The organism is Tenacibaculum sp. E3R01, from assembly GCF_003318185.1.
GTDB classification, from domain to species: Bacteria; Bacteroidota; Bacteroidia; order Flavobacteriales; family Flavobacteriaceae; genus Polaribacter; species Polaribacter halocynthiae.
Window position 1 is genome coordinate 115,344 of the sequence record NZ_QOCC01000028.1, and the last position, 55,559, is coordinate 170,902.

General features: G+C 29.7%; 57 protein-coding genes and 1 tRNA gene (1 of these 58 only partly in view). 34 read left to right on the forward strand and 24 right to left on the reverse strand.

Features of this window, described 5'->3' with window-relative positions; all coding sequences use genetic code 11:
• The 4 genes in view from DS884_RS16720 to DS884_RS16735 are tightly spaced (at most 14 nt apart) and all read left to right on the forward strand, a layout consistent with a single transcriptional unit that may run on beyond the window.
• Positions 1–1,362, forward strand: partial view of an outer membrane beta-barrel protein gene (locus tag DS884_RS16720; protein WP_113787567.1) — the 3' portion only. 1,011 nt of this gene lie to the left of the window's left edge; only the last 1,362 of its 2,373 coding nucleotides appear in the window; its start codon lies beyond the left edge, outside the window; the stop codon is at positions 1,360–1,362.
• A 14-nt stretch (positions 1,363–1,376) separates the two neighbouring features.
• The gene (locus DS884_RS16725; RefSeq protein ID WP_093870134.1) at positions 1,377–1,934 is read left to right on the forward strand and encodes a hypothetical protein; all 558 of its coding nucleotides are present in this window, start codon (positions 1,377–1,379) and stop codon (positions 1,932–1,934) included.
• The gene (locus DS884_RS16730) at positions 1,915–2,919 is read left to right on the forward strand and encodes a sensor histidine kinase (RefSeq protein ID WP_113787568.1); all 1,005 of its coding nucleotides are present in this window, start codon (positions 1,915–1,917) and stop codon (positions 2,917–2,919) included. The genes DS884_RS16725 and DS884_RS16730 overlap by 20 nt, the downstream gene beginning before the upstream one ends.
• 14 nt (positions 2,920–2,933) lie before the next feature.
• A complete protein-coding gene (locus tag DS884_RS16735; RefSeq protein ID WP_113787569.1) occupies positions 2,934–3,698 on the forward strand; it encodes a LytR/AlgR family response regulator transcription factor in 765 nt (254 codons plus the stop codon).
• Positions 3,699–3,771: 73 nt separating this feature from the next.
• On the opposite strand, the gene lepA is transcribed toward DS884_RS16735, so the two are convergent.
• The gene (gene lepA / locus DS884_RS16740) at positions 3,772–5,568 is read right to left on the reverse strand and encodes a translation elongation factor 4 (RefSeq protein ID WP_093870131.1); all 1,797 of its coding nucleotides are present in this window, start codon (positions 5,566–5,568) and stop codon (positions 3,772–3,774) included.
• A gap of 387 nt (positions 5,569–5,955) precedes the next feature.
• Here lepA and DS884_RS16745 point away from each other — a divergent pair, with 387 nt between their 5' ends.
• The 5 genes from DS884_RS16745 (at position 5,956) to dusB (ending at position 9,185) form a co-directional block, all read left to right on the forward strand.
• The gene (locus tag DS884_RS16745; protein WP_113787570.1) at positions 5,956–6,300 is read left to right on the forward strand and encodes a hypothetical protein; all 345 of its coding nucleotides are present in this window, start codon (positions 5,956–5,958) and stop codon (positions 6,298–6,300) included.
• Positions 6,301–6,312: 12 nt separating this feature from the next.
• Positions 6,313–6,846, forward strand: coding sequence for a YceI family protein (locus DS884_RS16750; RefSeq protein WP_113787571.1), 534 nt, complete (start codon positions 6,313–6,315; stop codon positions 6,844–6,846).
• A complete protein-coding gene (locus tag DS884_RS16755; RefSeq protein WP_113787572.1) occupies positions 6,824–7,207 on the forward strand; it encodes a hypothetical protein in 384 nt (127 codons plus the stop codon). Before DS884_RS16750 ends, DS884_RS16755 begins: the two co-directional genes overlap by 23 nt.
• Positions 7,192–8,070, forward strand: a complete 879-nt coding sequence (locus tag DS884_RS16760) for a DUF5777 family beta-barrel protein (RefSeq protein ID WP_113787573.1) — start codon at positions 7,192–7,194, stop codon at positions 8,068–8,070. The genes DS884_RS16755 and DS884_RS16760 overlap by 16 nt, the downstream gene beginning before the upstream one ends.
• Before the next feature lie 125 nt (positions 8,071–8,195).
• On the forward strand, positions 8,196–9,185 hold the full coding sequence (gene dusB / locus DS884_RS16765) for a tRNA dihydrouridine synthase DusB (RefSeq protein WP_113787574.1): 990 nt from the start codon (positions 8,196–8,198) through the stop codon (positions 9,183–9,185).
• 19 nt (positions 9,186–9,204) lie between these two features.
• Here the strand turns inward: dusB and DS884_RS16770 are convergent, their stop codons facing one another.
• The 6 genes from DS884_RS16770 to DS884_RS16795 form a co-directional block, all read right to left on the reverse strand.
• Positions 9,205–10,407 carry an ABC transporter permease gene (locus tag DS884_RS16770; protein ID WP_113787575.1) on the reverse strand — a complete coding sequence of 401 codons (1,203 nt, stop codon included), beginning with the start codon at positions 10,405–10,407 and terminating at the stop codon, positions 9,205–9,207.
• 151 nt (positions 10,408–10,558) lie between these two features.
• On the reverse strand, positions 10,559–10,954 hold the full coding sequence (rbfA, locus tag DS884_RS16775) for a 30S ribosome-binding factor RbfA (RefSeq protein ID WP_093870124.1): 396 nt from the start codon (positions 10,952–10,954) through the stop codon (positions 10,559–10,561).
• Between the two features lie 41 nt (positions 10,955–10,995).
• Positions 10,996–11,643 (reverse strand): response regulator transcription factor, encoded by a 648-nt coding sequence (locus tag DS884_RS16780; protein ID WP_093870123.1) that lies wholly within the window; start codon positions 11,641–11,643, stop codon positions 10,996–10,998.
• A gap of 51 nt (positions 11,644–11,694) precedes the next feature.
• Positions 11,695–12,444 (reverse strand): sensor histidine kinase, encoded by a 750-nt coding sequence (locus DS884_RS16785; RefSeq protein WP_113787576.1) that lies wholly within the window; start codon positions 12,442–12,444, stop codon positions 11,695–11,697.
• Positions 12,417–13,034 (reverse strand): hypothetical protein, encoded by a 618-nt coding sequence (locus DS884_RS18495; protein WP_113787577.1) that lies wholly within the window; start codon positions 13,032–13,034, stop codon positions 12,417–12,419. The genes DS884_RS16785 and DS884_RS18495 overlap by 28 nt, the downstream gene beginning before the upstream one ends.
• Before the next feature lie 14 nt (positions 13,035–13,048).
• Entirely contained in the window at positions 13,049–13,723 is a 675-nt protein-coding gene (locus DS884_RS16795) for a hypothetical protein (RefSeq protein WP_147239421.1), read from the reverse strand.
• A 433-nt stretch (positions 13,724–14,156) separates the two neighbouring features.
• Here DS884_RS16795 and DS884_RS16800 point away from each other — a divergent pair, with 433 nt between their 5' ends.
• The 9 genes from DS884_RS16800 to DS884_RS16840 all read left to right on the forward strand — a co-directional run bounded on the left by DS884_RS16800 (position 14,157) and on the right by DS884_RS16840 (position 20,115).
• Entirely contained in the window at positions 14,157–14,777 is a 621-nt protein-coding gene (locus DS884_RS16800; RefSeq protein WP_113787579.1) for a DUF2589 domain-containing protein, read from the forward strand.
• A 115-nt stretch (positions 14,778–14,892) separates the two neighbouring features.
• Positions 14,893–15,564, forward strand: coding sequence for a hypothetical protein (locus DS884_RS16805; RefSeq protein ID WP_113787580.1), 672 nt, complete (start codon positions 14,893–14,895; stop codon positions 15,562–15,564).
• Positions 15,565–15,566: 2 nt separating this feature from the next.
• Entirely contained in the window at positions 15,567–16,112 is a 546-nt protein-coding gene (locus tag DS884_RS16810) for a hypothetical protein (protein ID WP_113787581.1), read from the forward strand.
• A 29-nt stretch (positions 16,113–16,141) separates the two neighbouring features.
• The gene (gene mce / locus DS884_RS16815) at positions 16,142–16,555 is read left to right on the forward strand and encodes a methylmalonyl-CoA epimerase (protein ID WP_113787582.1); all 414 of its coding nucleotides are present in this window, start codon (positions 16,142–16,144) and stop codon (positions 16,553–16,555) included.
• A 122-nt stretch (positions 16,556–16,677) separates the two neighbouring features.
• The gene (locus tag DS884_RS16820) at positions 16,678–17,556 is read left to right on the forward strand and encodes a cell division protein FtsX (protein WP_113787583.1); all 879 of its coding nucleotides are present in this window, start codon (positions 16,678–16,680) and stop codon (positions 17,554–17,556) included.
• 62 nt (positions 17,557–17,618) lie between these two features.
• Entirely contained in the window at positions 17,619–17,861 is a 243-nt protein-coding gene (locus tag DS884_RS16825; RefSeq protein ID WP_113787584.1) for a DUF3098 domain-containing protein, read from the forward strand.
• 2 nt (positions 17,862–17,863) lie between these two features.
• Entirely contained in the window at positions 17,864–18,658 is a 795-nt protein-coding gene (locus DS884_RS16830) for an undecaprenyl-diphosphate phosphatase (protein ID WP_093870112.1), read from the forward strand.
• Positions 18,659–19,351, forward strand: a complete 693-nt coding sequence (gene truB / locus DS884_RS16835; protein ID WP_113787585.1) for a tRNA pseudouridine(55) synthase TruB — start codon at positions 18,659–18,661, stop codon at positions 19,349–19,351.
• A gap of 230 nt (positions 19,352–19,581) precedes the next feature.
• Positions 19,582–20,115 carry a hypothetical protein gene (locus DS884_RS16840; protein WP_113787586.1) on the forward strand — a complete coding sequence of 178 codons (534 nt, stop codon included), beginning with the start codon at positions 19,582–19,584 and terminating at the stop codon, positions 20,113–20,115.
• A 60-nt stretch (positions 20,116–20,175) separates the two neighbouring features.
• Here the strand turns inward: DS884_RS16840 and DS884_RS16845 are convergent, their stop codons facing one another.
• From DS884_RS16845 to DS884_RS16855, 3 genes are all read right to left on the reverse strand, one after another.
• The gene (locus DS884_RS16845; RefSeq protein WP_113787587.1) at positions 20,176–20,655 is read right to left on the reverse strand and encodes an ABC transporter ATPase; all 480 of its coding nucleotides are present in this window, start codon (positions 20,653–20,655) and stop codon (positions 20,176–20,178) included.
• A 91-nt stretch (positions 20,656–20,746) separates the two neighbouring features.
• Positions 20,747–21,337, reverse strand: coding sequence for a thioredoxin family protein (locus tag DS884_RS16850; protein WP_093870108.1), 591 nt, complete (start codon positions 21,335–21,337; stop codon positions 20,747–20,749).
• Between the two features lie 75 nt (positions 21,338–21,412).
• Complete coding sequence (locus DS884_RS16855) at positions 21,413–22,372, reverse strand: NAD-dependent epimerase/dehydratase family protein (protein WP_113787588.1); 960 nt, start codon at positions 22,370–22,372, stop codon at positions 21,413–21,415.
• 144 nt (positions 22,373–22,516) lie between these two features.
• On the opposite strand from DS884_RS16855, the gene DS884_RS16860 reads away from it, so the two are divergent.
• The 3 genes from DS884_RS16860 to DS884_RS16870 all read left to right on the forward strand — a co-directional run bounded on the left by DS884_RS16860 (position 22,517) and on the right by DS884_RS16870 (position 27,285).
• Complete coding sequence (locus tag DS884_RS16860; RefSeq protein ID WP_113787589.1) at positions 22,517–23,062, forward strand: hypothetical protein; 546 nt, start codon at positions 22,517–22,519, stop codon at positions 23,060–23,062.
• A 101-nt stretch (positions 23,063–23,163) separates the two neighbouring features.
• A complete protein-coding gene (locus DS884_RS16865) occupies positions 23,164–26,628 on the forward strand; it encodes a T9SS type A sorting domain-containing protein (RefSeq protein ID WP_113787590.1) in 3,465 nt (1,154 codons plus the stop codon).
• Positions 26,629–26,763: 135 nt separating this feature from the next.
• Positions 26,764–27,285, forward strand: a complete 522-nt coding sequence (locus tag DS884_RS16870; RefSeq protein ID WP_113787591.1) for a nuclear transport factor 2 family protein — start codon at positions 26,764–26,766, stop codon at positions 27,283–27,285.
• Here DS884_RS16870 and DS884_RS16875 read toward each other — a convergent pair.
• The 4 genes from DS884_RS16875 to DS884_RS16890 are packed head-to-tail and all read right to left on the reverse strand — an operon-like array spanning position 27,278 to position 29,980.
• Positions 27,278–27,748 (reverse strand): regulatory protein RecX, encoded by a 471-nt coding sequence (locus DS884_RS16875; protein WP_113787592.1) that lies wholly within the window; start codon positions 27,746–27,748, stop codon positions 27,278–27,280. The genes DS884_RS16870 and DS884_RS16875 overlap by 8 nt on opposite strands.
• A gap of 14 nt (positions 27,749–27,762) precedes the next feature.
• Entirely contained in the window at positions 27,763–28,164 is a 402-nt protein-coding gene (locus tag DS884_RS16880) for a GlcG/HbpS family heme-binding protein (protein WP_113787593.1), read from the reverse strand.
• 31 nt (positions 28,165–28,195) lie between these two features.
• Entirely contained in the window at positions 28,196–28,903 is a 708-nt protein-coding gene (locus tag DS884_RS16885) for a LytR/AlgR family response regulator transcription factor (protein WP_113787594.1), read from the reverse strand.
• Positions 28,904–28,906: 3 nt separating this feature from the next.
• Positions 28,907–29,980 (reverse strand): sensor histidine kinase, encoded by a 1,074-nt coding sequence (locus DS884_RS16890; protein ID WP_233487179.1) that lies wholly within the window; start codon positions 29,978–29,980, stop codon positions 28,907–28,909.
• A 210-nt stretch (positions 29,981–30,190) separates the two neighbouring features.
• On the opposite strand from DS884_RS16890, the gene DS884_RS16895 reads away from it, so the two are divergent.
• Complete coding sequence (locus DS884_RS16895; protein WP_113787595.1) at positions 30,191–30,730, forward strand: ankyrin repeat domain-containing protein; 540 nt, start codon at positions 30,191–30,193, stop codon at positions 30,728–30,730.
• A gap of 5 nt (positions 30,731–30,735) precedes the next feature.
• Positions 30,736–33,063 (forward strand): TonB-dependent receptor domain-containing protein, encoded by a 2,328-nt coding sequence (locus DS884_RS16900; protein WP_113787596.1) that lies wholly within the window; start codon positions 30,736–30,738, stop codon positions 33,061–33,063.
• Positions 33,064–33,297: 234 nt separating this feature from the next.
• Here the strand turns inward: DS884_RS16900 and DS884_RS16905 are convergent, their stop codons facing one another.
• Genes DS884_RS16905 through DS884_RS16920 form a run of 4 tightly spaced genes read right to left on the reverse strand, consistent with a single transcriptional unit; the run spans position 33,298 to position 39,903 of the window.
• Positions 33,298–36,762: an efflux RND transporter permease subunit gene (locus DS884_RS16905; protein WP_113787597.1), complete on the reverse strand. Its 3,465-nt coding sequence runs from the start codon at positions 36,760–36,762 to the stop codon at positions 33,298–33,300.
• Between the two features lie 9 nt (positions 36,763–36,771).
• Positions 36,772–37,938 carry an efflux RND transporter periplasmic adaptor subunit gene (locus DS884_RS16910; protein ID WP_113787598.1) on the reverse strand — a complete coding sequence of 389 codons (1,167 nt, stop codon included), beginning with the start codon at positions 37,936–37,938 and terminating at the stop codon, positions 36,772–36,774.
• Between the two features lie 7 nt (positions 37,939–37,945).
• Complete coding sequence (locus DS884_RS16915; RefSeq protein ID WP_093870096.1) at positions 37,946–39,289, reverse strand: TolC family protein; 1,344 nt, start codon at positions 39,287–39,289, stop codon at positions 37,946–37,948.
• Positions 39,290–39,291: 2 nt separating this feature from the next.
• Positions 39,292–39,903, reverse strand: a complete 612-nt coding sequence (locus DS884_RS16920; protein WP_113787599.1) for a TetR/AcrR family transcriptional regulator — start codon at positions 39,901–39,903, stop codon at positions 39,292–39,294.
• A 126-nt stretch (positions 39,904–40,029) separates the two neighbouring features.
• Here DS884_RS16920 and DS884_RS16925 point away from each other — a divergent pair, with 126 nt between their 5' ends.
• Complete coding sequence (locus DS884_RS16925; protein ID WP_093871989.1) at positions 40,030–41,001, forward strand: polyprenyl synthetase family protein; 972 nt, start codon at positions 40,030–40,032, stop codon at positions 40,999–41,001.
• 52 nt (positions 41,002–41,053) lie between these two features.
• Positions 41,054–41,130, forward strand: a tRNA-Ile gene (locus tag DS884_RS16930).
• 64 nt (positions 41,131–41,194) lie between these two features.
• Here DS884_RS16930 and DS884_RS16935 read toward each other — a convergent pair.
• Entirely contained in the window at positions 41,195–42,727 is a 1,533-nt protein-coding gene (locus DS884_RS16935) for a patatin-like phospholipase family protein (RefSeq protein ID WP_113787600.1), read from the reverse strand.
• Positions 42,728–42,958: 231 nt separating this feature from the next.
• Positions 42,959–43,549: a riboflavin synthase gene (locus tag DS884_RS16940; RefSeq protein ID WP_113787601.1), complete on the reverse strand. Its 591-nt coding sequence runs from the start codon at positions 43,547–43,549 to the stop codon at positions 42,959–42,961.
• 58 nt (positions 43,550–43,607) lie between these two features.
• Here DS884_RS16940 and pdxA point away from each other — a divergent pair, with 58 nt between their 5' ends.
• The 9 genes from pdxA (at position 43,608) to DS884_RS16985 (ending at position 50,868) form a co-directional block, all read left to right on the forward strand.
• Complete coding sequence (gene pdxA, locus DS884_RS16945) at positions 43,608–44,642, forward strand: 4-hydroxythreonine-4-phosphate dehydrogenase PdxA (RefSeq protein ID WP_093870071.1); 1,035 nt, start codon at positions 43,608–43,610, stop codon at positions 44,640–44,642.
• 73 nt (positions 44,643–44,715) lie between these two features.
• Positions 44,716–45,252, forward strand: coding sequence for a YceD family protein (locus DS884_RS16950; RefSeq protein ID WP_113787602.1), 537 nt, complete (start codon positions 44,716–44,718; stop codon positions 45,250–45,252).
• Between the two features lie 8 nt (positions 45,253–45,260).
• Entirely contained in the window at positions 45,261–45,455 is a 195-nt protein-coding gene (gene rpmF, locus DS884_RS16955; RefSeq protein ID WP_028892219.1) for a 50S ribosomal protein L32, read from the forward strand.
• A gap of 152 nt (positions 45,456–45,607) precedes the next feature.
• A complete protein-coding gene (locus DS884_RS16960) occupies positions 45,608–46,603 on the forward strand; it encodes a beta-ketoacyl-ACP synthase III (RefSeq protein WP_093870069.1) in 996 nt (331 codons plus the stop codon).
• Positions 46,604–46,627: 24 nt separating this feature from the next.
• Positions 46,628–47,113 carry an acetyl-CoA carboxylase biotin carboxyl carrier protein gene (accB, locus tag DS884_RS16965; protein WP_113787603.1) on the forward strand — a complete coding sequence of 162 codons (486 nt, stop codon included), beginning with the start codon at positions 46,628–46,630 and terminating at the stop codon, positions 47,111–47,113.
• 76 nt (positions 47,114–47,189) lie between these two features.
• Positions 47,190–48,527: an acetyl-CoA carboxylase biotin carboxylase subunit gene (gene accC, locus DS884_RS16970; protein WP_113787604.1), complete on the forward strand. Its 1,338-nt coding sequence runs from the start codon at positions 47,190–47,192 to the stop codon at positions 48,525–48,527.
• Between the two features lie 70 nt (positions 48,528–48,597).
• The gene (locus DS884_RS16975) at positions 48,598–49,839 is read left to right on the forward strand and encodes a 3-deoxy-D-manno-octulosonic acid transferase (protein ID WP_113787605.1); all 1,242 of its coding nucleotides are present in this window, start codon (positions 48,598–48,600) and stop codon (positions 49,837–49,839) included.
• A gap of 53 nt (positions 49,840–49,892) precedes the next feature.
• Entirely contained in the window at positions 49,893–50,453 is a 561-nt protein-coding gene (locus DS884_RS16980) for a YeeE/YedE family protein (protein WP_093870065.1), read from the forward strand.
• Between the two features lies 1 nt (position 50,454).
• Positions 50,455–50,868 (forward strand): DUF6691 family protein, encoded by a 414-nt coding sequence (locus tag DS884_RS16985; RefSeq protein ID WP_093870064.1) that lies wholly within the window; start codon positions 50,455–50,457, stop codon positions 50,866–50,868.
• Here DS884_RS16985 and DS884_RS16990 read toward each other — a convergent pair.
• From DS884_RS16990 to DS884_RS17005, 4 genes are all read right to left on the reverse strand, one after another.
• On the reverse strand, positions 50,865–51,470 hold the full coding sequence (locus DS884_RS16990; protein WP_113787606.1) for a DUF4230 domain-containing protein: 606 nt from the start codon (positions 51,468–51,470) through the stop codon (positions 50,865–50,867). The two genes, DS884_RS16985 and DS884_RS16990, sit on opposite strands and share 4 nt — an antisense overlap.
• Positions 51,471–51,593: 123 nt before the next feature.
• Positions 51,594–53,543: an OmpA family protein gene (locus DS884_RS16995; RefSeq protein ID WP_093870062.1), complete on the reverse strand. Its 1,950-nt coding sequence runs from the start codon at positions 53,541–53,543 to the stop codon at positions 51,594–51,596.
• A 19-nt stretch (positions 53,544–53,562) separates the two neighbouring features.
• Positions 53,563–54,486 (reverse strand): type IX secretion system membrane protein PorP/SprF, encoded by a 924-nt coding sequence (locus DS884_RS17000; RefSeq protein WP_093870061.1) that lies wholly within the window; start codon positions 54,484–54,486, stop codon positions 53,563–53,565.
• A gap of 217 nt (positions 54,487–54,703) precedes the next feature.
• Positions 54,704–55,559, reverse strand: an 856-nt coding sequence (locus DS884_RS17005) for a gliding motility-associated C-terminal domain-containing protein (RefSeq protein ID WP_147239422.1), incomplete at its 5' end; no start/stop codon positions are given.

A 55,559-nucleotide genomic window follows, 5' to 3' on the forward strand; every position in this document is an offset into this window, starting at 1 on the left:
ACCACTGATATATTATTTTCAGAAAATAGTTTTGATAGAGATAGAGTTGACTTTAACATCAACCCATATTACGAGTACAAATCAGACACAGACAAACTTTTAATCGACTTTAACTATATTGATTATAAAAACGATAATACAAACACGTTATCAGATGTTGCAGGAAGCACAATTCCTTTTCAAGACCGTAGGTATCTTCAAGATGGTAAATACACTATTAAAACGTATAGAATTGACTATAACAAAACCTTCTCTGATAACTTTAAATTAAGTATCGGTAGTAAATACGCTATGGTAAATACTGATAGTGATTTAAAATCATTTTTAGAAAACAACACTGGAACATTTGACTTTGATCAAACAAATAGTAGCCAATTTTTAGTTAATGAAAATATTTTCGCCATATATTCAAAAATTAATGCCAACTACGGAAAATGGTCTTTTTCTGGTGGCTTACGTTTTGAAGATAGTAACACTGATGGTACTTCAGTTTTTTTAAAAAATGGCCAAATGGTTACAGAATTAAAGAAAAGACCTATAAGTAAATTATTCCCTAGCGCTTCAATTAGTAGAAAAATTACTGAAGAAATAGGAAGTAGTTTATCTTATAGCTATAGAATTAGAAGACCTTCTTATAATAGTTTAAATTCATTCGCTACTTACCTAGACCCCTTTTCAGCTGGTGAAGGAAATCCAGCCTTAAAACCTGCCTTTACTAATAACTACCAATTTAATTTAACTTACAAAGGGCAACCTTTCTTTACAGTTGGTTACAGTAAAACCAATGATGTTATTTTTGATTTAATTAAACAAGATAATAGCAACGCACAGATTAGACAACAAGCAGTAAATGTTGAAAACTTCACCAATTGGAACTTTAGATTATTTGGCCCATTAAACTTTATTAAAGGAGTTGAAGGTTATACTGGTTTTATAGTTAACAAAAATAGCTACAACTCAATAATACATGGAGTAGATTTATCAAAGTGGAATTTGTTTTGGTTTATTCAAGCTAGTTACAAACTACCTTGGGATGTTAACTTTGAAATGAGTGGTAATTACGGAACTGGAGCTTTACAAGGACAAATTGATGTTGATTGGCTTGCTGGTTTAGATTTTTCACTTGGAAAAAAATTCTTAGATGATAAATTAAAAGTTAACCTGGGCTTTAATAAAATGTTAAACCGTGGTTTTAACGGAACTATTGATTACGGAAACGGAACAGCCAAAGTAGAAAGTAATGGTTCACGTCAGAACATTCAACTACGATTAACCTATAGTTTTGGATCTAAATTTGGAAAGAAAAAATCAAAGCGTAACTCTTCTAGAGATGAAGAAAACAGGATTCAAGATAATAATTAATACTTTCGTACAAAATGAACTTTAAACCTTTTTTTATTGCCGGATTACTTTTTGAAGCTATTGGTCAACTATTATTAGCTCAAGGTAATGAATTTGTATATGCCTTAAAACCTATAGACTTCGCTCATTGGTCATTATTCCTTGGGGTTACTTTATTAATACCTCAACTAGGGCAATTTCCTAAAAAAACATATAGTTACCTAGGAATTCCTGTTATTATTATTGGAATAGTTTCAATCATAGGAATGTGTGTATTGGATTTTATTTGGTGGAGCCAACCTACTCAAGAAATACGGAATGAATTCGCAGGGCATATTTCTAAATTTCCATCAATATGGAAACCATTTATAACCACTGGCCCTAACTTTTTAAATATTGGTTTATTACTTTTAGCTTTAAATTATTTAAAACAAAATAAACTAGGTGTAATACTTGTAGTAGTTGCAACTCTAATTGCATTTTTTGGTAGATTTATACCTTCAAGGTTAATCTATGTATATGTAATTACTGCTATTGGATATGCTATAATATTTTACAAAAACAAATCGATTAATGAATACCAAACTCAATAAATCAGATTTTATTCTTCTTAGTATATATTTCATTGTTTCATTTATTATGCAAGCAAGAGATTACTATTTAAGAGAAGCATTACTTCGAGAGTACCTTATTGATTTCCCTATAGAGATTTTCATGATTAGCTCTATTGTTTTCTTATATATTTTTTGGCTAATACCTAAGCTAATGATTAATAAACAATACTTCTTATTCACTTTATTTGGAGTTTTTATTCTTGTTTTTTTTTCAGGAATAGATTATATTATAGGGTATTGGTCTGGGAATAATGATTGGTCAAAATTCCCTAAGCCTGTCGATTTCTTTTTTAAGATGATAGATCGCGCAACATACTCTACAGCTTTTCCTTTTGCCCTTTTATTAACCAAAAAATTCTACGAAGGGCAAAGTCAAATATTAAAAATAGAAAAACAACAAAAAGAAAATGAGCTAAAGCTATTACGCTCACAAATAGACCCACATTTTCTGTTTAACAACTTAAACACATTAGATTCATTAATAGATTCTGACTCAGAAAAAGCAAAAGAATATATTAATCGCTTATCGTTAATTTACCGGTACCTTATCCAAACAAAAGATGCAGAAGTTATGGAATTACGAAGTGAGATTCAATTTGCAGAAAACTATATTTTTTTAATTGAAACTCGCTTTGGTAACGACTATAAGTTTACTATTGAAAAAGAAGGCGATATTACAGATAAATTTATACCAACTGGAGCATTACAAGCACTATTAGAAAATGTAGTAAAGCATAATAAAGCTAGCAACAAAGTTATAAAAACTCAAATTAAAGTAACAAATGACTGGCTTACTGTTAATAACACAAAATCTAACACCTTAAACAAAGAAAGTTTAGGTACTGGATTACAAAATTTACAGACTCGTTATGAGTTGTTATCTGACAAAAAAGTAGATATCAAAAATGCCAATAGTCGTTTTGTTATATCTATTCCAATAATCAAATTGAGTGAAGAAAACTAACAACATGTTTTAAAATGAAAATACTAATTCTAGAAGACGAAATACCTGCATATCAAAAATTAGTAAACTACCTGAATGATACTTTTGAAGAAGAATTTGTTCATGATTTAGCACGTTCTAACTCAGAAGGAAAAAAATTACTAACTCAAAACAAGTATGATTTTATTTTATCCGACATCCAATTATTAGACGGAATATCCTTTGATTTATTTGATGAAGTAACTATAAATTGCCCTATTATTTTTTGTTCTGCACATGACGAATACTTATTCAAAGCTTTCAATACCAATGGAATTGCTTACATATTAAAACCTTTTTCAAAATCTGATTTTAAAAAAGCAATAGAAAAATATCAAGCTTTATTCAACAAAGGAAGTTATAACAAACTTAACACTAACACAATATCAAACCTTAAATCTGCATTAAAAGAAGAGAACACTTCCTATAAAAAGCGATTTGTTATTAAAAAAGCTAAAGGAATACAACTTTTAAACGTTACTAATGTAAGTTTAATAGAAGCCTCTGGTGACTTCTGTATAGCTACAGATAATATAGGAAAACGACATACAATATCTCAAAGCTTAGGTTCAATATTTCAACAATTAAACCCTAATAAGTTTTTCAAAATAAATAGAAGTCAAATTATTAGTATTGATTTTATAGAGAATATTGAAAATCATTTTAAAAACAGACTACTAATATCATACACTGGAGGAAAAGAAAAAGCAATGACGAGCTCATCTACAACCTCTGATTTTAGAAAATGGCTTGAGAAGTAAAAATCACTGCATAAAAAAGAAAATCTCAAAAACAAATGTTAGTGTTTTTGAGATTTTTAAACTAAATTGTTTATTAATCATTCAGTTTTAAGACAGCCATAAATGCTTCTTGTGGAATTTCTACGTTACCAACTTGACGCATTCTTTTCTTTCCTTTTTTCTGTTTCTCTAATAATTTACGTTTTCTAGAAATATCACCTCCATAACATTTCGCTGTTACATCTTTACGTAAAGCTTTTGTAGTTTCTCTTGCTATAACTTTTGCACCAATGGCAGCTTGAATAGGAATATCAAATTGTTGTCTTGGAATTAATGTTTTTAATTTCTCTACAATTTTCTTACCTATTGTGTAAGCATTATCTGCATGTAATAAAGCAGAAAGTGCATCTACTGGCTGAGCATTCAATAAAATATCTACACGAACCAATTTAGAAGACCTCATTCCTATTGGTGAATAATCAAAAGAAGCGTAACCTTTCGATACTGTTTTTAATCGATCATAAAAATCAAAAACAATTTCAGCTAAAGGCATGTCAAAAGTTAACTCAACTCTTTCTGTTGTTAAATATGTTTGATTAACTATTTCTCCTCTCTTTTCTATACATAAACTCATTACCTGACCTACAAAATCAGATTTTGTAATTATAGTTGCTTTAATAAAAGGTTCCTCTACTCTATCCAATCTTGACGGATCTGGTAAGTCAGTTGGATTATTCAATAATACAATTTCATCAGGATTTTTCTTTGTATATGCATGGTAAGAAACGTTAGGAACCGTTGTAATAACAGTCATATTGAACTCGCGCTCTAAACGTTCTTGAATTATTTCCATATGTAACATTCCTAAGAACCCACATCTAAAACCAAATCCTAATGCTGCTGAACTTTCTGGTTGAAATACTAACGAAGCATCATTTAGTTGTAATTTCTCCATTGAATTACGTAATTCTTCATAATCTTCAGTATCAACTGGATAAATACCAGCAAAAACCATTGGTTTTACATCCTCAAAACCATCTATAATATCTGTAGTTGGGTTTTCAAAATCTGTAATAGTATCTCCTACTTTAACTTCTTTTGCTGCTTTAATTCCTGTTATTAAATACCCAACATCTCCAGTATTAACTTCTTTTTTAACAACTTGTTCTAGTTTAAGAGTACCTACTTCATCAGCAGTATACTGTTTTCCTGTAGCTACAAACTTTATTTGCTGGTTTTTTTTGATTGAACCATCAATAACTCTAAAATAAGTTTCAATACCTCTATAAGAATTATAAACACTATCAAAAATCAATGCCTTTAAAGGCGCATCAGGATTTCCTTCAGGTGCAGGAATTTTATCTATTATTGCTGATAAAATATTGTCTACTCCAAAACCAGTTTTACCACTTGCATGAATTACATCTTCCGGATCACATCCTAATAAATCAACAATATCATCAGTTACCTCTTCTGGGTTTGCACTAGGTAAATCTACCTTATTAAGTACCGGTATAATTTCTAAATCATTTTCTAATGCTAAATATAAATTAGAAATTGTTTGAGCTTGAATACTTTGAGCAGCATCCACTATTAATAAAGCTCCTTCACATGCTGCAATAGAACGAGACACCTCATATGAGAAATCAACGTGCCCAGGAGTATCAATTAAGTTTAAAACATAAGGCTCTCCATTATGAATATAATCCATTTGAATAGCATGTGATTTAATAGTTATACCACGCTCACGCTCTAAATCCATATTATCTAATAATTGATCTTGCTTTTCACGTTCAGTAACTGCTCCTGTATAATCTAACAATCTATCTGCTAATGTACTTTTCCCATGATCTATGTGTGCAATGATGCAAAAATTTCTAATGTTTTTCATGTATCTAAATCTATATACTGATGACCGACAAAGATACGCTAATTACATGCTTAAGCAAATAAAAAATTAACAGTTAGTCCCCTATAAAAAGAGCTATTTAAAATATTTTACATTTTGGTAAAAAATTTGCTTATATTTATTCCAAGGAAAATAAAACCTTGAAAAGTAATTTCACAACTAAATAATAATTCATTCCATTAAAAAACATGTTTCCTTTATCTCCTTCACCATTCTTTTTTCCTTTTCATAGGTATATTTTTCCCCCTCAACCACCATATCCATATATAATAGACTGACTTTTAGTTTATTTGTACCAAGACAAGATTTTTGAAAAAAATCAAAAATTATCACGTAACAAAAAAACTAATCATTTAAAATTCAGAATTCATGAAAAATTTCACTGCTTTTATTCTATTTTCTTTACTAACAATATCATTAACTAGCTGTTCTTCTTCAGAAGTACCGATAACTCCGCCTATTACAGAAGAAATTACTTATAGCAAAAATGTAAAAGTTATTATCGACAATAGTTGTGCAACCTCTGGATGTCATTCTGCTTCAAGTCCTGCAGCTGGATTATCTTTAACAAATTACACCCAAGTTAAAAACGCTGCTCAAAATGGTAATTTACACTTTAGAATAGACAATAATACCATGCCTCCTAGTAGTCCACTTGCTACTGACAAAAAAAGCGTTATAGACAAATGGAAATCGGACGGATATATTGAATAAAAACAAGAACTCATGAGACTATTAATTATATTATTATTTATTGGACAAACCATTTTCGCCCAAAAATACTTTACTAGAACTGGAGTAACCGAATTCAAAGCTTCAGTTGATGCTTTTGAACCAGTTGAAGCAATTAATAATAGCACTTCTGCTATACTTACTAAAAATGGTGACGTAGCTTCTCAACTTTTTGTAAGTGCCTTTAAATTTAAAGTTGCCTTGATGCAAGAGCATTTCAATGAGAACTACATGGATTCAGATACTTACCCAAAAGCTGTTTTCAGGGGTAAAATTGAAAATTTCAAATTTGACAATCTTAATTCTAAAACTACCTATACATTAAAAGGGAAATTAACTATTAGAGGTATCTCAAAAGAAATCTCTTTTCCTATTTATTTAAACAAAAAAGATGAAAAAATTAAACTGACTGGAAATTTCAATGTAAGCCCTAAGGATTATAACATTGAAATACCTAGCATTATTAGAAAAAAAATAGCCAATAAAATAAACATTATCATTAATTATGAGCTTTCAGAAAAAAAGTAAATGGATTTTATTAGCTATAAGCATTATTTTTATAGGTGGAGTAGTTGTATACAAGCAAGTATATAAACCTCATAAAACTACAGAAGAAATTGAAGCAGTTTACACTGGAAGTTCTGAAAAGTTCATTGAAGAGCTCCAAAAAGGTTTTGATAAATGGAACACTAAAACAATTGAATTAGAAGGAACAATAACTTCTGTTGTGAATAACGGTTTCATTCTAGACGACTTTATTTTTTGTCAATTAAGAAAAGATACTCGCTTAACAAAGAAACAACAAGATAAAATAACAGTAAAAGGAACTGTTATAGGATACGACGAATTACTAAACGAATTAAAACTTAACCAATGTATTATAAAATAAATGATCTAGGAAAAACACTACTATCTTTAACCTTTTTACTTGTTTCGTCTTTTACTTTATACGCACAAGATGATTTATTAGATGAATTGGATAAAGAATCAAATGCAGGAACCCAATTTAACTTACCAGCATTTAAAACATTAAAAATTGGAAACTTACAATCTACTAAAATTGCTGACAAAGGGGATCTTTACCTAATAGTTTCTCATAGATTTGGCCCTTTGAAAAATGGATTTGATAGTTTTTTTGGCTTAGATGATGCTTTTACCAAGATAGAACTTTTATATAGTTTCTGGGACGGTGTTCAATTCAGTATTAGTAGAGAGTCTTTTGAAAAAACTTTAGCTGCTTCTGCTAAAGTTCGAATTGCAAAACAATCTAATAAATTCCCCCTAAATCTAGTAGGGTATACTACTATAAATAGAAATACAGAAATCAAAAATGCTTCTTTTTCAAATTACACATTGAAAGATGCAGATAGATATAGCTATTCACTACAACTATTAGCTTCTCGCAGATTTTCAAAAGAATTTTCATTCGAATTTGCTCCAACATACATACGTCAGAACTTACAAGTTTTAGATATTGTAAAGGAAGCTAATCATAATCAATTTGCTTTAGGCTTTGGAGGAAGATATAAATTAAGTAAAAGAATAAGCTTAAATGCTGAATATGTTCATAATTTAAACAGACATAAAGATTCGAATTATACGAATCCTTATACTTTCGGTGTTGACATAGAAACTGGTGGGCATGTATTTCAGTTATTATTTACAAACTCACAATCTAGTAATGAACCAGGATTCATAAGTAAAGCTAGTGGTGATTTAGTATTTGGATTTAATATAGTAAGAGTGTTTTAATCACTTATTTATATATTGTTACTTTTAAAAAGTTTCCTTTTCAGGAAACTTTTTTTACATCTTATATTTAAATAAGGTATGGAGAGAGAATATTGTATATTTGCCGCTGTAAAACATTGAATATTTTGGTTAAAATTGATACTATAGAACTACCTGATTTCCCTCTATTACTAGCTCCTATGGAAGACGTAAGTGATCCTCCTTTTAGAGCTTTGTGTAAAGAAAATGGGGCAGATGTAGTTTACACAGAATTTATTTCTTCAGAAGGTTTAATCCGTGATGCTGCTAAAAGTGTTATGAAATTAGATATTTATGAAAAAGAGAGACCTGTTGGTATTCAAATTTTTGGCGCCAATTTAGATTCAATGTTACGTTCTGTAGAAATTGTAGAGAAGACTAACCCTGATATTATTGACATTAATTTTGGATGCCCTGTAAAAAAAGTAGTTTCTAAAGGAGCTGGAGCTGGTATTCTAAAAGATATCGATTTAATGGTTAAGTTAACTGAAGCTATGGTTAAGCACACTAAGTTACCTATTACTGTTAAAACACGTTTAGGCTGGGACCATGATTCAATTAAAATAGTTGAAGTTGCTGAACGCCTTCAGGATGTTGGATGTAAAGCTATTTCAATTCATGGTCGTACTCGTGCCCAAATGTATAAAGGTAATGCTGATTGGACTCCAATTGCTGAAGTAAAAAATAACCCAAGAATGCATATTCCTGTGTTTGGTAACGGTGATGTTAATTCTCCAGAGAAAGCAATGGAAATGCGAGATAAATTTGGTTTGGATGGCTGTATGATAGGTAGAGCTTCTATCGGCTATCCTTGGTTTTTCAAAGAAGTTAAACATTTTTTTAAAACAGGAAAACATTTACCTACTCCTACTATTTTGGAGCGTACAGAAATGGCTCGTCGTCATTTAGAAATGGCTATTGATTGGAAAGGAGAACGCTTAGGTGTTGTTGAAACAAGAAGGCATTATACCAATTATTTTAAAGGAATTCCTCATTTTAAAGAGTATCGACTTAAAATGGTAACCATGGATGACCCAAAAGATGTTTTTGATACTTTTAATTTAGTGAAAGATAAATTTGGAGATTCTATACTATAATATATAGTTACTAGGAGTACTATTTCTCTATAAACTTAACAGAAATTCTAGAGCTTGCAATTTTAGCAGCTACATACCCAAGAATCGTGATTGTAGTTGCTACAACTAATAAATTCGTCCACCTAAATTCAACAGGATAAGGTAAATTATAGGCTATCATAAACACACCATAATGGAGCTGAATTAACACTAAGCTTATACCTAAAACTAGACCTACTATCATTCCTACCAAAACCAACAAAAAACCTTGATACACGAAAATATTTTTAACTTCTTTTATACTAGCTCCAAGACTTAATAAAGTTTTTAAATTTTTTCTTTTATCAATAATCATCATAATTATTGAACCTATTACATTAAACAAAGCAATTATTATTATTAATGTAAATATTAAATAAGATATAAAATTCTCTGTATTTACTACTTTATAATATAATGCATTTAACTGTTTTTTTGTTTTAACAACATAGTTGCTACCTAGAGCATTTTGTAATTCATCTCTAACATCAGCGTTATTAAAAGAGTTTTTTAATTTTAACTCTAAACCAGTTACCGTATTTGCTGAATAATTTAGTAGTTCTCTAGCCAAATCAATATTAGTATATACATATTTATTCTGAAACTCTTCAGAACCTGAATACACACCTATAACTTGAGTACTTACTGAATTAAAAGCATTATTAGGATTTATAAATCCTTTACCAGGTTTTGGCACAAAAATCTGTAAAGGTTCTCCAAAATCTAAAACACCTAATGAAAGTTTGTAAAAAATACCATATCCAACAACTGCTGTATTTCTATATTCTTTATCTAACCATCTACCAACAGTTAAAGAGGAGTCTATAGTTACTATTTGATTATATAACTCATCAACACCCTTTATGTAAGCTATATGGTTTTTATTTTTATATTTTAAAGAAACTCGTTCTTCTATAACTTTTGAACTTACCTGAATTGCTTTATTACTTCTTAATACTTCATCAATTTTTTCTGTATACACAAAAGTTTTCCCTTTAGCGGGTATAATTTTTATAGCAGGATCTGAAGCCTCTAACAAAGAATCACTAAAAGTACGAAGACCTGAAAACCCTGATAAAACTACAAACAACGCTATAGTACCAACCACAACACTAAAGGTTGCTATGAAAGTAATTATATTAATTGCATTTGTACCGCTTTTTGAAAACAAGTATCTTTTAGCTATGTATAAAGAAAACTTCAATAGTTGATTATGCGTATTAGAATTTAATCTTTCAAATTTATGCGTTTTTTTTTAACTATTCTCTTTATATTTTTAATACTTAAAATATTTATAAATAAAAAACTACTTGCAAACACAAGTAGTTTATATTTCTATATAGTATATAAGAATGTTAACGTTTTTGACGTTTAGGTAAAACGTCTGGGTTTTTAATCGGATCAACATCATCTCCCTTTAAAGACTTATCTATTTCTTCAATATAATCCAAGCTATCATCTCCAAAAAACAACAACTCAGGCATTCTTCGTAATTGATTTTTTGTTCGTTGAGCCATTTCATGCCTTATTAATGGGGTATTAGATTTTACTCCATCAATAATTTCATCTCTTTTGTCAGATGGAAATACACTTAAGTATACTTTTGCCACTCCTAAATCTGAAGTTACTGATACTTTTGATACAGATATTATTACCCCTCTCATTCCATCTTGAGCAGCTCTTTGTAAAACATCTACTAAGTCTTGTTGCAATACACCTGCAATTTTACGCTGTCTATTTGTTTCTTCCATGCTGCAAATTTATGAAATATTTTCTTCCTAACAGTACTATTTTATGGTGTATACAGTTTATTTTTTATGGCATACATTACCAAGCCTACTCTATTTCTAACATCTAATTTGGTAAATAAACTATCTCTATACCCATCAATTGTTTTAGGGCTTAAGAACATTTTTTCTGCAATTTCCTTATACGTTAATTCAGAGCAAGCTAAACGCATAAATTTTAATTCATTTTCTTTAAAGCTAACTGTACTTCGTCCATTTTTACCAGAAACAGAATCTAACAATAAATTAGTAACTTCTTTAGTATGATAAAACCCATTTTCCATTAGCTCTAACAAGGCTTTTTCTAAAACTCCTTTTTGGGTATCCTTTAATAAATACCCTACTGCCCCTGCTTTTAACATTTTTAAGATAGTACCATCAGCATCTTCAACTGACAATGCCATTACATGTACATTAGGATAATTCTCAACAATCCAATGAGTTGTTTCTATACCATTCATTACTGGCATATTAACATCCATTAATACTATATCTGGAATATTTTTAGGCGATCCTAAAAACTTATCGGAAACTTCTTTTCCGTTTTTACAAGTATATAAAACTTTAAACTTATCAAAGGTATTCACCATCCCTTCAATAGCTTGCGACAATAGTGTATGGTCATCTACGACTACAACTGAATATTTCATAATATAGTAGAGTTAGGGTTATATTTAGACTTCTGCTTAGATATTGGGGAAAGCTTAAAAATAGTAATTAATTGTTAAAGTTGTACCTTTTTTAGGCTCAGATTTTAAAGTTGCTTTGGCTTTTATCAATTTTATTCTTGCTTTTATATTTTGTAAACCAATACCTTTTAAGGTAACTTTCTCTACCTCAAACCCTACTCCATTATCTTTAGCTACAATATCTAAAACATTGTTTCTATATTCTAAAACCACATCTAAATTAGTAGCTTTAGAATGCTTTATAGTATTAGAGAAAAATTCTTGTAACACTCTAAAAATTATAATTCCATGCTTTTGATTTACCTCTTTTGTTTCACCTAAAATAGTTAATCTAGCATTTATATAATTTAACCTATTAAAACGTTCAATTTCTAATTGTAAGGCATCAATAAATTTTATATTATTTATAAATTCAGGATTTATAGATTTTGAAAGCGCTCTAATTTCCGTTAAACTTTTCGTTATTGTTTCTGTTATTTCACCCATATTATCAGGTGATGCATACTGTAATTGTATTTTTGCTAAAGTTAAAAGTTGCCCAATATTATCATGTAACTCCCAGCTAATATTACGTAAAGTTTCTTCTCGTATTTCTATTTGTGTTTCTGCAATTTCTCTTTCAAACTGTTTTTTAATACTATTTCTTTCTTGTAATAATTTATTTTTTCTACGCTGGAAAACTGTAAATAATATTATCAAAAAGACAACAATTACTACAATAATTAAAGTTGTTATAATTAAAATTTCTCTTCCTTCTTGCTGCATAGTAAACCATAAATTATAAATGTGTTCATCAATATAATTAATATATATAACACAAAGAACAATCCTCTAGTATGCATATAATTTAGCATACTAAAAAAAGGTATTGAAGGCAAATAAAAAACCAAAAAACCAACTGACACCCAAAAAGACAATAATTTTTTGTAGTTTAATATCTTATCAGACATTAATAATTCTCTTAAGTATTGAAAAACATATATACTTGAATTAATAGATCCTAAAATAATTAAATAGTTAAGTGAAATACTTCCATATAAAACAAATAACATTAATATATTAAAAGTCGCACTAAGAATTATTATTAATAAGTTTTTTTTTCTAATTTTTAATACTTTTAAATACAAATAAGGGATTAAATTAAACAACAAAAAACCATACAATAAATACAAATTCTCCCCAGACTTCCCTATTTTAACATTATTAAACCCTAACAACTCAATAAAAGCGGTTAAACATAAAATGATTACAAGAACTTTATAAAAGTCACTCTTAAATTTATGTAAATAAAACAAACTCAATAAAGCAGCTGTAACCTGAATGAGAAAAGAGAAAAAAACTAGTTCTTTTTGCATATTTATTCCCTTAATTAATTATATGGTGGTGTAATATTTCCAAAATTCCCTGCACCACTTACCTCTTCCATATCATCTCCGTTTCTCATACTAAAAGCAACTGTTTCTTTCTTTACTGATGGTAAACTATAATTATAGTCTTTTCTTTTCCCTTCTTTATAATCCCCCTCTGAATCGTAAATCCAATTATATCCATGTTTCACTAACATTTCTTTAAACGTTACTAATTCACCACGTTTAGCACTTTGAACTGGATCAAATAAAACTTGTTTACCTCTAATAGTTGTAGATGGCATGTAAATTAAACTACCATATCCTTTTTCTTTTCCTTTATGATTCGGTTTTGCTGTAGCTATAAAACTAATTCCTGTAATTTCAATTTTCACTTTTCTACTTAAGTTTTCTATATGCCCTAAGTATTTTTTAAACTGAATAAAATCAAATGTATTAATTCGAGAATCTTCATATCCTAAAGCTTTTTCAATAGGCTCTATTCTTGTCGTATCATAACTCTTTAGCATTTCAATAATTTCTGAATAGCTCAACATCTCTTTTGTTCTACCTTCATCCTTATAACAAAAAACACCATTTTCATTTGCGCTTTCTATACACTCTTCATAGGTACATTCTTTGCAAAATATGCTTCTGAATATTCCAATTATTTTCTGAAATATATTCTTTTTATTCATAATACGTTTGGTTTTAATTCTAGTCAAATATACACTCTTGTTCTTTTGAAAAGCAAATCATTTTTACAAGTACCTAAGTAAATCAAGCTTTTACATAAAACAATCAGGAAAAACACCCTAAACCTAAAAGCTAATACCCTATTGGGTTTTCATGGGTTTTACTGTTGACTTTTTAAGTTTTAATTCATTAAAAATGTTATATCAAAACATATCTCTCATAAACAAACCTCATATCTTTTTACACAATTAATAAACTCTTTATTCAGGAGAAAACACCTTAAAAAACAAACGGGTTATCACATACTCTTTATAGTTGTTTTACTTACAAATACACTTCTAATTTAATTGAATTTTGCCATCAGTTATTTCGAAAGACTAAAAGGCGATAACCGAAAAGCCTAATAATAAATAGAGTAGGTAAAAAATAAATATTATGCCAAATTTAGTTCCAGAATTGAATAGTTTAGATTTTAATGTGTATGTTGGTGGGCCTTTACAAGCTGCAATTCAAGCACAAACAGCTGCCTCAATGGCTACTGTAAACTTCATTAAAGAAGTTGGTTTTGAAAACGACAATGATCCTAACACAGTTGACCAATTACGTTATGTAGATTTTAAATACAAAAAATCAGTTCCTAATCCACATGTAGGTAAAACTGCCCAAGAATTAACAGATGAAGGCCTACCTCCTTCTACAAACACTACTAATAACTTTTTAGATAACGAAGTAGAAATTAAAGTACCTTTTTTAACAATGTTAACAATTCCTTCTATACGAATTGATGAAGTTAATATTGATTTTAATGCTAGGTTAAGCTCAACAGAAACTAGAAATGTTTCTTCTGAATTTGCTGCTAGTGCAGAACTAGGTATTAACTATAAAATAGTGAATTTTAAAGCTTCTGTTTCTTATAAGCGTAATACTTCACAAGGAGTAAAAGTTGATAAAACTTACAACTTAGGAGTAAAAGTAAAAGCTGTGAATGATGAATTACCTGAAGGTTTAAGTAGAATCTTAGACATGCTTGAAGACAGTATAGCTGCAGTTGCTTAACACTAACAAATAAAGAGAAACTATCTAAAAAATTATTTTTAACACCATTCCGAAAAATCTTCATTTCATTCGTAATGACCATTTTTTAGATAGCCTCTTTTTAAAAACTTATATTATGGTCAATTTAAATGAATACCTTGGAGGTATAGCCACTAGCATTTCAGAAGCCCGATTAATGTCGGATTTAAAATCTTTAGAAATTGCAGAAAAATTTGCAAAACACGATTTATTAAAACATTTTTCAATTCCTCGTTTTAAAGCTAAAAACATTGAACTTACAATTCCTGTAGCTATTGGTGAATTAGAAAATAGTTATGAAAAAGAATATCAACCTATAGATAATATTGGATTTAACTCTAAAACTTATACCATTTTAAAAGACGCTTCAAAAGCCACTTCTTTTGATAGAAAAACATCTATAAGCATACGGTCGGTTATTGCAAAAGAAACCGATGAACTTGAAAGAAATATAAAATCTACCGAAAACCAAGACCTTTCACTAAAACAATTTTCAGAAAGAGTTGCTGAAAAATTTGTTTCCGTTTCAAAAGAAAAACTAGACTATACTTCTTTAGTGAACAAATTAACTACTGATCTTAAATCTTCTATCAAAACTAGACAGTTGGTAAAACAAAACACAAAAGTTATTGTAGAGGCTCATAAATTGAATGAAATTAAACCCGAAAATATTGTTCAAATTAAAATGACATTAAACGAAGAAAGTATGGAATGGTATACTTCAGAGAATGAAAATGGAGAGAAAGAATCTAAATTACTACCTGAATAGCCATGAGGAAATCTATAACAAAAATAACTTCAAATATAAAAAAGCAACTTTCAGAAATTCACAACTTAGTAAATCAGTTAGAGAAAAAAAGCTCGCAAAGCATTAGAAGTATAAACGACTGGTTACTTAATACCGAAAAAATGCTTCAAGAACTTAACTTACCCGAGTCATCTAAATTTTCAGTAAAAAGAGGTGAGCTAACAGCTTTTATTCCAAGTACCAATGGAAACAAAAAAAAAGAATATGCACATCTTGCAGCAACAATATTAACACAAGCTCAACAAGATTTGTGGGAAACATTTTCTGCTTATTCTACAAAACTAGAAAACGCTTCAACTTTAATTAATCAATTATTAGGTGTAATATACCAAACAAAAGAATTTAAATACGACACAAATGAAAACTTTACTATTTTTTTAAACGAAGTATGGAGCTTTTGCTCTAATCACGAACAATTAAAAGGCATTACTGCTCAAATATTATCGCTAATTAACAGGTCGGATGTGATTATAATTATGGCTGAAAAAATAGATTTAGAAAACCTATAATATCAAACTATATTTTTTATTTTTATCCTATGAATAAAATAGAACATATTGGTATTGCCGTTAAAGATTTAGAAAAGTCAAATCAACTATTTGCTTCTTTATTTGGTGAACCTCATTATAAAGTTGAAGAAGTAGCTAGTGAGGGAGTTAAAACTTCATTTTTCAAATCTGGACCTAACAAAATAGAACTACTAGAAGCTACAAAAGAAGATAGTCCTATTGCTAAATTTATAGAAAAAAAAGGAGAAGGTGTTCATCATATTGCTTTTGCCGTTGATGATATTGAACAAGAAATTAATCGATTAGAGAAAGAAGGCTTTACTGTTTTAAATAAAGTTCCTAAAAAAGGAGCTGATAACAAACTAGTTGCTTTTTTACACCCAAAAACAACGAACGGGGTATTAATTGAACTTTGCCAAGAAATTAAAAACTCTAATGTGTAAATAATTATAATGTAATAACCGAGTTATTAAACGTTAATTATAATAATCATTAAATAATAATTCCTTATTGAGCATTGACTAGTATTTAGTATCTTGCAGGGTTTATAAACTGACTTATTAAAATGAATACATCTTTTGATTCTTTTCAAAAACGTCGCTTACAATCTTCTTACGTTTCGGTGGTTGTAAGTATTGCTTTGGTTCTTTTTATGATTGGTGTTCTTGGTTTAGTTTTACTAAAATCAACGAAAGTTGCTAATCACTTTAAAGAAAAAGTTGTGATGACTTTATTTTTAAAGGATGATGTTTCTAAAAAACAGTTAGATAAATTTAAAACTGCTATACAAAAAGAAGCTTACACAAAAAACTTAGCATACATAAGTAAAGCAGAAGCTGCCAAATCATATAAAAGAGATTTAGGTGAAGATTTCTTAAAGTTTTTAGGTGACAACCCATTAAAAAACGGAATAGATATTTATTTAAATGCTACTTATGTTACTCCTGAAAAAATGCTAGAACTTGAAAACAAGTATATAAAAAACAACCATGTAGCTGAAGTAAACTACGACAAACCTTTAGTTAAACTACTAACAAAAAACATTAAGCGCATGAGTTTTTGGCTACTAGTTTTAAGTGGTTTTTTTGGACTAGTTGCCATTATTTTAATAAATAGTTCTATTAGATTATCTATATATTCAAAACGTTTTAATATAAAAACTATGCAAATGGTCGGTGCAACTAAACGTTTTATTAGAAAACCTTTTATTTGGCAAAGTATTAAACTTGGATTACTAGGTGCTTTTATTGCATTTCTTGGTTTATCAATAGTAATTTACTATGTAGATAGCTATATACCAACACTTGAATTAATTAAAGATTATGTTTCGTTATGTTATGTTACTGGTGGTGTGCTATTCATTGCCTTTTTTATCACATGGATTAGTACATTTTTTGCTACTCAACGATTCTTAAATTTACAAACTAACGACTTGTATTATTAAATTATATACAGAGTGATTGATTTAAAGTTTATTTTTTCAATCACATACTAAAATTTACAGTAATGAAAAACGAAAACAACTCAGAACAACAATTTTTATTTGGTAAACGTAATTATGTTATTATGCTTATTGGAATAGCTGTTATTGCACTTGGATTTATATTAATGGCAGGTGGCGGTAGCGACGACCCTAAAGTTTTTAATCCGGATATTTATAGTTGGCGTAGAATTCGTTTAGCCCCTACCTTAGTTATTATTGGTCTTGGTATAGAAATTTATGCTATTTTTGCCAATCCTAAAAAATAAGCATGGATTTATTAGAAGCAATAATTCTTGGAATTATACAAGGGTTAACAGAGTTTTTACCTGTATCATCAAGTGGACATTTAGAGTTAGCCAAAGCAATTTTTGGAGACACATCGGTACCAGAAGAAAGTTTAACTTTTACTGTAGTGTTACATGCTGCTACCGCTTTAAGTACTCTTGTTATTTTTAGAAAAGAAGTTTTAGAAATTTTTCAAGGTTTATTTCAGTTTAAGTGGAATGAACAAACTAAATTCTCTTTAAAAATTGTACTTTCAATGATTCCTGCAGTTATTATAGGACTATTGTTTGAAGAACAGTTAGAAAGTTTTTTTGGAGGAAAGATATTATTAGTAGGCTGCATGCTTTTAGTAACCGCCGCACTACTGTTACTTGCTGACAAAGCTAAAAACACTACTAAAAACGTATCCTTTTCAAATTCAATAATTATTGGTATTTCTCAAGCAATTGCAATGCTACCTGGTATATCTCGTTCAGGAGCAACAATTTCTACTTCTGTTTTATTAGGAGTTGATCGTACCAAAGCTGCTCGTTTTTCATTTTTAATGGTAGTTCCTTTAATTTTTGGAAAAGTAGCTAAAGATCTTTTAAGTGGTGACATTAACTTCCAAAGTTCTGAAGCACTTCCGCTTACAGCAGGATTTATAGCCGCTTTTGTTTCTGGTTTACTTGCTTGTAAATGGATGATTTCATTAGTTAAAAAAAGTAAATTATCATACTTTTCTTTATATTGTGCTATTGTAGGATTATTAGCTATTAGTTATTCTTTATTTTTTTAAATGACAGCAGAAGATTTCAAAAACGGACAGGTTTTATTAATTGATAAACCTTTAGAGTGGACTTCATTTCAAGTAGTAAATAAAATTCGCTGGCATATTCGCAAACAGTATAACATAAAAAAAATAAAAGTTGGACATGCTGGAACTTTAGATCCTTTAGCTACTGGCTTACTAATTTTATGTACTGGTAAACAAACTAAAAGTATTGAAACTTACCAAGGTCAAATCAAAGAATACACGGGTACTTTTACAATTGGAGCAACTACTCCTAGTTATGATCTAGAAACAGAAATAGACAAAACATTTCCTATTGACCATATTACAGAGGATATATTACGCAACAACACCAAAAAGTTCATTGGTAAAATTCAGCAAAAACCACCTATTTTTTCAGCTATAAAAAAAGAAGGAAAACGTTTATATGAATTAGCACGAGCAGGTGAAACGACTGAAATAAAATCACGTGAGATTGAAATCGTTGAATTTGATATTACGAATATCAATTTACCTAAAGTTGATTTTAGAGTTGTTTGTAGTAAAGGAACTTATATTCGCTCTTTAGCTTATGATTTTGGTTTAGCTATTAATTCTGGCGCTCACTTATCTGCTTTAAGGAGAACCAAAATTGGTGATTTCTCTGTAAATAAAGCTTTAAGTATCCATGAGTTTATCTCTTCTATAGAGAATCAATAAACTCCTTTAATTTTTGATATCTTAATTTTAATAACACTATTGCATAGAAAAATTCATAGCGCTTTCTTGCTAGTAACTTAATATTATTAAGTATAATAATATTGATGACCTGCATGCTACCTTCTCCTCCCATTTCTTTTCTTTACTCTAATTAGTTGTTTAAAATATATTTTCTGTTACATAAAAACTATGGAATAATTTTTGAGTAATTACTCGAAAATTAATTCAACATGAAAAAACTACTACTTATCAGTCTAATAACATTAACAACTTCTTCATTCTCTCAAAATGATAAAGCGCATCCTTTTTTTACAGGATCATTAAGCACAACTTTTGGTATAAATCAACAGTATAAAATAAACGAAGAAGGAAACGGTCCTTTTATAGTTCCTAAATCTATTTTATTAAGAACAGGATTCGGGTATCAATTTAACAAACGTTGGGCTTCAAGTATAAATGTTGGATATGATCATCATTTTAGCTATGCCATTAACTCTATTCCAGCATTTGCTAGCTTACGATATAATTTCATTAGAAATTCAAGCGATGCTTATTTTATAGAAACTAGTTACGGACAAATGTTTAGGTTATCGAAAAAATTCTCAAATGGTAACTATTACAAAGTAGGATTAGGAATGCTTTCAATAAGTAACAATAGATGGAACGGACTCTTACGATTAGATTTTCATAGAAAAAAAATAGCTGGTTTTAAAAACGGTAATCTCGATAGTGTTTCTATTGGTTTTGGTTTCTCTTTTAATTAGAAGCCATCAAAAAAGAGGTAGATTAGTTAATCTACCTCTTTTTTATATTAGTTATAAAAATTACAAGAACCTATTATACCAACTTTCTGTTATTGGTACTTCCCAGTGGTTTTCTAATTCTCCTTTTGTTTGAATTAAATTATCAAAAACTATGGTTTTAGGAGATACTGATTTTTGCTTTAACATCTTTTTAAAATCTTTCAAATCTTTATACTGAACAAATTCCCCTTGCTTAAAGCATACATTCATTTTATCTAGTAACTCAACACTATATTTTTCTTGTAACCCAAGAATAAAAGTTACTTGTTTATCAATATCTTCATTTTTTAACTCTACATCTTCAGCAGCATAGAAAACAATGAACCTATTGTAAATTAATTTATATGATGCTTTAAAGTTTTCGTCTTCTAACTTCCATTCATTTGTAAAATCTTCTAATTCTTTTTTTATTCCTTCAATTTCTTGAGGATAAAATTTTCTACTTGATGGATATACCCAAACCTTTGCTTCATTAGACAATAAATCACAATCTATCAACATATTACTTTCTTTTAAGCTGCAAAGATACCAAAACAAAAATCCGTTTAGCCATAATGGTTAAACGGATTTTAAACTTTTAATTTTAATTTGATTAGCTCAATAATGATACCAAATCATCCTCGGTATTTCTACCCTTATTTTTATTGTACCAAATTTGCAAATCTTTTTTGAATTCTGCATCTAATTTCCCATTTTTTTCTTTATAAGTTTTCACCATAGCAGTTGCCTCACTTGGTCGAGGTCCCCATGTACCAACCACATTTTTCTTATCATCTAAAACTATTAATTTCGGAATTGAACGTCCTCCATTTGTCAAAAAACTATCCATCAAATCTAAATTCTCATCTCTAAGAACTAATTGTAAGTTTATATTTGAGTTTTCTTTCGCTATTTTATTTATCATTGGTAAATTTTGAGCTGCGTCACCACACCATCCTTCAGTTAATACCAACCACGTTTGTTTATCCTTAATTTTTTTTACGTTCTCAATAGACTCAGAAGAAACATGTAACGTTTTATCTAAACGCTTCATTCGTTTATCATTTAAAACACTATAATTTAAAAGATCTTCAGATTGATTTTCTCCAGTTGATTTTCCTTCTTTAATCAGTTTATCAACCAACACCTTATAATCATCGTAAGACATTGCTTTACTTAAGCTCTTTTCAATAATTTCTTTCATCTTAAATATTTTTAACTAAAACACTAAACTATTTAGTTGTATTCACTCAATTTTAGACGCTATTTTTCAGAAAGCTTACAACGAGTATTCTTTACTTTTTTTCAAATTCGAAATAATATCATTAGTCATAGAAGCTAAATCAAATTCATGCTTCCAACCCCAATCCTTTCTAGCCTGTGAATCATCAATTATTTGAGGCCATGTATTAGCTATGTCTTGTCGAAAATCAGGTTTATAAGAAATAGAAAAATCTGGAACATATTTTTTTATCTCATTAGCAATCTCTTTTGGAGTAAAACTAATTGCCCCCAAATTATAAGAGGTTCTTATTTTAATCTCCTCAGGATTGGCTTGCATAATTTGTATTGTAGCGTCAATAGCATCTTTCATATACATCATTGGCAACCTAGTATTTTCACTTAAAAAACATTCAAAATTTTTGTTCTTTAATGCTTCAAAATAGATATCAACAGCATAATCTGTAGTACCTCCACCAGGTAATGTTTTCCAACTTATAATCCCAGGGTATCTTATACTACGAACATCAACTCCATATTTATTATGATAATAATTACACCAATGTTCACCAGCAACCTTACTAATACCATAAACTGTTGACGGCTCCATTACAGTTTTTTGAGGAGTATTCATTTTAGGAGAAGTATTACCAAATACAGCCATTGAACTAGGCCAATAAACTTTCTCAATATGTTTATCTTTAGCTAATTCTAAGACAGCTAATAGTGAAGTCATATTTAAATCCCAACCTTTTAATGGATACTTTTCAGCAGTAGCTGATAACATTGCTGCCATTAAGTATACTTGATTTACATTATACTTTTTAATTACTTCTAAAATTCGTTCTTTATTGGTCGCATCAACTATTTCAAAAGGGCCAGCAGCCATCATTTCATCATTCCCTTCTCTAATATCAGAAGCTATTATATTTTTACCCCCATAAACCTCTCTTAACCTTTCAGTTAACTCAGTACCTATTTGACCACAAGCACCTATAATTAGTATTGTATCTTCCATTTATTAATAATTCAAAAATATAAACATACAAAAGTAACAAATTTCAGATTTCATAAAATAAAAATATTGTTTTTTAAGAATTAATAATTTTTCTATCAAAAAACATCAATTTGACTTTAACTAATAAATCTGTAATTTTACATCATGATAAATTTAAAGAAACTTCCAACTCTTCATTTTTTAAAACTATTTGTACTAGTTATAGTTTTAAGTTGTTCTCAATCTAAAAAAGAGATAAAAAAAACTACTATAACAAAAAGTGGAATGAATATTACAAATAGTTATACCTATAATAACTTAGATAGCCTTTTTCTAATCAAATTAAAAAAGTGGAAAGAATACTCTGATTTAGCTGAATTTCTTAATCAATATGAAAAAACAACTCCTAGAGAAGCTTTGAATAATGCTTTAGAATTAAAAAACTTAACAAAGAAAGCGAAAGATAGTAATATTATAAAAACACTTAAAACACCTGCTTTCAATGCACGTATTAATGTTTTTGAAAATGAAGTTTTAAGATTAGCTGACATGACGTATATTCCTGCAATTTCCTCAAAACAAGTGAACAAACAAATAGAAAATATTTTTTCATCATTTAACAGTCTTAACTCTAAAATAATTGCAATTTATAAAAAAGACAAATTCAGCAACTCTGTTAAAATTGATGAAGTATTCAAAAAAATACGCTAAATTAGTAGGGTTTATGGTGTTAAATATGTTAATATTGTGACTACTAAATACCAATTTAGTTAAAATGGAATAAAAAATATAACTCTTTTACAATTTTTAGAATGAAAAATACAATTACCCTTTTATTGTTTTTCGCTTTAACATTTCCTTTTTATGGACAGATCCAACAAAATGCTCCGTGGTCTGAATCAAGTGAATTAAAGCAGAAGAAAAAAACCACCTTAGAAGATGTTTCTAAGGCTGCAGAAGCTTACTTTAAAACCATTGACCGAGATAAAAAAGGTAGTGGATTAAAACCTTTTAAGCGATGGGAATATCACTGGTCTCATTACTTAAAACCTGACGGAACTATAGCTCCTGCAAAAGATTTATGGAACGCTTGGGAACAAAAAAAACAATTAAGTATACAAAATAAAAAAAGTAATGGAGACTGGAAAGCTCTAGGACCTTACGAAAACTCTAACAGATATAATGCTACTAATTTTAAACAAACAGGTCAAGGACGTATAAATACTATAGCCATTGACCCTAGCAATCCGAATACCTACTATGTTGGGTCTCCTGCTGGTGGAATTTGGAAATCTACGGATGCGGGTGTTAATTGGTCTCCTTTAACTGATTATTTACCACAAATTGGTGTTTCTGGTATTGCTATTCACCCTACCGATTCTAAAATTATTTATATTGCGACTGGTGATGATGATGCTAATGATTCCTATGCTGTTGGTGTATGGAAATCAACTGATGGAGGGACAACATGGAACAATACAGGTGCAATACCAGGTAATCCAAATTCTATGAACGAAATTTATTTTATGCCAAACGCAACTAACACTTTATTAGTTGCTACAAGTACTGGTGTACAAAAAACTACAGATGCAGGAACAACTTGGACTACAAAGTTAGCAGGTGATATATTAGATCTCAAAATGAAACCTGGAGATTCCAATACTTGGTATGCTCTTACTGCTGACAAATTTTACAAATCGACAGATGCTGGTGATAGTTTCACGGAAAAAAGTATTCCAGGAATTAACAATACAAATTCATCAAGAATGGCTATGGATGTTACTACTGCCAACGCTGATTATATATATATAGTTAGTGCAGGATTAAGAAGTCAAAGCTATAAATTTAATGGAATTTATAAATCAACTAACAGTGGTGAAACTTTCACAAAAACCGGTGAAAGTAGAGATATTTTTCAAAGCACTCAAGCTTGGTACGACTTAGCTATAACTGTTTCCTCAACTAATGCTAATTTTATTTATGTAGGTGTATTAGATATTTGGCAATCAGTTAATGGTGGCGACAATTTTTTCCAAAGAAACTTCTGGGATAACCCTGATACTGATGCATATACTCATGCCGACATTCACTTTTTAAGATTTTTTGGCAACAAGTTTTTTGCTGGTACTGACGGAGGAATATATCTGTCTACTGACAATGGTGTTAAGTTTGTTGATTTAACAAAAAACCTAGCCATTAGCCAGTTTTATAGAATATCTGTTTCTCAAACAAAAAAGGATGCCGTTGCTGGCGGCTTACAGGATAATGGCGGTTACGGTTTAACAGAAGGAAAATGGTACAATTATCACGGAGGCGATGGTATGGAGGGGTTAATTTCACCTAATAATCATAAAACGTATTATGGATTTACACAATACGGAGGTAGCTTAAATATATCAAATGATGGAGGAATAAGTCAGGCAACTAGAATAGGTGCTCCAGCTGCTGAAGTAGACAAACCTAATAATGACAGTGGAGGAAGATGGATAACCCCTTTGGTTTCGAACAGTAAAGGTGATATTTATGCTGGTTATAGTCAAATATATAAACTTGTTAATTACAACTGGGTTAAAATATCAAATTATAATTTTGAAGGAGACCTAGTAGGTTTAGAAATTGACCCAAATAATGATAATACTATATATGCATTTGGAAGAAATGAATTTGGTCTTTCAAAAATTCATAAAAGTACTGATGCTGGCGCCACTTTTTCTTTAATTGGTGCGTACGGTGACCTTGTAAACTCTATAGAAGTAAGCAATACTGATTCTAATATTGCTTGGATTGTAACCAGTCAAAAAGTATATAAATCAACGAATGCATTAGATGCTAAGCCAACCTTTACAGACATAACTGGCAACCTACCTATAGAAAACAAAAATATTATTAAACATCATACAAGAAGTGGAAATAATACTGTTTATCTAGGAACAAATTTAGGTGTGTATTACATTAATGATGATATTACAGAATGGAAAACATTCGACAATAAATTACCTAATACACAAGTTAGAGATTTGGAAATAAACGAAGAAGAGGCTATATTGTATGCTGCTACTTATGGTAGAGGTTTATTTTCTTCTCCAATTCCTAAACAACTACCTAATAGTGATGTGCGATTACTTTCAATAGACAATCCAATATCTAACCAACTTAAGTGTTCAGCCGGTTTAACTCCTGAAGTTACAGTTAAAAACCAAGGAAAAAATGAAATAACAGCTGTAACTGTTAAATATAGTATCGATGGTGGAGCTGAAAACACTTATAACTGGACTGGTAGTATTTCTTCTGAAGGAACTAAAAAAATTACAATACCTACTATTAATGTAGCAAGCGGTAATCATTCTTTAGCAGTTGAAACAATTATTACTAATGATGCTTATGCTAGTAATAATAAACAAAGCACTACATTTTTATTAAATAATTTTAATAGTACTCCTACTTCTTTAAATTCTTTTGAAAACAGTAGTGATGAATTATTGATAGAGACCACCTCGAATACAATGTGGGAGATAGGCACTACTGGTAAAACACAATTAAAAGTACCTTCGGGATCTAAAGCTTACTTTACAAAAGCTACAGGAAATTATCCTGATAGAACAACTGGATATCTTTATACAGGTTGTTATGACATAACTCAAATCACAAATCCTAACTTGAAATTCAAAATGGCTTTTGATATTGAAAAAGATTGGGATTACATGAATGTTGAGTACACTACTGACAATGGTAAAAACTGGAAAATTTTAGGTACAGCTTCAGATGCAAACTGGTATAATAGTTCAGCAACAACTGATTCTACAAATGGATCAAAATTACCTGGAAAGCAATGGACTGGTGCTGGTACTGAAAGCAACACGCTAGGAGGAACTAACGCTACTGCTCATCAGTATAGCTATGATTTATCTGCTTTTTCAACAGAAAACAGTTTTATAATCCGTTTTGTATTTAAAGCTGATGATAATACAAATGGCGAAGGAGCAGTAATTGATGATTTAGTAATTGAAGGAACTTTATCTAGTGGTGATGTTACTTTACTAAATAACATTTCAATTTCACCGAATCCATCTGAAAGCATATTTAATTTAAAATGGAAATCAGAAGGAGAAACTATGAATGTTGGTGTTTTTGATATTACTGGTAAACAAGTATTTTCTAAAAAGAATATTAAAGATAGTAATCATCGTTTAGACATGAGTAACTATTCAAGTGGTATATATTTACTAAAAATGCAAATGAATGGTAAATCAGCTACTAAAAAGCTTATTTTAAAATAATAAAATAAATTTATTTTGATTCAAAACCGAAGCTATATGCTTCGGTTTTTTGTTTTTATAATTAAAAATAAGTAATTACAAATTCAATTATTTTTTAGTAGTTTTGGTTTTATTAGACCAAATTCTATAATCAAGATGAAAAATTTTCTATTATTATTTTCTTTAAGCGTACTTTTTTTTACTGCCTGTAATGAAAAAAAAGAGACTCCAAAAATTAGTGTTAAGGAAATAAAAACAGAAGTTAATCTGTTATTAAATAATTGGCACAACGCTGCTGCAGAAGCTAATTATGAAAATTATTTTAATAGTCTGGCGAATACTTCTATTTATATTGGAACTGATGCTTCAGAAAATTGGACTAAAAAAGAATTCAGTAACTTTTGTAAGCCTTATTTTGACAAAGGAAAAGCTTGGGATTTTAAACCTCTTCAAAGAAATATTTACACTAGTAATAACAACGAAATTGTTTGGTTTGATGAATTACTGAATACATGGATGGGAACCTGCAGAGGCTCTGGAGTACTAGAAAAAAATAAAAATAACGAATGGAAAATTAAACACTATGTTTTATCTGTAGAGATTCCTAACAACGACATCAAAAAAGTAATTGACATCAAAAAAGTACAAGACTCCCTATTCTTATCTAAATTCAAATAACGACTTCATTTACTGCTTCAAAAATTAAATTAGTTTCAAAACCTTTGTATAATAGGTGATCTATAATTTTCTTTTTTTTCTTAAATAAGTTTGTTTCGCTTAAAAAGTTATTTTTCTTTTCTATTAAACTGTATAAAGTAGCTATATAGTCTTGTTCATCAATCTCTTTTAAAGCCGTTTTTATATTATAAGACGATATCTCTCTTTGTTTTAATTCACGAACTATTCGTTGCTTACCCCACTTTTTTATTCTAAACTTCCCTCTAGCAAAACTTTTTGAAAATCGTTCTTCATTTAAAAAATTGTGTTCCAAAAGATGTAATAAAATATATTCTCTTGCTTCAGGAATTAAATTATAGTCTCTTAATTTTTTTTCTACATCTTTATGACATCGATCTTGGTATACACAATAAAACTCAATTTTTCTCTTAATTTCATCAACAGTAAATACTTTTTTACTCATATTTTCTAATAAACTTACTGTAATAATGCAACTGCATATTCTGCTACAAGAAAATCATTTTCTATTGAACTTCCACTAACCCCAATAGCCCCTATAATATCACCATCTGCATTTTTTATTGGAATTCCTCCTGGAAATGTAATTAATCCACCATTAGAATGTTCTATATTAAATAAGGGCCCATTAGGTTGTGACAACTCACCTAACACTCCTGTTTCCTTATTAAATAAACGAGCTGTTTTAGCCTTTTTAATAGCGATATCTATAGCTCCTAGTACAGCTCCATCCATTCTAGCAAAAGTCAATAAATTTGCTCCCGCATCAACAACTGCTATATTCATATATACATTTAATTGATTTGCTTTAATTTTCGCCCTACTAATTACATTTTCAGCTTCAAGTAATGTGATATTCATAATGGATATTAATTTTTCAACTACAAATGTATTAAACTATATTCTTTAAAAAAGTAATAACCTTATCTTTATAACTAGCCCCAATAGGAATTTCAACTGAATTCACTTCTATATCATTAATTGTAAAAGCTGAAATTTTATTTGTATTTATGACATAGGAACGATGTACACGTAAAAAGTTTTTATGTGCTAATTCTTCTTCTATTTCACCTATTTTGTATTTAGAAACAATTCGTTTATCATTAACCGTATGAATTTTAATATAATCTTTCAAACTTTCTATAAATAAAATTTGATCAATTTTAATTTTATGATGCTTATTTCCTGATTTAACAAGGATAAATTCATCTTTTAAAACTTCTTTTTTTTCAGGTACAATTAAAGAATTCGCTCTAAGAAATTTATCAATAGATTTGAAGAAACGCTCAAATGTTATAGGTTTTAATAAATAATCAACCACATCTAAATCGTAACTCTCAATAGCATAATCTCTATATGCTGTTGTGAAAATTGTTTTCGGAGGGTTTTTTATAGTTTTCAAAAAATCAATTCCAGTAATATTAGGCATTTTTATATCCAAAAACAATAAATCTATTTCCTGAGTGCTTAAAATTTCAAATGCTTTTATAGCATTATTGCAAGTAGCCACAACCTGTAAAGAATCAATTTTTGAAATATGATTTTCTATTAACTTAATAGCTAATGGCTCATCATCAACTAACAAACATTTTATTTTCATAAATTAACTTTCATTAATATTTAATATTACCGTAAAATTATAGTTAGAATAATCTATTTCCAAACTATATTTTTTTTGGTAAATTAAATTAAGTTGCTTTCTAATATTCGTAAGACCAATGCTCTCTTTGCTTTTAGATTGATAATCTTTTGACACAGAGTTTGAAATCTTAAAAAGAAACCCATCATCATCATTTGATATATAAATATTAATTTTTGGCGACCCGCTATCTTCTCCAGCTCCATGTTTAAAAGCATTTTCTACTAACGACAATAAAATTAATGGAGGGATTTCTATATCATTTTCAATTTCTGTAATAAAAGAAATTTGCAATCTATCATCATATCTTAATTTTTCTAATTCTATATAATTTTTCATCAACTGTATTTCACTAGAAAGTGTTACAAACTTACCATTACACCTATATAACACATGATCTAAGATTTCTGAAAGCTTACCAATCGATGTTGGTGTTTTTGGAGAGTTCTCTAAAGAAAGTGTATAAATATTATTCAACGTATTAAATAAAAAATGTGGATTCAATTGTGCTTTTAAAGTTTCCAACTCACTTTTAGTTTTTTCTTTCTCTAGCACCAACCCTTTTTCTGTTACTTTTTTATAATCCATAAAGTATTTGACTGAAAGAAATATTAATGTAATTAGATACATACTTGGTATGTAGTAAAAAAGAAGTTTTTTCCAATCGGATAGTATTTCCAAGATTGGCTCTTGTGTAAAAAAACCTTTTCTTACTAATATTTCACCAACATACACCACTAAAAACCGATTAAATGCAGCTAACAAATAAGATCCCAACAAAAACAATATAATTGTTTTTACATATTTTTTCTTCAACAAAAACTTTGGAATTACATAATATGCTAAAAAATAAGAAGTCAATATTTGTGGAATCATATGACATAAGGACATCACTGTTGTTCCTATAAAAGTAAACTCTTGATTATGTTTAATAGAATCTTTAGGGAAATCTAAAATAAAAAAAGCAAACCAAAACAGCACATGTTGTAATGCTCTGTTCTTCTGAAAAAAATTAATAATAGTTGTTATTGTAATCATACTTGTAAATATATAAATAGCATAATCAATTATTAGTACTAATCGACAAACTAGCTTTTTTTACTCCTAATTGTATTCTTTTTCCTCCTAAACTAATTATTTAATTAAAAAAACACCAAACGTCGACTTTTAGTACTCATTTGTCTATTCTCTATATAATATCCTCAAATACATCTCACTTTTGTTTAACAAAACAAATATTCTAAAAAGATGAAAAGGTTATTATTAATTATTATTAGTTCTTTTACTTTATCAAGCTGCTCTCAAGACAATTGTAAGAAACTACTAGATGCAGTAAATAAAAGAAACATAACGCAAGTTCGTACATTATTAAAAACTACAAATCCAAATTGTAGTTTCAGAGGCTTAGGTGAACCTAGATCTCCATTAGTTTCTGCGGCCCGAAAAGGAGACTTAACTATTGGTAAACTTTTAATTTCTTATAACGCTTCAACTGAACACCATTCATCTGGAGACGAAACTCCTTTAATTGCTGCTTCAGCAAATGGGCATTTAAATTTCGTTAGTTACCTTATTAAAAAAGGAGCAAAAATTAATAAACAAGTAAATGGTGATGGCACTGCTTTAATTGCAGCTGTTAGAAATAATCATTATAAAATTGCTGAAATTTTATTAAAAAACGGCGCAGACCCTATGCTGAATTCTTCAGGTGACGAATACCCAATGTACCATGCTGTTTCATCAAAAAATGAAGCTATGATAACCTTATTAAAAAAATACATTAAATAAAAAACATGAAAAATTTACTATCAATATTTATTTTATTCTTTGTAATTTCACTTTCAGCACAGGTAACAGTTACTGGAAAGGTTGTTGAAAAGAGCACAAATCAACCATTAGAATTCGCAACAATTATTTTTAAAAACCCTGCTACAAATCAAATTATAACCGGTGAATCAACTGATCAAAAAGGGAACTATTCTGTAAAAGTCAAAAAAGGTGTTTATAACGTAATAGTTGAGTTTATAGGATTTAAAAACTATTCCATAAATAGTCTCTCACTTACAAAGAACAAAAAAATGGTTACTATTCATTTAGAAGAAAATGCGCAAGCCTTAGATGAAGTAGAAGTCATTGCAGAAAAATCAACTACCGAATACAAGTTAGATAAGCGTGTTTTTAACGTTGGTAAAGATTTAATTTCAAAAGGAGGGTCAGTAAACGACATTTTAAACAATGTTCCTTCTGTTAATGTAGATATTGAAGGTGCAGTAAGCCTAAGAGGAAACTCTAATGTACGTATTTTAATTAATGGAAAACCTTCTGTTTTAACAAGCAACAACGGCTTGGAATCTATTCCCTCAGAAACCATCCAAAAGGTAGAAGTTATTACGAATCCATCAGCCAAATACGATGCTGAAGGAACCGGAGGAATCATTAATATTATTTTAAAGAAAAATAAAAACAATGACTTTGGTAGCTCACTCCAACTCACCACAGGAGTGCCAGACAATCATAGTATTAATTACAATATGAACTATAAAAAAGAAAAATTTAATCTATTTTCAAATATTTCATATCGTTACATGTCGTTTAATGGTAATGGTTACTTAAACAGAACTAATTTTACCAATAACACTATTAGTTCATTTTCTAATAGAACAACAGACATGAATAGATCCCGCAGTACGTTTAATCTTTATTTTGGGAGTGATTACTACATAAATGATCAAAACACCCTAACCCTAAGCTACTACTATAGAAATAACACCAGTAAAAACAGTGTAGATTATACTTTTAATTTTTTAAACAACTTAAAACAAATAGACAATATTCTTACCTCTAAAGAAACATATAAAGAACCTCAAAAAGCGAATCAAATTGAATTAAACTTTGTAAAAACATTTGCCAAAAAAGGTCAAAAATTAACTGTAAATTTTCAATATGATTTTTGGAATGATGACGAAAACGAATTAGTTGAAGAGCAACAAACATTTCCTACAACCTCAGCAATAAATTTATTAAAAAGTAGAGATATAGAAAGCAGTAAAGATTTTTTATTTCAATCTGACTTTAAATTACCTATTTCAAAAAAAACACATATTGAAATGGGAATAAAAGGAGAAATCAGGAACATTGATAGCGACTATAAAGTATGGGACAACGCTACACTAATAGATAGCTTAGATAACTTATTAAAATACAACGAACGTATTTACGGAGCATACATACAATATGGTAACAGAAAAAACAAACTACAATACCTCGTTGGACTACGAGCAGAATATGCTAATACTGGAAGTACAGACAGGAAAAACAAATTTAAAACAGCAAAAAGTTATACTGACTTATTTCCAACAGCACATTTAACCTATAACTTTAATAAGAGAGCAAACATGCAACTAAGTTATAGTAGAAGAATAAGACGTCCTAGTTTCTGGCATTTAAACCCTTTTGGAGGAATTTCAGATAGGCGAAATATTCGTGTTGGTAATCCCGATTTAAATCCTATGTACACAAACTCTTTTGAGTTAGGTGTATTAAAACGTTGGAATAAATTCACCTTTAATCCTTCTATTTATTATCAACGTACAACAAATGTTTTTGAAACCTTAATAATTCCAAATACGACAGGAGCATTAATTTCCAAACCTATAAACTCAGGAACTGAAAATAGATTTGGAGCTGAATTAGCTTTACGATATTCTCCTTACAAATGGTGGCGTTTATCTAGTGAATTTAACTATTATTCTTTTGATCAAAGAGGGATTTACACAGTAAACGACAATACATGGTCTACTCGTTTAAATTCAAGGATGAGATTTTCAAAACTTACCATCCAGTCAAGCTTTAACTATAGAGGAGAAAGACAAAGTGGGCAAATATTTACTGAAGCTCAATACAGAGCAAACATAGGGATTAGCAAAGATTTCTTAGAAGATAAAGCTACTGTTACTCTAAATATGAATAATATTTTAGACTCAAGAGTTAGCAAACAATTAATAACAGGAGAAAATTACACAACAAATACATACAATCGTCCAATTGGTAGATTTACTTCAATAACGCTTACTTATCGCTTTAACCGATCAAAAAAAGATAGAGATCGTTTGCCTGATTAACACTTTATATTATAACCTATAAAAACCAGTAAGAAATCCCTTTTTTACTGGTTTTTTAATATTCTATATTTCTTAAAAGATTATCTTCCATAGGCATCCAATGAATGACACACTTTATAAAGAGCAATAATTTAGCTTTAAATTACTTAATTGTATAGCAATCATATCAAATTACAATAAAAAAGGTTGAAAGCTTTAAAACTTCCAACCTTTTTTAGTTAACAAATAAACTAATTATAAAACGCTACGTAACCACATTTTAAACTTAGTTATTAAATAAAATAATATTGGCACTACAATTAAAGTTAAAAAGGTAGCTATAAATAACCCGTAAATTACCGTTTTTGCAAGTGGCCCCCAGAATATTACATTATCACCTCCAATATAAATATGTGGGTTTAACTCACTAACCAAGGTAAAAAAGTTAATGTTTATTCCCCATGCTAATGGTATTAACCCTAAAATAGTAGTAATTGCAGTTAATAATACTGGTCGTAAACGTGCTTTACCTCCTCTAATAATAGCTTCTTTTAAGGTATCAACATCTACATAATCATTTTCTCCTATACTTTGCTCTACTTTTTTGCGATCAATCAGTAATTGAGTATAATCTAATAAAACCACTCCATTATTCACAACGATACCTGCTAATGAAATAATACCCATCATCGTCATCATTATAACAAATGGTGCTGCGGTTAATATTAACCCTCCAAAAACTCCAATTAAACTTAAAAAGATTGCTAACATAATAATAGCAGGCTTTGAAATCGAATTAAATTGGAAAATCAAAATAAAGAAAATCAACCCTAAACCAGTAAAGAAAGCCCCCATTAAGAACAACATTTGCTTATTCTGTTCTTCAATTTGTCCTGTATAATCAATTTTAACAGTTGCTGGTTTTTCAGTAAACGTTTTCATTTCGCTTCTAATTTTCCCAACAATAGAAGCCGCGTCTGTATATCCAGGAGCTAAAGCTGAATAAACGGTTACAATTCTCTTAGCTTGCTTATGTTTAATTGCACTATATCCTGACGTATTAGTTTGTTTAGCTACTGCAGAAACTGGTATTGTTTTTACTTGACCATTTGAAGGATCTCTAAATGTTATTTTCTGATTAAAAATGGCGCTCTTGTTATACCTATTATCCTTATTAAAACGAACATAAATATCATAATCTTCACCATCTTCTTTATAAATCCCTGCCTTAGCTCCAAATATTGAATTACGCAATTGTTGCCCAACTTGAGCAGAACTAACTCCTAGCTCTCCAGCTTTTTTACGATCAACATTAACTAACATTGCTGGCTTTGATTTATTTACATCAATCTTTAATTCATCTATTCCAGGAATACTTTTTGAGTTGATAAAATCACGCATCTTCTCAGCAGTATTTATCAATTCTCCATAATCTTTCCCTTCCAATTCTATATTAATAGGATAACCAGCTGGAGGACCTACTGCCTCTTTTTCTACGGAAATTGCCAATCCAGGATAAACTCCTTTTAAAACTTCCGTTACTTTTTTCTGCAATTCTTTACTATTTGCCCCTCTTCGAAATTTATACTCACGCATTGACGCAGTTATTTTTCCTCTATGTGGCATTTCAGCAGTAGAACCCCCATCAGTTTGCGGATTCCCTGAGCCTGCTCCTACTTGAGAAACAGTACTTTCTACCAAGAAGTTATGATCACCATCAAGATATTCGGAAGAGTTTAATACTTTATATACTCGCTCTTCTAAATCTTTCATTATAGTATTCGTTTTTTCTATATCTGTACCTTGAGGGTATTCAATATAAACTATAATTTGATTTGGTGTATTATCAGGAAAAAACTCAACTTTTGTTCTTTGACTAGCTACTGAAGCTCCAAAACCACCAAAAGCAACCACTAACATTACAACAGTTAAAACAGTTATAATAATTGGTCTGTATCCTTTTAAAACTGCTCTTAATGATTTTTCATAAAAACGCTCCCATCTTGGTAATATTTTATTTTGAAAAGCATTTGCCCATGGTCTTAAAGCTATTCGATACAACCACAACATAATAGCTGTAAACACCATAATTGTCCCTAAAGCTCTATTAGCACCTCCAAAAATCATAATCAATAAACCAATACCTCCCATAATTGAAGACAGCGCTATAATACGCTTTAAAGGCATGCTCTTATCTTCCACACCCATAAATTGCGAAACCATTACTGAGTTAAAAAAGATCGCTACAAATAAAGATGACCCTAATACTGCTGATAACGTAATTGGAAAATACTTCATGAATTGCCCCATAGTTCCTGGCCACATTCCTAAAGGAACAAAAGCAGCGACCGTTGTTAAGGTTGAAATGATAATAGGGAAAGCAATTTCTCCAATTCCCTTTTTCGCTGCTTCAGTTCTTGACATCCCTTCATCCATCAAACGGTACACGTTTTCAACAACAACAATACCATTATCTACCAACATCCCAAGCCCCATAATTAGACCAAAAAGGATCATTGTATTCATGGTATAACCAAACCAGTTTAATATCATTAATGACATAAACATTGACATTGGAATTGCAAAACCTACGAATAATGCATTTTTAAATCCAAGGAAAAACATTAGTACTAATACCACTAAAATAACTCCGAAAATAATATTATTCACTAAATCATCTACCTGACCTATTGTTTTTGAAGATTGATCATTAGCTATAGTAACTTTCAAATTACTAGGAAACACATCAACTTTTGCATCAGCAACAATTTTTCTAATTTTCTCTGCTGCTTCTACCATGTTTTTACCTGAACGTTTTTTAACATCCAACATTACAACAGCTTCCCCAAATTCACGTGCGTAGGTTGTTTTGTCCTTATCTTTAAAGGTTACAACAGCAAGATCTTTTAAATAAATTGAATTTCCTTTTTCAGACTTTACAACAAAATTTTGCAACTCTTGTGGTTCTTCAATTTCACCTAAAATACGAATAGTACGCCTTTGTCCACTTGCAATTAAGTTTCCGGCAGACATTGTTAAGTTTCCTCCATTAACAGCATTAATGATATCTTGAAAACTAACCTTAGCTGCCATCATTTTGTAAATATCTACTGCTATTTCAACTTCTTTCTCTTCAGCTCCACGGATATCTACCTTTTTAATTTCTGATAACGTTTCTATCTCATCTTCTAAATATTCTCCAAATTCTTTTAACTTATCTACAGGATAATCTCCAGAAATATTAATATTTAAAATAGGCATTTCTTCAGAAATACTTAACTCAAAAACATTAGGTTCTACCTTCGCTCCGTTAAATGTTGGCCAATCTTCACCTGACGTCTTTTGATCTATTTCATCTTTTACTTTTTGTTTTGCTTGATCTACGGCTATTTTTTCATCAAACTCTACAACAACCATAGAAACATCTTCTTGTGAAGTAGATGTTACTTTTACAACATTACTAACCGTTTTTAATTTCTCTTCTAACGGGTCAGTTATTAATTTCTCTATATCTTCAGCTGTATTACCAGGATATATAGAACTGATATAAATTTTTGTCTCTCTAATTTCAGGGAAATTCTCTCTAGGCATGTTAACAAAAGCTGAAATTCCTAAAATAAGAATTAACGCCATTAATACATAGATGGTAGTTTTATTACCAATAGCCCAAGAGGATAGACCAAATTCTTTATCGACTTGTTTTTTTTGTTTTTCAGTCATCCTAAATAATTATTGGTTTAATAGTTTAACCTCTTGTTTATCCTTAACACTACGAGCTCCTTCTTCTATAATTTGAACTCCATTGGTAAGACCTGATAAAACCTCAATAACATCTCCTTGAGTTTTACCTGTTTTTATAATTACTTGTCTCGCTTTTCCTATTTTATTCTTAACATTTTCAACAATGTATACATATTGCTCTCCCTTTGCATTTTCAGAAATAATACTTTGAGGAATTAAAATAGCTTTTTGATTTGTGTAATCGTTAATTCTTAACTTCGCTGTTAAGTTTGGTTTAATGCTTCTATCTTTATTTGGCACTCCAACCTCAACTTTAAATGTTCTATTAGCAGGATTTATAAAGTTTCCGGCTTGACGTACAGAAGATGTTACTGTTTTTCCTAAAACTGGAAACTCAACTTGTACTTCTTTTCCTTTTTTTACTGTTGTTATATAACTTTCTGGAACATCAGTTTCAATATACATATTCCCTAAGTTAACAACTCTAAACACTTCTGCACCTGCTCCAGGTGCTACTACAGTACCTTCCTCTTTAATTACATCATCAACAATTCCTGTAAAAGGTGCTTTAATTACACTTCTTCCCAACTGTTGTTTTAATTGATTTACAGATCTAGTAGCAGCTTCATAGTTTGTTTTTGCTTGTAAAAATTGGATTTCAGAACCAACTTTTTGATCCCATAATCTTTTTTGTCTTTCAAATGTAGTTTTCGCTAATGCAGCTTGAACTTCTACTTGAGCAACTTGTTGGTATAAACCACCATCGTCAATTTTAGCTAATGCCTGACCTTTTACTACTCGTTGTCCTTCTTTAACGTAAACCTTTACTAATTTACCAGCCATTTCAGGATATACTAGTACATTCTTTTTAGTTTGTACATTCCCTTGTAAATCTAAATAGTGAACAAAAACTTCTTCATGAGCACTAATGGCAGTAATTAATGGTACTTTTTTATTTGTATCTAACTTAGCTATTTCATTGTTTAATAATTTAATTTGAGTAGCTAATTCTTGTTGTTTCTTATCTAACTCGTCTTTTTTAGTACGAATTGTTTTTAAATCTTTTGAGTTTATTACCGACTCAACTGATTGCTCTTTGCTTCCACATGAAGCTAAAAGTGTTGCTGTGATTATTATAATTGCAATCCTTCTCATTAGTTGATTATTTAATAGGTATGTTTAGTGCGTTTTCTAATTTGGCTTTTTTGGCAATGACATTTAACATCGATTGCACATAATTATTTTGTTGCGAATACAATTGATTTTGTGCTTGCAACAAATCAAAACTTGAAGATATCCCTTCAAAAAACTTTATTTGTTGTTTTTTTTCTATTCGCTCTGCTAATGCTAAATTTTTCTTAGCAGTATCATAATTTTCAATACTTAGTTGATATTCACTTTTTGCTGATTTTGCTTGAAGGCGAAGTTTTTGCTTTACTTCTTCTTTTTTAATATCAGCATTCTCTAATTCAATTCTAGCCCTAGCTGTTTTTGACTTTCTTCCGAAACTACTAAAAATAGGCACATTTAAAGTTACCCCTAGCAAGGAATAATCAAACCATTTTTGATCTCCACTAAAAAAATTAAAATCATTTGAATTGGCATTAGCTCCATAATTAACAAAAGCTGATAAGCTTGGTAGAGCTTTACTTTGTTCCAACTTCATTAATAATCGTTTACTTTCACGATCGTTCTCAACCATTTTAAAGTCAATGTGTTTTTTAACATCAAATACTTTACTTAGCAAATCTAAATCGGTATTAGTAACCACTAAGCTATTTAACGAATCAGTTAACACTAACTTTTTTTCTATTGAACTTCCTAATGATATATTTAACATTTGATATGCAATTTCTTTCATTCTTTTCGCATTATTCAAATTGTTTTCTACATTACCAAGAGTTATTTGTAGCTGCTCAACATTTTCTAATTCAGTTAATCCATTATCATATATTTTTTGAGTTTCATTTAAGTTTTTTTGTAAAACTTTTCTGTTTTTCTCCAAAATACTAATAGTTTCTTCAGTTATTAAAACATTACCATATGCGTTAATTACTGCTTCTCTTGTTGTTAAAACAGTTTTTTCTTTTGCCTGCTCAGAAATCTTTAAGTATGTTTTAGCAGATTGCAATCCAACTAAATAAGAACCATCAAATAGTAATTGTCTTAATGTTACGGAAGCATTCATTGTTTGTTGCGTTCCAAATCTCACAGGTACAAAAGACCCAGGAGCACCTCCTGCAATTTCTCCTGGCAATAAAGAAACTTGCTGTTTCAACCAGTTTTGATAATCTACCTTTCCATCAATTTGAGGTAAACCAATTGTTGTTGTTTCCCATTTCCTTTCTTTTGCAGCTTCAATATTTTTTGAAGCTATTTTATTGCTGTAGTTATTTTTTATAGCGTAATCAATTGCCTCTTGCATTGATATACTCATTTCTTTTTCTTGTGCGAGTAAAAAACTCGTACAAAAGAATACAAATACACTATATATGTATTTTCTCATTGTTAGTGATTTTTATTTATGATTTTTAATTGTTTCTCTAATTCTACTATCCCTTTTTCAGTAGCAATAGCTCTAATATGATATTCTAATACTTCATATTCTATTTTCATTACTTCTTTCATTTCATGCCCATATAAATCGCTTTCAAAAACGCCAAAGATTAATGTGAAATAAAAATTCACTATTAAATCTATTTTTATGTTTTCCCTATACAGTCCTTGTTCAATCCCTTTTGTTAAATTATCTACATTGCAATCTCTAAACATACATGCTTCACGTTCCATTAACTCAGCATATGTTTCAGGATAATACTTTTTAAGCTGATACATTGGTGAAGTTTTCGCGTTTTTAAACATCTCTTTAAAAATTGCTTTTACAGCAAACTCTTCAGCTATTGCATTATGTTTTTGTCCTTTAATAAATAAAATTGCGGCATCAATAGCTTCTTGAACTGCTTCTGTTGATGCTCCTACCAAACCAACTTTATTAGGAAAATACTTATAAATTGTTTTTTTAGATATCCCCAGCTCCCTTGCTATATCATCCATAGTAACACTTTTAAACCCAAGGTTTAAAAACATTTCTCCCGATTTTTCTAAAATTTTATCTCTCATAATTCTTTGCAAATCTACGAAAGGAAACTTAGGAAACAATAAAAGTTTCCTAAGTTTTAATCTTTTTTTAACATTCTTTTGGGTGTACTTTTTTTGTTTACCTTATTTTTACAAAAAATTTCAGATTTGGACTTATTAAAATATCATTCAGACTTTTTAACCTATTTAGAAAAACAAAACTTTACAAGAGAGCCTAAAAACCTATACGAACCAGTAGATTATATTCTACAATTGGGAGGTAAGAGAATTAGACCAATTTTAACATTAATTGCTTCTGATATCTTCTCAGGAAGTCATACAGAGGCTCTTCCTGCTGCATTAGCTGTAGAAGTTTTTCATAACTTTACATTGGTGCATGATGACATTATGGATGATGCACCTTTAAGAAGAGGTAAAGAGACTGTTCATGAAAAATGGGATATAAATACTGGTATTTTATCTGGTGATGCTATGTTAATACTAGCATATCAATACTTTGAAAACTACAAACCAGCTGTTTTTCAAAAATTAGCTCAATTATTTAGCAAAACCGCTTTAGAAGTTTGCGACGGACAACAGTTAGATGTTGATTTTGAAACTAGAAATGATGTTACTATTGATGAGTATATTAAAATGATTAGTTTAAAAACTTCTGTTTTAGTAGCTGCTGCTTTAAAAATGGGAGCTATTGTAGCTGAAGCTGATGAAGAACAAGCTCAACATTTATATAATTATGGTTTAAACTTGGGTATTGCTTTTCAATTACAAGATGACTACTTAGATACTTTTGGAAACCCAGATACTTTTGGGAAACAAATTGCTGGAGATATTATAGAAAACAAGAAAACATATTTATATTTAAAAGCTCTTGAAGTAGCGAACACCTCTGATAGAGAAAATCTATTAAATTTATTTAATGGAAAAGAAAAAAATATTGAAGAAAAAATCAAGCAAACAACTTCTATTTTCACTGATAACAACATACCTCAACACACACAACAACTTATTGAATACTACACAAATAAGTCGTTCGAGTTTTTAGATATCATGACACTAAATGAGGACGCAAAGCAAGGCTTACGCACTTTTGGTGAAAATTTAATGAACAGAAAAGTGTAAAAAATGTTTGGTATTTTAAAAAAGATGCTATCTTTGCACACCCAAAATAACGGGTCCTATAGCTCAGTTGGTTAGAGCACCTGACTCATAATCAGGTGGTCCGAGGTTCGAGTCCTCGTGGGACCACCATTAAAGCTTCACATTTTGTGAAGCTTTTTTGTTTTTTAAAAGTAATCACACCTCTCTCCCTTACTTATTTATTAAATCTAGCCTTTCTTTCTTCAATTAAAAAAGTAGGGTTTATCTGAAATTGTTTCCAAAGAAGCATTAACTCATTAAAAAGAGGTATTGAAGTTGATCTACTACCATATTGTATAATAATATGTGCTAATAAATTATAACATGCTGTATACTCTCCACTTGCAATTAAACTATCGAGCATATTACTTTTCTTCTCTTTTTTAGTAAACCATAACGTGGTACCAAATGAAGCACTTTTTATGGAGTTTTTTATAATTTCATTACTTATAGCACCAGTATACTTAACTATTTTATCCCAATTCCTAACTCTTTCAGGCTTATCTGTTTGATTTCCTGAAGAATCTTCACATCTTAATTCATATACAGTAGATGAAATTACTTTATTAGGAAAAGTACTATAGATAGCATTTGCATGTTGACGTCTATCATTTTTAAGAAAAATAACACCAGCCATCCTCATTAATGATTTTGCTCTGTTAATAATGTAAAAACCAACTCTTCTCGGTGGCAAATATAATTGCTGATCTATTCCTGTTTGATTTTGCATTAATTTAGATAATGAAAAAAACAAGAAATGTATAAAGGTTAAAAAAGCAAAAAAAACTACGCTAATCGTATACCATACAAGCCATTTTTTAATAAAGAAAAAAACAGTAGCCATTAATACTAGTAACAATGTAAAAGCACTTGATAATAACGATGCATATTTACTAAACTTACTTTTTGATGCAAATTCAAAACCTTTCCCTGGATAAGGAGAAGCAACATCACTAACAAAATATAAGTCATAATTATCATCATTACTACTCTGAGCTTCAGAAACAAAAACAGAAGTACCTTGATTGTCAACAATACCACCATCCATTAACCCTATTTCATTTAGATCATTATATTTTGATGTAAAATCATATGGAAACCCAATAGGTTCAAAACCTCCAGGAAAAGCTGTAGATGCTGCTATAACATCACCTAACTTAATATCATCAATAATATGCTTGTATTTACTATGAGCTTTACCATTTCCAAACCTTTTTTGATTTCCTTTTATATTTTGAAATCTAAATTGATGAGTACTATCAAAATCTGTGGCATTAAAAATCACTCTTTCTAAATGAGTCTTTGAACCACCCTCATTAATTAAATTTTGAATCTGCCCTAGTGTAGTGTTATTCGTAAAGTTATTGTATTCAATTGAAAAAGCATTAATAGGATTTTTTCTTTTATGCTTATTTTCTGGTTTGTTCCACACCAAAGGCCCTCTTAAATGACTTATAGCATTACTTGCTAACTCATCTTTATCTAGCCAATTATAATAATCATCTATAAAAGCATCAAAATCTTTTCCTTCAATTTGAGATTGCACATATTTTACACCAGTAATAGTACCTCCAGATACTGTAGATATTGCTTTAACATTTTCTAACAAGCCAACTTTTTCAAGAAGAGAAAGAGTCCCTAAAGAAAAACAAGCAGCCCTATAGCCACCTCCAGAAAAACATAAAGCAATCGATTTAAAAAGTTCCATAAAATAATTTGATTAATTTATCCAAATACATTTAGGAAAAACAACAGCAATTATTTAACCTTTTCCTTCTTTCTTCAGGTTTTAAAACTACTCTTTTTTTACTTTTTAAAAAAAACTAAATACTGTCTTTTCAGTATTTTTAGGTATCAAAAAAAATAACACGTTACCATATAAAGTTCAACTACCTATAATTAAAGCTAATATCTTTACTTTAAAGAACCGAATAAAAAACTAATAATTATTTAAGCCTTGTAATCTAGTAACGTATTTACCAATAACATCAAACTCTAAATTCACTTTAGTACCTTTTACAAAGTTTTTAAATGTGGTATGCTCTAGCGTATAAGGTATAATAGCTACACTGAATTCATTTTTCTTAGAATTCACAACAGTTAAACTAACTCCATTAACCGTAATTGATCCTTTTTCAATAGTTACATTACCGTCAAAATCATAAGAAAAAGTAAAAATAGTACTTCCATCATCGTCTTTTACATTTTCACAAACTCCCGTTTTATCAACATGTCCTTGTACTATATGACCATCTAACCTAGCTCCTAACTTCATTCCTCTTTCAAGGTTTACTTCATTTCCTATCACTAACTCGCTTAAATTAGTTTTATCTAATGACTCTTTAATTGCTGTAACCTTGTACTCATCAGCAACTATATCAACTACAGTTAAACAAACACCATTATGAGCAACGCTTTGATCTATTTTTAATTCACTTGTAATACTACTTTTAACTGTTAAATGAAGATTACCCTTTTCTTTTTCAAGTTTTGTTACAATACCAAGAGTTTCAATTATTCCCGTAAACATTCTCTAAATTTTAATTACTTTTGTTACCATCAAAAATACGACATTACAGAAGTAAACTATGGATAAATCAAACAAAATTATTGTTGGTATTTCAATTGGAGACATAAATGGTATCGGTATTGAAATTATTTTAAAAACTTTTGAAGACAAACGCATGTTAGAGTTTTGTACTCCTGTTCTGTTTGGTTCAAACAAGTTGATCTCTTATCATAAAAAAGTATTAAAATTAAACAACAGTATTCATGGTATTACTTCTATTGATAAAATAGTTCATGGAAAGGTCAATTTAGTTAATATTTGGAAAGAAGATGTTAAAATAGAAATAGGAAAAATAACGGAAGCTGGTGGTAATTACGCTTTGAAGTCATTACAATCTGCCGTAAGTGCTTTAAAAGAAAATAAAATTGATCTTTTAATAACTGCTCCTATAAACAAAGAGAATATTCAATCAGAAGAATTTGACTTCCCCGGACATACTGAATATCTTGAAGATAATTTAGAAGGAGAAAGTTTAATGATTTTAATGACTGATGAGTTACGCATTGGATTAATTACTGGTCATATTCCTATTTCTCAAGTAGCAGAAACCATAAGCCCGGAATTAATAAAGAGTAAAGTTGAAATTATGCACACCTCTTTAAAAGAAGACTTTAATATAAACAAACCAAAAATAGCTGTACTTGGTTTAAATCCTCATTGTGGAGATAAAGGAGTTATTGGTAAAGAAGATGATGAAATTATAAGGCCTACAATAAAAGAAATTCAAGAAACTGGTAAATTAGTTTATGGCCCGTATGCAGCAGATGGTTTTTTCGGATCAAAAACTCATCAAAAATTTGATGGTGTATTAGCAATGTATCACGATCAAGGACTAGCTCCTTTCAAAGCTCTATCTTTTGGTAATGGCGTTAATTTTACTGCTGGACTAAACAAAGTAAGAACATCACCTGATCACGGAACGGGATTTGATATTGCAGGTAAAAACAAAGCAAACCCAGCATCTTTTAAAGAAGCTTTATTTACTTCTCTTCATATTTATAAGAACAGAATTGAGTATCAAAACCTTATAAAAGGAGCCTTAAAAACAAAATAGTGAAAAATTTATTTCCAAAATATAAATATAAAAACATTTTTTATATCTTTGCACGCTCAAATTGATGTTGTAGATGAAAGACTTAAAACAATTCAACATACCTTTTATAGGTTTAAAGGAAGGAAGTCATTTATTTGAATATCATATTGATAAAACGTTCTTTGAAGCTTATCAGTTTGATGATTTTAATGATTGCGCCGTAAATACGACTGTAGATTTCGTAAAAAAAAGTAACTTAATGGAACTTAATTTTACGATAAATGGTAGTGTTAATGTTCCTTGTGACATGACAGGTGAGTTATTTAATCAAGTAATTGATGGTACTTTACATTTAATTGTAAAATTTGGACATGAATATAATGATGACAATGATGAAATTTTGATTCTTCCTAACGAAGCTTATCAAATTAACATTTCACAATATATATATGAACTCATAATTTTATCAGTACCTAATAAAAGAGTACATCCTAAAGTATTGGATGGAACTATGGAATCTGAAGCTTTAGAGAAATTAGAAGAATTAAGAATAGACGAAGATAAAACTGTTGAAGAAAAAACAACAGACCCTAGATGGGATAAATTAAAGGATTTACTAACAGATAAATAAGACATAAAATGGCACATCCAAAGAGAAAAATATCTAAAACTAGAAGAGACAAAAGAAGAACTCATTATAAAGCTTCAGTACCTCAAATAGCTGTTGATCCTACAACTGGAGAAGCTCATTTATACCATAGAGCACACTGGCATGAAGGAAAATTATACTACAGAGGTCAAGTAGTATTAGAATCTGCTACTGCAGAAGCTTAAAAACTGGTTTTCAAAAAAGCTGAAAAAACCCTCCTTTCGAGGGTTTTTTCGTATTTTTAAGTCAGAAATATAAGTTTTTGCTTTTTTTTCTTTAAAGAAGTGAAATAATTTTCATTTCTTTGAAATCTCGTTTTACAACAAAACAAACAACTATGACTAAAATATCTGCAGCTATAACAGCAGTAGGAAAATATGTTCCAGAATATGCTCTTACGAATAAAGAGCTTGAAACTATGGTAGACACCAATGATGAGTGGATTACTAGTAGAACTGGAATCAAAGAAAGAAGAATTTTAAAAGTAGAAGGTGCTGGAACATCTTACATGGCAATTAAAGCTGCTGAAGATTTACTAGAGAAATCTGGTGTTTTAGCTTCTGACATTGATATGGTAATAGTAGCTACAGCTACTCCAGATATGCCAGTTGCATCAACTGCAGCCTACACTGCTTCAAAAATTGGAGCTGTAAATGCTTTTTCTTACGATTTACAAGCAGCTTGTTCTAGCTTTCTTTATGGAATGTCAACTGCATCTAGTTACATTGAAAGTGGTCGTTACAAGAAAGTGCTTTTAATTGGTGCTGATAAAATGTCTTCTATAATAGATTACACAGATAGAGCTACTTGTATTATTTTTGGTGATGGTGCAGGTGCTGCACTTTTTGAACCTAATACTGAAAATTTAGGTTTACAAGATGAGTACTTACGTAGTGATGGAGTAGGAAGAGAGTTTTTAAAAATTGACGCTGGAGGTTCTATTTTACCTTCATCAGAAGAAACAATTAAAAATAATAGACATTTTGTACATCAAGAAGGACGTACAGTTTTCAAATTCGCTGTTTCAAACATGGCAGATGTAGCTGAAAAAATGTTAACGAGAAATAATTTAACTAAAGAAGAAATTCAATGGTTAGTTCCGCATCAAGCGAATAAAAGAATTATTGAAGCAACAGCTAATAGAGTTGGATTAGAAGAAGATAAAGTTATGATGAATATTCATAAATATGGAAACACTACTTCTGCCACTCTCCCTTTGTTACTTGCTGACTATGAAAAAGTTTTGAAAAAAGGAGATAACTTAATTTTTGCCGCATTTGGTGGTGGCTTCACTTGGGGAGCTATCTATTTAAAATGGGCATATAACTCATAAACCAAACAACTTAAATTTAGGAAAATGGATATTAAAGAAATTCAAAGTCTTATAAAGTTTGTAGCTAAATCTGGTGCAAGCGAAGTAAAGTTAGAAATGGAAGATATTAAAATCACCATTAAAACCGGAAGTGAAACTCCTGAAACTACAATTATTCAGGCCCCAGTTGCTGCTGCTCCTCAAATGATAGCACAACAACCAGTACCTGTTGCTCAACCAACTGCTCCTGTAGCTTCTACAAACGAAACTACTACTGAAGACGACTCGAAATATATTACTATAAAATCACCAATCATTGGTACATTCTATAGGAAACCTTCACCAGACAAACCTAATTTTGCTGAAGTAGGTACAGAGGTTAAAGTTGGTGATACTGTATGTATTATTGAAGCAATGAAATTATTTAACGAAATAGAATCTGAAATATCAGGTAAAGTAGTTAAAGTATTAGTTGACGATTCTAGTCCTGTAGAATTTGATCAACCTCTATTCTTAGTTGACCCATCATAATTAATAGTTATTATTTAGTTCGTAATACTTAAACAAGTATACTTATTTTAAATTTTAACCCTTAAATTATCTAATTATGTTTAAAAAAATATTAATTGCCAATAGAGGTGAAATTGCACTACGTGTAATAAGAACCTGTAAGGAGATGGGAATAAAAACTGTAGCTGTTTACTCTAAAGCAGATGCAGAAAGTTTACATGTACGATTTGCTGATGAAGCAGTTTGTATTGGACCTGCTCCAAGTAGTGAATCTTACTTAAAAATGTCACATATTATTGCTGCTGCTGAAATTACAAACGCAGATGCAATTCATCCTGGATATGGTTTTTTAGCTGAAAATGCTAAATTTTCAAAATTATGTGATGAACACGATATTAAATTTATAGGAGCTTCGCCTGAGATGATTGATAGAATGGGAGATAAAGCAAATGCCAAAGCTACAATGAAAGCTGCAGGTGTACCTTGTGTTCCAGGAAGTGACGGTGTTATTAATACTTTTGAAGAATGCCAAAAAGTAGCTGAGGAAACTGTATATCCTGTAATGCTTAAAGCTTCAGCAGGAGGTGGTGGAAAAGGTATGCGTGCTGTTTGGAAAGCTGAAGACTTAAAAGATGCTTGGGATTCTGCAAGACAAGAATCAAAGGCTGCTTTTGGAAATGACGATATGTATATGGAGAAGTTAATTGAAGAACCTCGCCATATAGAAATTCAAGTAGTTGGAGATGCTTTTGGAAAAGCATGTCACCTATCAGAAAGAGATTGTTCAGTTCAACGTCGTCATCAAAAATTAACGGAAGAAACTCCTTCGCCATTCATGACTGATGAATTACGTGATGAGATGGGGAAAGCAGCAGTAAAAGCAGCTGAGTTTATTAAGTATGAAGGTGCAGGTACTGTAGAGTTTTTAGTTGATAAACATCGTAAGTTTTACTTTATGGAAATGAATACTCGTATCCAAGTAGAGCATCCAATTACTGAAGAAGTAGTAGATTACGATTTAATTCGTGAGCAAATATTAGTTGCCGCTGGTGTACCAATTTCAGGTAAAAACTACACACCTCAATTACACTCTATAGAATGTAGAATTAATGCTGAGGATCCACACAATGGGTTTAGACCAGCTCCAGGAAAGATAACTTCTTACCATGCTCCTGGTGGACATGGTGTACGTATAGATACACACGTATATGCAGGTTATATGATACCTCCGAATTATGATTCTATGATTTCAAAATTAATTGTTACTGCTCAAACAAGAGAAGAAGCTATTAATAAAATGAAACGTGCATTAGATGAATACGTTATTGAAGGTGTAAAAACTACGATTCCTTTTCATAGACAATTAATGGATCATCCAGATTATGTTGCTGGTAACTATACCACAAAATTTATGGAGGATTTCGAAATGAAATAAACTATTATAATACAATAAATAAAAATCAGTGAATATTTCACTGATTTTTTTTATTCCCTAACTTCGCATTATGAATTTAGTATATAATTTGATTTTACATTTTGTCTATTTTTTATTAAAAATCATAGCCTTATTCAATAAAAAAATAAACTTATTTATTGAAGGAAGAAAAGATTCTTTTTCTAAATTAAATACTATTTCTAAAGATGATAAAGTTGTATGGTTCCATGCGGCTTCGTTAGGTGAATTTGAGCAAGGAAGACCCATCATTGAAAACTTCAAGCTTTTATATCCAAATTATAAAATAGTTCTTACTTTTTTTTCTCCTTCTGGTTATGAAATAAAAAAAGAATATAAACATGCTGATGTTGTTTGCTATTTACCTTTTGACACAAAAAGAAATATGCAAAATTTTATAGAAACAGTTCACCCAGAACTCGCTGTAATAATTAAATATGAATTTTGGCCAAATCTATTATCTGAACTACAAAAACTAAATATACATACTGTTTTAGTTTCTGGTATTTTTAGAGAAAAACAATCATTTTTTAAATGGTATGGCGGTTTTATGCGAAAAAAATTAAATGCCTTTAATTATTTTTTTGTTCAAAACGAAACTTCAAAAAAACTTTTAAATTCTATAAATTTAAAAAACACTTCAGTTTGTGGAGATACTCGTTTTGATAGAGTATATGATATATTAAAACAAAACAATACTTTAAACTTCATTTCAGAATTTAAAAACAACAATTATACAATAGTTGCTGGTAGTTCATGGGCTGAGGATGAAGAATGTATTGTAAACTATATAAATAATGGTTCTTCAAAAGATGAAAAATTCATTATTGCTCCGCATAACATAAACTCACAAGACATAATAGCTTTAAAAAAATCAATAAATAAAAAGACTGTTTTGTTTTCTGAAAAGGAAGAAAAAAACTTATCAGAATATCAAGTATTCATTATTGATACAATTGGTATACTAACCAAGATATATTCATATGCTGACGTGGCTTATATTGGTGGTGGATTAAAAACTAACCTTCATAATACCTTAGAACCAGCTGTTTTTGGTATTCCTTTGGTTTTCGGAAATAAAAAATATAAAAAATTTCAAGAAGCTGTAGATTTACTTTCTTTAAAAGGTGCTATTGGTATTCATAATAAAAATGATTTTTACACTACATTTACAACTTTAAAATCAAATAATACTTTAAGAACTAAAATGGGAGTTATTAACAAAGAATATATTGAAAATAATATTGGTGCCACCAAATTAATTATTGATTATATAAACAATACTTTACATTAATTGTTGTTAGGTTTAAATGAGCTTTAAGACTTAATTTTAAAGTAAAAATTATAATGGAATTTATTTTACAGCCTTGGCCTTGGTATGTGTCAGGATTTTTGATATCAATTGTTTTATTTTTATTATTCTATTTCGGAAAAAACTTTGGCATTTCTAGTAACTTAGAAACGATGTGTACAATAGCTGGTGCTGGAAAAATTTCTGACTATTTTAATACCAACTGGAAAGATAAAACTTGGTCTCTAATTTTTTTAATAGGATTGATAATTGGTGGTTATGTTACCGTAGAATATTTATCAAAAGATACTTCAATAGATATCAGTTTAGAAACAATCAAAGACTTAAATGAATTAGGTTTTAACGATATTGGAACTACTTTTGTTCCTTCTGAAATTTTTAGCATTGAAAGTTTATTAACTTTAAAAGGTTTTTTAATACTTTTTTTTGCTGGTGTTTTAATTGGATTTGGAACAAGATATGCTGATGGTTGTACTTCTGGACATGCAATTACTGGTTTAAGTAGCTTTCAATTACCGTCTTTAATTGCTGTTATAGGCTTTTTTATTGGTGGACTATTTATGGTTTGGTTAGTATTCCCTCTAATATTTAATTAATATGAAATATTTAAAGTTTTTATTCACAGGAATTTTATTTGGAATTATTTTAACAAAATCTGAAGCTATTTCTTGGTACCGTATTTATGAAATGTTCAAGTTTCAATCATTTCATATGTATGGTATTATTGGTACTGCTGTTGCTTTTTCTATGATTTTCATGTATTTATTCAAAACAGGTATCATTACTAATTATTTAGGAAAAAAAGTTTTTATAAAAGAAAAGAAAAAAGGACTTACAAAATCCTTAATTGGTGGTATAATATTCGGTTTAGGCTGGGCTTTAGCAGGTGCTTGTCCAGGTCCTATATTTGTTTTAATAGGACATGGTATACTTCCTATTCTTATTGTACTAGTAGGAGCCGTTTTTGGAACTTTTATTTATGGTATACTGAGTAAAAAACTACCTCATTAATATTTAATTCTATTCTTTTTTAAGAACTCCGAGTCAGTTTTATTTACTACTTCCCATTGATATATTTTTGAAAGCTGATAAATTTTAGACAGCTCTTCAAATAATCGGTTTTTAGCTTCTTTTTGTAACTCTGATACAGTTATGGTTGTTTTTATCTTTTCAATGGCTCTATCGCTCAATTTATTCAATTCTGATTTAGAAAAAGTATTAAACTTACTCTGTTGTAAATCAAAATATTTAATATCTGGCGAAATAGTAACTTCTTCTTTAGGAATCTTATTAATTATAATTTGTTTTCCTATAGTATCTATTTGAATATCTAATTTTGACAAATCATAGCCGACTTCAACTTTAGCATTGACAGATAATATTGCTTTTTTTTGAAAAGAAATGTAATCGTAGAAATATTTCTTAGTATCAGAAAAACTATACATTTCTGAAAAACTTCCTTCAGTAACAACTAATTTACTTAAGTTTTGTACTCCATTAAGAAACACTTCTATTTCTTCTTTTTCATGTTTAACTTCTTTTCTGTCATACCAAAGTTTAGCTATTAAAAAACCTAGTAAAAAAATTGCTATATACTTTATAAAACGCACCATAATTCTAGTATAAAATCTAGTTACAATGTACTAAAAACTATCCGAATTAATTCTACAAAAAACACCTATTCATATTTTTGTCATTTTATAAACTACTTAAATAAAAAAACATTTATTGGAAACCTATTTATTAACTATTGCTTTTACATTTTTTGTATCACTTAAAATATAAAAATATGACCTCCTATTTTGTTGATGCTCTTCTTCTGAACATTTCTTTTGATTCTTATCATTACAATCATTCAATAACTGATCTTCTCCATATCCAATAGCACTCTCTATTCTATTTGAAGAAATACCTCTAGAAATTATATAATCTCTTGTAGATTTAGCTCTATTGTCTGAAAGAATTCTATTATACTCTTTAGTTCCTCTACTATCAGTATGCGATTCTATTTTAATAATCATATCAGGATGATTCTTCATAACAGTAACTATTTTTTCTAATTCATACTCAGCATCTTCTCTAATATTGAATAAATTAAAGTTAAAATAAATAGGATTAATAACTATTTGGTCTTCTACTATCAAAGATTCTAATTGTAAATCAGTTTTTAATACTTTCTTATTTACATCTAATGTTGCTGTTTCTTTTTCAGTTACTTTGTAATCATCTTTTGAAGCTACCACTATAAAGTTTTTTTCACAATCTATTTTATCAAAAGAATAACTTCCATCTAAATTTGTTATTTGCTTAGAAACTGGTTCGCCTTTTTCATTTATTAATCGTACTGTTACCTTATCTATTGGATCTCCAGTTCTAGAATCAGATACAATACCGTTAATATCTTCTTTACATTTATAAATTGTAAAACTATAGATATCATCATCTCCTCTTCCATCTTCTCTATTAGAAGAAAAAAAACCAGCAGTTCTTTGGTCATTAATAACAAAGGCAAAATCATCACGAGGTCCATTAACTGGAGCGCCTAAATTAACTGGATCTGAATATGTATTATTTTCTATTTTAGATTCAAATATATCTAATGCACCTAAACCTAAATGACCATTAGAAGCAAAGTATAAACGATTGTCTTTTCCTGCAAATGGAAACATTTCTCTTCCTTCAGTATTAATTGTTTCACCTAAGTTTTCTGGTTTTCCATAACTACCATCAGCCTCTATAGCTACTTTATAAATATCTGTACCTCCATATCCATTTGGCATGTCAGATACAAAATATAGCGTTTTTTCATCTGCACTTAAAGCTGGGTGTCCTGTAGAATATTCATCGCTATTAAATGGTAATTCTTTTACATTCCCCCAAGTTTCATAAATTTTTTCAGCTTTATAAATTTTTAGATGAGTAGTTCTTTGCTTATCAGATTTTAACTTATCTCCATCATAATTATCTCTAGTAAAGTACATGGTTTTACCATTTTTACTTATAACAGCATTAGATTCATGGTATTTTGTACTTAAAGCTGTTATCTTCTCAGATAATTCCACATCTAAAGCCTTATCTTCTTCTAATCTTTTTAATTTTGAAGTATAAATATTTAAATAAGGTTGATTATTCCATTGATAAATCTTCTTATTTTCTTCGTCAGGCCTAGTTGATGCAAAATATAAAGTATTGTCATAAATAAATCCTCCAAAATCGGAATATTTAGAGTTAGAAGATACATTGTGAATATTTATAAATGTTTTTTCTTTGTTTGTATATTCAACAAAATAATCTTTATTTTTTTCTAATGCAATGGCTCTACTATCATTTCCTTTTACTTCTTTTAATTTCAACAGCCATTTATCAGATTCATTTATTTTACCATTACTTTTTAATGTTTGAGCATATCTAAACACATGCTTTGGAGAAGCTATGACTTCAAACTTATTCATTAACTCAGCATACCATTTTTCTGCTTTATCAAAATCAACATTAAAATAATAGGAGTCTGCCAATCTACTTATAACCAAATATGTTTCATCACCTTTGTCGTAAATAGTTTTGTACAATTCAGCTGATTTTTTATAAGCGTATTCTTTAAAATACCTATCAGCTGCATATTTTCGTTGCCCGAAACTGAAAACAGTAACGAATAACAATACGTATAAAAATATTATTTTTTTCATATCCTTCGATTTTAATTGTTTAGAAAAATCTTGGTGATTTCATCTTTTGTTCTTTAAATATCTCATATCGAAGCATTACTTCATGAGTTCCTGAATTGTAATTACTATAATTAGATGTCGTTAAATCGTAAGCATAACCTATTTGTAATGATTCATTAATTTGAAACCCTAACATTGCACTAATTGAATCATCCCATCTCCATGCTGCTCCAACTCTAAATTTATCATTAAATAAAAAGTTCGCTGATACATCTAATGATAATGGTGCTCCACTTACTATTTTACTTAATACCGCTGGCTTAAACTTTATTGTTTCGCTTAAATCAAACACATAACCTCCTATTAAAAAATAATGCATTCTTTCTGTTGCCACAACTCCTCCACTTGACACATCATCATAATGATCTGTTCTCAAAATGTTTGGAACTGCAAAACCTAAATACCAATTTGACTTGTAATAATAAACTCCTGCTCCTATTGTTGGTAAAAACTTACTTATATTCTGATTTAATGATCTATCATTTCCATCTCGAAAAACTCCTTTACTCCAGTCTACATTAAAAAAACGCCCTCCCAACTTTAATCCAAATGCTAAATTTCCATCTTCACTTGTTCGAACGGTATAAGAAACATTTGCATCTATATACGTTTCATTAGATGGACCAATTGCATCATTTACCAAATTTATTCCTAATCCAACTCCTGAATATCCTAACGGAGTATCATAACTTAATGTTTGAGTATCTGGCGCTCCATCAATTCCAACCCATTGTGTTCTTGCCAAAACATTGATCATTGTATGTCCTTTTGAACCTACATATGCCGGATTAACACTCATTGTATTAAACATATATTGTGTATACTGAGGATCTTGCTGTCCATATACTATACATGAACTTAGTATTAATATTAGTATGCTGATTACTTTTAATATATTATTCATCCTTACTAATTTCTTTAGATTTATTAACGATTTTTTAAAATATAATTCTTGATTTCAATTCAAGTATTTACACCAATTTACCTTCTTATTTATTTTTTACCATCGATCAAACGTTCGTTTTCGTATATCTTTCGTTGAATGGTTCAATTCTGTCGTTAAATAAAATTGAATTCTAAATAGGCTAAATGATTTAACCTATTTAGAATATTTACTAGTGTTAATCTCTATTAATATAAATCCATCCTTTTTTAACCTTATTTCCATTTCCTAAGTCAAGAACATAGAAATACGTACCAGAAGGCAACTTATCTTCTACTTGAATATTTACTCTTCCATTAGAAGTACCATCCCAGGTGTTATTATATTGCTGCTTACTATACACTAAATTACCCCACCTGTTAAATATCTCTAATGTATTGTTTGGATAATTTTCAATACAGTTAATAATTAATGTATCATTACTACCATCATCATTAGGTGTAAATTCATTATAAACCGTAACACAATCATCAACACCAACTGCATCACCAAAGGCAGTATCGTTTAAATCTGCACTATCTGATATACCATCGCCATCACTATCTGTTCCACTATCTGTTACAACTCCTGTTCCTCCACTATCTGGATCCGTTGGATCTGTATCGTTTACATCTGTATTTCCTGAATCTCCAAATCCTGAATCGTCTTCATCTACTTCATCTGAAATTCCATCTCCATCACTATCTGGGCCATCTACTACTCCATTTCCATCTGCATCATCATTTCCGCCTTCAGTAATATCATTGATACCATCATCATCACTATCTAAATCTTGATAATCTGGTACGCCATCTCCATCGGTATCAACTGTATCTCCATCTCCTCCATTTCCTTCTCCAAAATTACTTGAGTCTGAATCTACACTATCTGAAATACCATCGCCATCACTATCTGATCCTCCAGTATCATTTGAATCGATAACTCCATCATTGTTCGTGTCTAAATCACCATTTCCATTCTCAATAACATCATTGATTCCATCATTATCACTATCTAAATCTTGATAATCTGGTACGCCATCGCCATCGGTATCA

Coding starts and splice junctions, on each gene's coding strand:
- DS884_RS16795 (WP_147239421.1), bottom strand. CDS start 13,723: ATGAATAAAAAGAATATATTTCAGAAAATAATTGGAATATTCAGAAGC.
- DS884_RS18495 (WP_113787577.1), bottom strand. CDS start 13,034: ATGCAAAAAGAACTAGTTTTTTTCTCTTTTCTCATTCAGGTTACAGCT.
- DS884_RS16885 (WP_113787594.1), bottom strand. CDS start 28,903: ATGAAAATAAAATGTTTGTTAGTTGATGATGAGCCATTAGCTATTAAG.
- DS884_RS16735 (WP_113787569.1), top strand. CDS start 2,934: ATGAAAATACTAATTCTAGAAGACGAAATACCTGCATATCAAAAATTA.
- DS884_RS16895 (WP_113787595.1), top strand. CDS start 30,191: ATGAAAAGGTTATTATTAATTATTATTAGTTCTTTTACTTTATCAAGC.
- DS884_RS16805 (WP_113787580.1), top strand. CDS start 14,893: ATGGTCAATTTAAATGAATACCTTGGAGGTATAGCCACTAGCATTTCA.
- DS884_RS17000 (WP_093870061.1), bottom strand. CDS start 54,486: ATGAATAATATATTAAAAGTAATCAGCATACTAATATTAATACTAAGT.
- truB (WP_113787585.1), top strand. CDS start 18,659: ATGACAGCAGAAGATTTCAAAAACGGACAGGTTTTATTAATTGATAAA.
- DS884_RS16900 (WP_113787596.1), top strand. CDS start 30,736: ATGAAAAATTTACTATCAATATTTATTTTATTCTTTGTAATTTCACTT.
- DS884_RS16890 (WP_233487179.1), bottom strand. CDS start 29,980: ATGATTACAATAACAACTATTATTAATTTTTTTCAGAAGAACAGAGCA.
- DS884_RS16980 (WP_093870065.1), top strand. CDS start 49,893: ATGGAATTTATTTTACAGCCTTGGCCTTGGTATGTGTCAGGATTTTTG.
- DS884_RS16745 (WP_113787570.1), top strand. CDS start 5,956: ATGAAAAATTTCACTGCTTTTATTCTATTTTCTTTACTAACAATATCA.
- DS884_RS16960 (WP_093870069.1), top strand. CDS start 45,608: ATGACTAAAATATCTGCAGCTATAACAGCAGTAGGAAAATATGTTCCA.
- rpmF (WP_028892219.1), top strand. CDS start 45,261: ATGGCACATCCAAAGAGAAAAATATCTAAAACTAGAAGAGACAAAAGA.
- DS884_RS16920 (WP_113787599.1), bottom strand. CDS start 39,903: ATGAGAGATAAAATTTTAGAAAAATCGGGAGAAATGTTTTTAAACCTT.
- DS884_RS16830 (WP_093870112.1), top strand. CDS start 17,864: ATGGATTTATTAGAAGCAATAATTCTTGGAATTATACAAGGGTTAACA.
- DS884_RS16825 (WP_113787584.1), top strand. CDS start 17,619: ATGAAAAACGAAAACAACTCAGAACAACAATTTTTATTTGGTAAACGT.
- DS884_RS16730 (WP_113787568.1), top strand. CDS start 1,915: ATGAATACCAAACTCAATAAATCAGATTTTATTCTTCTTAGTATATAT.
- DS884_RS16940 (WP_113787601.1), bottom strand. CDS start 43,549: ATGTTTACGGGAATAATTGAAACTCTTGGTATTGTAACAAAACTTGAA.
- DS884_RS16995 (WP_093870062.1), bottom strand. CDS start 53,543: ATGAAAAAAATAATATTTTTATACGTATTGTTATTCGTTACTGTTTTC.
- DS884_RS16875 (WP_113787592.1), bottom strand. CDS start 27,748: ATGAGTAAAAAAGTATTTACTGTTGATGAAATTAAGAGAAAAATTGAG.
- DS884_RS16845 (WP_113787587.1), bottom strand. CDS start 20,655: ATGTTGATAGATTGTGATTTATTGTCTAATGAAGCAAAGGTTTGGGTA.
- accB (WP_113787603.1), top strand. CDS start 46,628: ATGGATATTAAAGAAATTCAAAGTCTTATAAAGTTTGTAGCTAAATCT.
- DS884_RS16975 (WP_113787605.1), top strand. CDS start 48,598: ATGAATTTAGTATATAATTTGATTTTACATTTTGTCTATTTTTTATTA.
- accC (WP_113787604.1), top strand. CDS start 47,190: ATGTTTAAAAAAATATTAATTGCCAATAGAGGTGAAATTGCACTACGT.
- DS884_RS16870 (WP_113787591.1), top strand. CDS start 26,764: ATGAAAAATTTTCTATTATTATTTTCTTTAAGCGTACTTTTTTTTACT.
- DS884_RS16860 (WP_113787589.1), top strand. CDS start 22,517: ATGATAAATTTAAAGAAACTTCCAACTCTTCATTTTTTAAAACTATTT.
- DS884_RS16820 (WP_113787583.1), top strand. CDS start 16,678: ATGAATACATCTTTTGATTCTTTTCAAAAACGTCGCTTACAATCTTCT.
- DS884_RS16990 (WP_113787606.1), bottom strand. CDS start 51,470: ATGGTGCGTTTTATAAAGTATATAGCAATTTTTTTACTAGGTTTTTTA.
- DS884_RS16725 (WP_093870134.1), top strand. CDS start 1,377: ATGAACTTTAAACCTTTTTTTATTGCCGGATTACTTTTTGAAGCTATT.
- DS884_RS16800 (WP_113787579.1), top strand. CDS start 14,157: ATGCCAAATTTAGTTCCAGAATTGAATAGTTTAGATTTTAATGTGTAT.
- mce (WP_113787582.1), top strand. CDS start 16,142: ATGAATAAAATAGAACATATTGGTATTGCCGTTAAAGATTTAGAAAAG.
- DS884_RS16985 (WP_093870064.1), top strand. CDS start 50,455: ATGAAATATTTAAAGTTTTTATTCACAGGAATTTTATTTGGAATTATT.
- DS884_RS16840 (WP_113787586.1), top strand. CDS start 19,582: ATGAAAAAACTACTACTTATCAGTCTAATAACATTAACAACTTCTTCA.
- DS884_RS16760 (WP_113787573.1), top strand. CDS start 7,192: ATGTATTATAAAATAAATGATCTAGGAAAAACACTACTATCTTTAACC.
- DS884_RS16855 (WP_113787588.1), bottom strand. CDS start 22,372: ATGGAAGATACAATACTAATTATAGGTGCTTGTGGTCAAATAGGTACT.
- DS884_RS16915 (WP_093870096.1), bottom strand. CDS start 39,289: ATGAGAAAATACATATATAGTGTATTTGTATTCTTTTGTACGAGTTTT.
- DS884_RS16935 (WP_113787600.1), bottom strand. CDS start 42,727: ATGGAACTTTTTAAATCGATTGCTTTATGTTTTTCTGGAGGTGGCTAT.
- DS884_RS16810 (WP_113787581.1), top strand. CDS start 15,567: ATGAGGAAATCTATAACAAAAATAACTTCAAATATAAAAAAGCAACTT.
- DS884_RS16880 (WP_113787593.1), bottom strand. CDS start 28,164: ATGAATATCACATTACTTGAAGCTGAAAATGTAATTAGTAGGGCGAAA.
- DS884_RS16785 (WP_113787576.1), bottom strand. CDS start 12,444: ATGCAGCAAGAAGGAAGAGAAATTTTAATTATAACAACTTTAATTATT.
- DS884_RS16755 (WP_113787572.1), top strand. CDS start 6,824: ATGAGCTTTCAGAAAAAAAGTAAATGGATTTTATTAGCTATAAGCATT.
- DS884_RS16750 (WP_113787571.1), top strand. CDS start 6,313: ATGAGACTATTAATTATATTATTATTTATTGGACAAACCATTTTCGCC.
- pdxA (WP_093870071.1), top strand. CDS start 43,608: ATGGATAAATCAAACAAAATTATTGTTGGTATTTCAATTGGAGACATA.
- lepA (WP_093870131.1), bottom strand. CDS start 5,568: ATGAAAAACATTAGAAATTTTTGCATCATTGCACACATAGATCATGGG.
- DS884_RS16865 (WP_113787590.1), top strand. CDS start 23,164: ATGAAAAATACAATTACCCTTTTATTGTTTTTCGCTTTAACATTTCCT.
- DS884_RS16850 (WP_093870108.1), bottom strand. CDS start 21,337: ATGAAAGAAATTATTGAAAAGAGCTTAAGTAAAGCAATGTCTTACGAT.
- DS884_RS16905 (WP_113787597.1), bottom strand. CDS start 36,762: ATGACTGAAAAACAAAAAAAACAAGTCGATAAAGAATTTGGTCTATCC.
- DS884_RS16910 (WP_113787598.1), bottom strand. CDS start 37,938: ATGAGAAGGATTGCAATTATAATAATCACAGCAACACTTTTAGCTTCA.
- rbfA (WP_093870124.1), bottom strand. CDS start 10,954: ATGGAAGAAACAAATAGACAGCGTAAAATTGCAGGTGTATTGCAACAA.
- DS884_RS16950 (WP_113787602.1), top strand. CDS start 44,716: ATGAAAGACTTAAAACAATTCAACATACCTTTTATAGGTTTAAAGGAA.